Source organism: Gordonia sp. UBA7599 (assembly GCA_002477755.1).
In the GTDB taxonomy this organism is placed as follows: domain Bacteria; phylum Actinomycetota; class Actinomycetes; order Mycobacteriales; family Mycobacteriaceae; genus Gordonia.
In genome coordinates this window covers 23,231-65,557 of the sequence record DLKD01000134.1, presented here as the reverse complement: position 1 = coordinate 65,557, position 42,327 = coordinate 23,231, and the positions used below count along the sequence as shown (strand labels likewise).

Genomic DNA, 42,327 nt, shown 5'->3' with positions numbered 1-42,327 from the left:
ATGCCCTGCTCGCGCTCGGCGCGCAGGCCGTCGGTGAGCAGCGCGAGATCGGTGAACTCGGTGCCGCGCTGCACGCTGGTCCGCTCGATCGCCTCGAGCTGGTCGGTGAAGATGCTCTTCGAGTCGTAAAGAAGCCGACCGATCAGCGTCGACTTCCCGTCGTCGACCGAGCCGGCGGTCGCCAGGCGCAACAGTTCGCTGCGATGCGGGGTAGTCATCAGAAGTACCCCTCCTTCTTCCGGTCTTCCATGCCCGCCTCGGAAATACGATCGTCGGCGCGCGTGGCGCCGCGCTCGGTGATCCGCGTCGCGGAAATCTCCTCGATCACCTTCTCGACGGTGTCGGCGTCGGACTCCACGCAACCGGTACAGGTCGCGTCGCCGACGGTCCGGAAGCGCACCCGCTCAGTGTGGCTGGTCTCGCCGTCGTAGGTCTCCAAGAATCGGGTCTGCGCCAGCAGCATCCCGTCGCGCGGGACGACCTCGCGCTCATGGGCGTAGTAGATCGACGGCAGTTCGATGTCCTCGGCGGCGATGTACTGCCAGATGTCGAGCTCGGTCCAATTGGAGAGCGGGAAGACGCGGATGTGCTCGCCGGAGTGGTGACGGCCGTTGTAGAGGTGCCACAGCTCGGGGCGCTGCGCACGGGGATCCCAACCGCCCTCGCGGTTACGGAAGCTGAAGACGCGCTCCTTGGCGCGGGCCTTCTCCTCGTCGCGCCGCGCGCCGCCGAACACCGCGTCGAAGCGGTTCTCGGTGATGCCGCGCAGCAGTGCCGCAGTTTGCAGCCGATTACGGCTGGTACCCGGGCCGGTCTGCTCCACGACGCGACCGGCATCGATGTCGTCCTGCACGTGGCTCACGACCAGGCGCGCGCCGGTCTGCTCGACGAGCCGGTCGCGGAACTCGATGACCTCGTCGAAGTTGTGCCCCGTGTCGACGTGCATCAGGGTGAAGGGCGGCGGCGCCGGCCAAAAGGCCTTGCGGGCCACGGCGTACATCACGACCGAGTCCTTGCCGCCCGAGAACAGCATGCCGGGGTTGCTGAAGGTCGCCGCGACCTCGCGGAATATGTGCACCGACTCGGCCTCGAGGGCCTGTAGGTGGGTCAGCTCGTAGCGGGTCTCGCTCACCGTGACGCCTTCTCTTGACATGTCGAGTATTCGACACTATGTGTTGACAATATGACAGCGACCGTAGGCGACAGCTCGACGCGGCGTCAACTGTCGCCGCCAACGCGACGGGTCGTCACGGTTCTGGACGCCCTTATCGACGCCTCGATCCGCCACCCCGAGCGTCGCAACACGCTCGCTGACATTGTGCGCGACACCGGGCTGCCGCGGGCGACGACGCACGCGATCGTCGTCGAACTCGCCGACTTGGGCTGGGTGCACCGCGGCGAGGACGGCACCATCGCCGTCGGTCCGGGGCTGGTCGCCACCGCATCCCGGGTCCTGGGTGCCGATCGGCTCACCGCCTCGGCGCGTCCGGTCTTGGCCGACCTGGCGAACGCGCTGCAGATGCCCGTCTTCCTCGCCCGCCGGATCGACGAGGAGACAGTGACAGCCGTCGAGTACGCATGGCCGCGTGCGGCAACGCGGGTACCCACGCTCCCGGTGGGCCGGCGCATCGATCTGCGCCCGCCGATCTGCCGCGAATTCATCGCCTGGGAGGCGCCCGCGGTGCGCGAGCGGTGGATCGAGGCGGCTGAGCCGTCGAACCAAGCACGGTTGCGGCAGGTGCTGGCGGTCGTTGCCGAGCGCGGGTACTCCGTCGAGCGCGTCGCCGATGAGCACCGCACGGTCATTGACGCCCTGACCACCATGGCGAGCGTGCCCCCGGCGCTGCGTCACCGGGTAGGCGCACTGGTCGGCGAGTTGTCGGCCGTCGACTACCTGCCGGAGGAGTTGATCGGTGAGATCGGCGCGGTCACCGTCGGTGCGCCGGTGTTCGAGGGAACCCAGGTGGTCGGGTCGGTGGTCGCCTGCCCGAACACGACGATGAGCGCCGACACCTTGGAGCGCCTGGGACGGGACGTCGTTGCTGCGGCACAGCGGCTGAGATCAGCCCCGTAGGACTACGATCCGGACATGGCGCAAACGCCCCGCAAGCTCGGCAGCACGGACCCGACCGCCTCACCGGGAGGCGCGTCCCGGGTGGCCTGGAAGCTGGACCTGCCGGACCGACATCTCGACGCCAATCTCCTCCGCCTCCCACCGGGCGGCTCCATCGCCACGCACACCGGCGGCGAGGTCGATGTGCTGGTCCACGTGGTCGACGGATCCGGGGTGGTCGGCATTGAGGACGGCGGGATCGAGGTCACCGCAGGCGACTTGGTCTGGCTGCCGCGGTTCTCGACGCGGTCGTTCACCGCGGGCGAGGACGGTTTGGGCTATCTAACGGTGCACACGCACCGCGAGCCGTCCCTGACTATCAAGCCCTTCGGCGGCTAACGACCCGGCGGCGTCTTCGTCTTGGCGTCGACGAACAGCGCGAAAGCCCCGTAGAGAGCCAGCAGGACGATCCCGATCCAGATCAGGCCCTTGATCAGCGGGTACAGGAACATCAACGCGATGAGCCCCAGGGCGATGATGGCGAGCGCTTTCCACATACCTCCACTTTGCCCGTATCGGCCGCCGCTGTCACCCACGGCTACCAACCAAGCACTTGCTAGGTTAGTCTGGACGGCATGAGTGACGCCGTGATCCCACCGCCGCTGAGCCCCGACGAACTTGGTCCCGATACCAGCCCGGTCGCCTACGAAACCGCACTCGACGGGGCACTCGCCTACGTCACGCTCAACCGCCCCGATTTCCGCAACGCGCAGAACTCGGTGATGACGTATTCGCTGGACTCGGCGTTCCGCAAGGCCGTCGACGATCCCGCGGTGAAAGTGATCGTCCTGCGCGCGGCCGGCAAGCACTTCTCCGCCGGCCACGACATCGGCACCCCCGAGCGCGACTTCCACGTCTACTACGACAACGCCGCGACACTGCACTGGGACCACACCACACCCGGAGGTAGCGCGGAAACACCGATGACCGCCGACCAGCGCCTGGCCCGCGAGACCGAGGTCTACATGGGTATGTGTCGCCGCTGGCGCGACATCCCCAAGCCGGTCATCGCCCAGGTCCACGGCGCCTGCATCGCAGGCGGACTCATGCTGGCCTGGAGCTGCGACTTCATCGTGGCCGCCGACGACGCCTTCTTCTCCGACCCGGTCGCCCGCATGGGCATCCCTGGCGTCGAGTACTTCGCCCACGCCTTCGTCCTGGGCCCGCGCCGGGCCAAGGAAATCCTGTTCACCGGCGAGCGCTTCACCGCCGCCCAGGCGCTCGACTGGGGCATGGTCAACCACGTCGTCGCGCGCGACGACCTCGAGGCCAAGGTCACCTCGATCGCCGAGCAGATCGTCGCCATGCCGATGCAGGGGTTGTTCCTCTCCAAGAAAGCGGTCAACATCTGCGAGGACCAGATGGGGATGCGCAACGCGATGGACTCGGTCTTCGGCTGGCACCACTACGCGCATGCCGCCAACGCCGAGGGCGGGGGCGACTCGTTGGGCGGGATGGATGCGAAGTCGATGAAGTCCTCGGCCGCCGGGAGCGCAGCGAGCGGGGCCAATCAATCTGCCGAGAAATCTGCGAAGGCGTAGCGCCATGGATCTCCTTTTCGACGACGATGCCCAGGCCTTCCGTACCGAGGTGCGATCCTGGCTCGACGAGAACGTTCCGGCACAGCCGCTCCCCTCGATGGACACCGCCGAGGGCTTTGAGGCCCACCGCGCGTGGGAGGCGAAGATGGCCGACGCCCGGATGTCGGTGGTCAGCTGGCCCGTCGAATACGGCGGCCGCGACGTACCGCTGCTGCACTGGGTGATCTTCGAGGAGGAGTACTACCGCTCCGGCGCGCCCGGACGCGTCAGCCAGAACGGGATCTTCCTGTTGGCGCCGACGCTGTTCGAGCACGCGAGCAAAGAGCAGCTGGACAAGATCATGCCGCGCATGGCCCGCGCCGACGACATCTGGGGCCAGGCGTGGAGTGAGCCCGAAGCGGGCTCCGACCTGGCGTCGCTGCGCTCCACCGCGACGCGCACCGAGGGCGGCTGGCTGCTCAACGGGCAGAAGACGTGGAGTTCACGCTCGTCGTTCGCCGACTGGGGCTTCGGCCTGTTCCGCTCGGACAAAGAGGCCCAAAAGCACAGGGGCATCACCTATTTCATGTTCGATCTTCGGTCACCCGGAGTCACCGTCCGGCCGATCGCCCAGCTCGACGGTGAGCCCGGCTTCGCCGAGTTGTTCCTGGAGGACGTGTTCGTCCCCGACGACCCGGCAGATCCGGCGAACTCCGGCGTCATCGGCGAGGTCAACAACGGCTGGAAGGTCGCGATGAGCACGGCGGCCAACGAGCGCGGACTCTCGCTGCGCTCCCCCGGCCGCTTCCTGGCCACCACCGACCGGCTCGTCGACCTCTGGCGCACCCGGGCTTCGGACACCCCACCGACGGCCTCGACCGACCAGGGGGTCGTCGACGCCTGGATCGGCGCGCGCGCCTACGAGCTGTCCACCTACGCGACGGTCAGCCGGCTCGCCGCGGGCGGCCAACTCGGCATGGAGTCATCGATTAACAAGGTGTTCTGGTCGCAGTGGGACATCGCTGCCCACGAGACCGCCCTGGCACTGCAGGGGGCCGACGCCGAACTGGCCGACGGCTGGACCGACGGCTACCTCTTCTCACTGTCGGGCCCGATCTACGCGGGTACCAACGAGATCCAACGCAACGTCATCGCCGAGCGACTCCTCGGCCTGCCCCGAGGGGACCGCTGACATGGAGTTCCTCCTCGACGACGAACACGTCGGCCTTGCCGAGACCATCGACGGCCTCGCCAGCCGACTCGACGCCGTCGCCGCCAACCGGGCCTGGGCCGACGGCGACACCGCGCCTGGGTTGAAGCTCTGGTCGTCGCTCGCCGAGCTCGGTATCACCGGACTCCTCGTCGACGACGAGCACGGCGGCGCGGGGGCCGGCGCCATCGAGATGACCGTCGCCGCCGAGGCGTTGGGCCGTCACGCGGTTCCCGGACCGGTAGCCGAAACGCTGGCCGCCGTACCGATCGCCCTGCGCTCCGCCGGACGCGGCGCCGAGCTCGCCTCGTTGGCGGAAGGCTCTCTCGCCACGATCGCCGTCGGAGCCTGGCAGCCACGCGCCGCCGACCCGGTCGCTGCGACCGTCTACACCCTCGTCGACGGGGAGCTTGGCATCGGAACGGCCGAGCAGCCGCTGGTCACCGTCGACCCGTCGCGCACCGTCGCTGACGTCACGACCGGCACGGCACTGGGTTCCGCCGATGCCGACGAAGTGCTCAACTACGGCGCGCTCGCGACGGCGGCACAACTGTTGGGCCTGGGCACGACGATGCTCGACCTGGCCGCCGAGTACGCCAAGACCCGCCAGCAGTTCGGGCGCGCGATCGGTTCCTTCCAGGCGGTCAAACACCACCTCGCCGACGTGGCCATCGCCCTGGAGATGGCCCGGCCGCTCGTGCACGGTGCCGCCCTTGCACTCGATGGTCAGGTTCCCGACGGCGTGAACACCGACCGCGAGGTGTCCGCGGCCAAGGTTGCCGCTGGCGATGCCGCCTACCTGGCCGCGCGCCGATCCCTGCAGGTGCTGGGGGCGATCGGCTACACAGTTGAACACGACCTCTCGCTGTACTTGACCAAAACACAGGCGCTGCAGAGCGCATGGGGCACGGCGGCCGCGCACCGGCAGCGGATCCTGGAGACCCTGCGATGACCACCGAGACCATTTCCGCGGAGGACCTGGTCGCGCTGCGCGATTCGGTAGCCGACCTGTTGGGGCGCCGCGGCGGCAGCGAAGCCGTGCGCGCGGCGATCGCGTCTGACCGGCGCACTGACGAGCGGCTGTGGGAGGGACTCACCGAGATCGGCGCGCCGGCACTGGCCATCCCGGAGGAACTCGGCGGCGTCGGCGCGGGCTGGACCGGGTTGGCCGCCGTCGTCGAGGAAGTCGGCGCAGCACTGGCACCGGTCCCCCTGTTCTCGTCGGCCGTGCTGGCGACCGGAGCACTCCTCGTCGCGCTCGAGCACAACGGTTCCGACGACGGGTCGTCGGTGCTCGTCGAAGCGCTCGCCAGCGGCGAACGGATCGCGACGCTGTGTGCGGCGAGCGAACATTCCTGGGACACACCGAGGGTCACCGCCGACGGCGGAATCCTCAACGGCACCGCGCACTACGTGACCGATGCCGAGGCCGCCACCGATCTGGTCGTTCTGGCTGGCGGTGGACCGGTCGTGACGCTGCACCACGTACCCGCGGATGCACCCGGCGTCGAGATCCGCCCGGTCGCCACCATGGACCCGACCCGACCGCTCTCCGAGGTGTCGTTCACCGACGTGTCGGCGACGGCGATCGGTGCCCCCGACGACCTCGTCGCCCGCGTGCGCGACCTGGTGTGGGCACTGCTGGCCGTCGAGCAGGTCGGTGCCGCCGGCGCCGCGCTCCGGATGACAGTCGAATACACCAAGGAGCGCAAGCAGTTCGGGCGGGTGATCGGCTCGTTCCAGGCACTCAAGCACCGTATGGCCGACATGTACGCCGACGTCGAGACGTCGCGCTCCATCGCCTACGCGGCGGTCGAGGCGATCGGGACGTCCGAGGGTGCTGAGCTGGCGGCCGCCGCGCACGTCTACTGCTCGGAGGCGTTCGGACGCGTGACCGGTGAGGCGATCCAGCTGCACGGCGGCATCGGCATCACCTGGGAGCACGACATCCAGCTGTACTTCAAACGCGCCGCCTCATCGGCGCAGTTCTTCGGCCAGCCGGTCGATATCCTGGCGGCTACGCGCCTCCCCTAGCGTCACGGTGGTCGAATGCCCGCGGCGCAGGTGCGGGTGTATCGAGACCCGAGCCCGTCAGGTACCGCTGAAGGTTGGGCCCGACGTCGGCGACGAGTTCGTCGATCGACATCGACGCGACGGGCTCTATCTGCAGGAGTTTCCGCACCACCAGCAGCCCCGCCATCTGCGAGGCGACCAGTGCCGTGCGCTTCGCACCGTCGCCGATCTCCTCGTCGACCCGCACCCGGACGTCCTTGAGTACGACGTCGGTTAGAAAGGTCCGCAGCAACGACTCGTCACCCCCGGCGACGGCGCTGCGGAAGGCGGCGACCGCCCCCATCCCGATCGGGGAATCCCACAGCCCGACGATCGTCCGGATGAGTACCTCCCCAAGTCTGTCGAGAGGTGCGTCACCGAGGGTGCGCACCACCATCGCAGGGTCTCCCGGCAGGGCCACGACCTCGACGAAGAGATCGTGTTTCGTACCGAAATAGTGGTGCACCAGGGCCGAGTCGACGCCTGCCGCGGCGGCGATCGAGCGGATCGACGCCTTGTCGAAGCCGACCTCGGCAAACCGGCTTCGCGCCGCGGCGAGGATCACCGACCTCGTGTCCGAAGACCCGGGCCGACGGCCCGTCCGCCCACCGCTCATGCTGTCCGCCGGCGCAGCGTCGCGGCTCCGAGGCACAGCGCGACGAGCGCGAAGGCCGCGATGATCGCGATGTCACGCCACATCTGCCCGGTCGCCGACGGGTGCTGCGACACCTCGTTCAGCGCATCGACGGCGTAACTCAGCGGGAGCACGTTGCTGATGGCCTCCAGCCACCCCGGCAGTTGGTGGCGCGGGACCAACAATCCGCACAGGAACAGCTGCGGTGCGACGACCAGCGGCATGAACTGCACGGCCTGGAATTCGGTGCGGGCGAAGGCACTGGCCAACAGTCCCAGTGCGACGCCGAGTACGGCCACCACGACGGCGACGAGAATCACCAGCCACACACCGCCGGCGGGATCGAGACCGAGGAACCAGAAGCTCACCGCACAGGCGACCGCGGCCTGGACCGTCGCTGCCACCGAGAAGGCCGTGCCGTAGCCCCCGAGGAGGTCGAGCTTGCGCATCGGCGTCGTCATCAGCCGCTCCAACGTTCCCGACGACCGCTCGCGCTGCATCGCGATCGCCGTGATGAGGAACATGACGACAAACGGGAGGATCCCGAGCATGCTGATGCCGACTCGGCTGAACAGCGTCGGTTGGCCGGGCATCGTCGGATAGTCCTGGTAGACGAAGTAGACCAGCACCATCAGCAGTGACGGCACGGCGACGATCATCGCCAGCGTCCGGTGGTCGGCGCGGAGTTGCTTGAGGATGCGGACCGTCGTCGCCAGGTATGGGGTCGTCATTGTGCTGCTCCAGCCGCTTGGATGAGAGTCAGGAACGCTTGATCGAGGTTGGACTCCCCGGTGCGTGCGCGTAGTTCGGCGGGCGTCAGCTCGGCGAGAAGTCGCCCCTCCCGCATCAGGAGCAGTTGATCGCAGTGCTCGGCCTCGTCCATGACATGACTCGAGACGAGCAGCGTCACACCCCGCGCGGCCAGGTCGTGGAACCGGGCCCACAGCTCCGCGCGCAGGACCGGATCGAGACCGACGGTCGGCTCGTCGAGGATGAGTAGTTCCGGATCGGCTACGAGGGCGCACGCCAGCGAGACCCGGGTCTTCTGACCTCCGGACAGCTCATCGCCGCGGTGCTTCGTACGGTCGGAGAGACCGACAAGGTCAATGGCCGCCGCCACGTCATCGCGCGACCGACCGTAGACCGCCGCGAAGTAGGCGACGTTGTCGCGCACGGACAGATCGTCGTAGATGCTCGGCGCCTGGGTCACGTACCCCACACGTCGGCGCAGCGACGGTGATCCGGCCGGTTCACCCAAGACGGTGAGCTCGCCGGACTCGACGATCTGGGTACCGACGATCGAACGCATCAGCGTCGTCTTCCCACATCCCGACGGTCCCAGGAGGCCGGTGATCGAGCCACGCTCGACAGTCAGGCCGACGTCGCGCAGAACTTCGGTCGCGCCGCGTTTGACCCGGAGGTTGCGAACCTCGACCGCGAGTAATTCATCACTCGGTGAACTCATCATGCGATGAAATGTAGCGCGCATTGAGCCCTGCGTCAATGGATTCGGGCTCGCTCGACGCGGATTCAGGCTCGCTCGGCGACGGATCGGGCTCGCTCGGCGCTGAAATGGGCTCAGTCGGCGAAGGCTTCGCGGACCTGCTCGACGGTCAGACCGTAATCGGCGAGGTCGTAGCGGTGCTGTGGCTTGCGGTCACCGGAGGCACTCTCCTCGTCGAGAGCGGTCATGGCCGCGCGCGCCTGCTCCGACGGCTCGGTGCCCAGCGCCGCGTACACCTTCTCGACGGTGCCGAAAGGATCGCTGCGCAGATCGGCGAAGTCGACGTCGACGAACTGCGCCGGATCGTATTTCGCCCGCGCGGCGGTGAAATCGCGCAGCCCGCGCGACCACAGCGCAAGTTGGTCCCGCCCGATCTGCTCGCCGACGAAGGTCGTCGACCAACCCGGCGTCGCGTGTTCGGCGAGGCTGCACATCGACGCGATGATCGTTTCCGGCGCACGGTGGGTCTGCACCACCAAGGCATCTGGATAGGCCGCCATCAGGGCGTCCAGCGCGAACAGGTGGCTCGGGTTCTTCAAGACCCAGCGCTTCTCCGGCGAGGTGCTGCCGATCAGCTGCAAGTTGCGGCGATGGCGCTGATAGGCCGGCGTCCAGTCCTGCGCGGCCAGCCACGACGAATAGGTCGGCACGTGCGCCAGCGATTCGTAGGAGATCGACATGATGTCCTGGCGCAGCAGCTGCCAGCACTCCTCCACCTCGGCGGCGGTCATATAGTGCAGGCCCATGAACTCGGGGTTCTCGACGTGGTGCAGCGCGAGTCCGGCGTCGATCTGCTGGTACACCGGGTTGGCGGCCCACTCCCCGCGCGGCGGGCGCGGCTGCGGGAACTCGGCCAGCCACATCTCCAACCCTTGGTGAGCCGGATCAGCCGACAGCAGCCGGTGCAGTGCGGTGGTTCCGGTGCGCGGAAGACCCGTGACGAAGATCGGGCGGGTGATCTCCACGTCGGCGTATCCGGGGTTGGCCTTCCACGACGCTTCAGACAGCAGGCGGGCGACAAGTGCGCCCTTGAGGAAAAACCGGAACATCTTGGACCCGAGAGGGGTGAGGCCCGCTTCGTCGCGGTAGGAGTCGAGCAGGATGGCCAACGCCTCGCGGTAACCGGTGTCGTCGCCGAAATCGGTGAGTCCGGTTGCACGCGTTGCTGATTCGTGGAGGTCGTCGACGGTGCCGACGCTGGTCTTGCGGTCCGCGTCAGTCATGATATTCGCCGCAGTTCACGTCCAGCGTGTGCCCGGTGATCGCACTCGCCAGGTCCGACGCGAGGAACAGGGCGGCGCGGGCAATCTCGTCGGGGGTGGGAAGGCGCTTGAGGTCGCTCTTGGAGGCCGTCTGCTCGTAGACCTGCTCAGTGGTGATGCCGTACTTCTTGGCGATCTCTCCGAAGTACCACTTGAGCTGGTCGTCCCAGATATAGCCCGGGGCGACGCTGTTGATACGGATTCCCTTGTCGCCCAGCTCTGTTGCCAGCGTTTGCGACATCGCCAGCAGTGCCGACTTGGCCAGTTTGTAGCTGCCGTAGCGCGGCTCGGAGTGGCGGATCACCATCGAGTTGATGTTGACGATCGAGCCCTTCGACGCCTCCAGCGGCTCGGTGAACGCCTTGATGACGCGCAGTGTGCCCAGCACGGTCAGTTCCAGACCGGCGGTGATCTGCTCGAAGTCGGTGCGCGCCAACGGTTTCATCGACGGCATCGCGAAGGCGTTGTTGATCACGACGTCGGCGCCGCCGTACTCCGCGACGACCGTCCGCACGAGCGAGTCGACCGCCTCGTCGTCGGTGATGTCGGTCGGGACGGCCAACGCGATGCCACCACCGTCGATGATCTCGTCGCGGATCTCGTTCAGTCGCGACTCGGTGCGTGCGGCGAGGACGACCTTTGCCCCTTGCGCCGCAGCCTGCAGGCAGAGCGCCTTACCCAGTCCAGGGCCGACACCGGAGACGACGACGGTCCTGCCGTCCAGTAGCCCGTTCACGCCAACATCCTCCTTGCGAACGCGCGTTGACGGGCCGCTATGCGCGCGGCCCAGCCCTGCTCATCGATCCGGTTCTCGTCGTAGAACGGCAGTCTCGCCGCCACCTCGTCGAGGTCGACGACCTCGGCGGTCGGACCGAGTTCGACGCCGATCGGGTCGTCGGTGCGCTGCCAGCGGAACTGCAGAATGCCGCGCCGGCGGCCGGTCGTCTCGACCCAGTTGGCGACCCCGGGATTGCGCGCGGAGATCACCATGCGGATCTTGCCGTCGGGATCGGTTTGTGCCTGCGCCGAGGTAAGGGAAGTCTGGTGGTTCACGTAGTCCAGCGAGATGTACCAGAGGCTGCCGAGCTGGAACCCCTGGTAGGGCGCGTCGCTGTCCGGGACGGTCACGATCATCGCCTTGTCCTCCGGCAGGTCGAAGTGACCGACCGACGAGAATTGGGTGGCAAGTCCGCCGGGCGTAGGCCGCGGCGCCGTGAACGTGTTGACGGGTTCGTCGAGGTAGAACCACTTGGGGAAGTTGAACCAGGTGTGGATGCGCGAAGTCAGCATCTTCGCCGCGGTGGCATACCGGCGCTTGACCCGCTCCAGGCTCGGCTCGTCCGGCGCGGTCCCGGCGGTGTCGGTGCGCTCAATGGTCACGAGCCCCCGCTGTGCATCCCAGTCGGAGTACACCTCGCGCACCGCCAGGGTCGTCGCGCCGTCGGGAAGGACGAAGTAGTCATCCGGGGCGTCGTCGCGGGCAGGCCCGAAAGTCAGCTCGAACGTGCCGTCCGCGGCAATGGTCAGGCGACGGTCGTCGAATGCGGAATCCCCGTCGGGCACCGAGTCCGCCGAGTATTCCCCGCACAACACCTGGAAACTCAAATCCGTTGTGCTGCCGCGCCTTCCGCGTACCACGTAGGTGGCGTCGGGTTCGACCACGGCGTGGTAGTAGATCGTGTCCGGATTGTCCAGGCCCATCTTCGAGTACGGCCCGGTCGACGTCACGAAGTAGGGGTGGGCCTTGTTGTGGGCCCGCACAAGCTGCAGGATCGCCGAGATCGAGCCGGCGAGATAGTCGTAGCCCTCGGCGAGATCGGCATCGGTCTCAGCGAAGTCGGCACTGGCGATGAGCCGCTCGGCATCGGCGATCGCAGCACTGAAGGGTGCAGTCGCCAGCTCCGACTCGACGCCGGATGGAGCAGTCGCAAGCTCCTGCTCACGGCTCATAGCCACGTGTCTCCGCCAGTCCAGGTGAGGAAGTCGTCGAGCTCGGCCTGCGCCGGGGTGACCCGCGGGTGCTCGGTGGACAGATACCCACCGCGGTAGAACAGCAGCGGCTTGTCCTGCAGTACCTCGCCCAGCGTCGTCGCGCGGCCGATCACGATGTGGTGGTCGCCGCCGTCGACGACACGGTCAATCTCGCACTCCACCCATGTCAGCGCGTGCCGGATCACCGGCAAGCCCAACGGCGACTTGTCCCACGAGATCGCCTTGAACTTGTCTTCGCCGGGTGCACCGAACGTCGCGCTGACGTCTTGCTGGCGGTTGGCCAAGACGTTGACGACGAACTTTCCGGCCGCCTCGATGACCGGCCAGCTGCGCGAGGTCTTCATCGGGCAGAACAGCACCAACGGCGGGTCGAGCGACAGTGCCGCGAACGACTGGCACGCGAAGCCAACCGGCTTGTCGTCGGCGTCGATCGTCGAGATCACCGTGACGCCGGTGCAGAACTGCCCCATCGCCGTGCGGAACTGGCGCGAATCGAAATCGCTGGACCCGTAGGGCTGGTTGGCCATGGCCGCGCTCAGCCCTTGAAGCCGATGGAGAAGTCGTGGCCCCACAGGCTGACGGCCGTCGACTCTCGCGCGATCCACTCGGCGTCGTCGACGGTGCGGCCCTCACAACCGAACTCCACGTCGAACCCGCCGGGGGTCTTCATGTAGAACGACAGCATCAGATCGTTGACGTGACGCCCGATCGTTGCCGACTGCTTGATCTTCTTCCGCAACGCCCGGTCGTGGGCCAGCCCGACGTCGTCGACGTCGTCGACCTCGACCATGAGGTGCACGATCCCGGTGCCGTTGGAGAACGGCGAGAAGGCAATCGAGTGGTGGCGCGGGTTGACGCCGAGGAAGCGCAACCACGCCGGGTCGTCGCCTTCGCCGCGGCCGACGACCTGTGGCGGCAGCTGCATGGAGTCGCGCAGCTTGAAGCCCAGGACGTCACGGTAAAACGTGAGCGCCTTCGCGTCGTCCTGACTGGTGAGGACGACGTGGCCCAACCCCTGCTCGCCGGTCACGAAAGTCTGCCCGTAGGGCGGCACGACGCGGCGGTGCTGCAGCGCGATGCCGTGGAATGCCTCCAGCACGTTGCCGTCGGGATCGTTGAAGATGATGAGGCCGTCGACGGCGCGCTCGACCTTCTCCTCCTTGGTGCCCTCGCGGAAGTCCACGCCGGCCGCGGTGAGCCGGTCGCGGACCTCCTGCAGGCCCTCCGCGGTGGCGCACTCCCAGCCCGAACACGCAAGGTGGTCGCGGTCGGAGGGGACGATCACCAGCCTTGCCGGGAAATCGTCCATCCGCAGGTAGAGAGCGCCGGGAGTAGTCCCCTTGCCCTCGACCATGCCGAGGACCTTGAGACCGAACTCGCGCCAGGCGTCCATGTCGGTGGCGTCGATCCGCATGTACCCAAGGGAACGGATCGGGGACTGATCGCTGGTCATTGAATTCTTTCCTCCGCGGGGCTGTATCGAGACCTAGACCATGGTGTCGCCGATGGGGATGCCGAACTCCCCGTTCCCGAAGGCCACGTAGGCACGCTCGGGGTCATTGGCGGCGTGGACACGACCGCCATGGGCGTCGCGCCAGAAGCGCTGGATCGGCGAATCGACGTTCAGGGCGCCGGCACCGGAGTTCTCGAAGAGCATGTCGATCGCCTCGATGGCACGGCCGGTCGCGCGGACCTGGTCGCGGCGGGCGGCCAGGCGCAGCTCCATCGGGACCTCCTCGCCGGCGAGGATCAGGTCGTACTCGGCCTGCAGGTTGCCCGAGAGCTGGCGCCACGCGGCGTCGATCTCGCTGGCGGCCTGGGCGATACGCACCTTGGCGAAGGGGTCGTCCTTGCTCTTCTCGCCGGCGTAGGCGGCGCGCACGCGCTTGCCCTGGTGCTCGACGTGGGCGTCGTAGGCGCCGTAGGCCATGCCGACGATGGGCGTCGCGATGGTGCTCGGGTGGATGGTGCCCCACGGCATCTTGTAGACCGGCGCGGTGTTGCGCTCCAGGCCGGGGCTCTCGCCCATGCCCATCGTCCGCATCGACAGCACGCGGTGGCGCGGCACAAAGACGTCCTTGACCTCGAGCGTGTTGGAGCCGGTGCCCTTGAGGCCGACGACGTTCCACACGTCCTTGATGGTGTAGTCCTCGCGCGGCAGGAGGTAGCTGACGAAGTCGACGGGGCGGCCGTCCTTGATCACCGGGCCACCGACGAAGGTCCAGTCCGCGAGGTCACAGCCTGACGAGAAGGCCCAGTTGCCGTTCACCTTGTAGCCGCCGTCGACGACCTCGCCGATGCCCATCGGCGCGTACGACGAGGAGATCCGCACGTCGGTGTCCTTGCCCCAGACTTCCTCCTGGGCCTGCTGGTCGAAGAGCGCCAGGTGCCAGTTGTGCACGCCGATGATGCCGGCGACCCAACCGGCGGAACCGCATGCCGAGGCGATCCGGCGGACCGCCTCGTAGAAGCTCACCGGATCGCACTGGTAGCCGTTCCACTGCTCCGGCTGCAGCAGCTTGAAGAAGCCCGCTTCCTGCAACTGCTGAGCACTCTCGTCAGACACGCGGCGCGCATCCTCGGTAGCCTGTGCGCGCTGCGCGAAGTCGGGCAACAACGCGTCGATGTTGTCGAGGACCTTCTGCGCCTCGGCGCTGCGGTGGGTCGTGCTGGCTGCCATGTGCCTCTCCTGCCTGTGGGCGGCGGGCTTTATCCATCGCCTCGCCGCGAAGCGTACGGGCTAAGACTAGAACACGTTCTCATTTCTGTCGAGAACGGGGCCATACGTCCTGTTTGCTGCTGTAATCGTTGCCATCGAAGGTTGCGATTCGGCACACTATTGGAACGTGTTCTAGTATTGACATAGGACGTCGCAGCCCCGATGGAGGAGTAGCCATGACCACCACCCAAAATTCGGACGTGCGCGAGATCGACACCGGTGAGATCCCGTCGCGCTTCGCGCGGGGCTGGCACTGCCTGGGCCTCGTCGAAGAGTTCGGCGACGGCAAGCCGCATTCGATCGAGGCCTTCGGCACCAAGCTCGTCGCCTGGACCGACACCACGGGTGAACTGCGCGTGCTCGACGCATACTGCCGCCACATGGGCGGGGACCTGAGCCAGGGCGTGCTGCGCGGCGACAACGTCGCCTGCCCGTTCCACGGTTGGCAGTGGAACGGCAAGGGCCGCTGCGCGACGGTGCCCTACGCCAAGCGCAATCCCAAGCTCGCCAAAACCCGTACCTGGCCGACGATGATCCGCAACGGACAGGTCTTCGTCTACAACGACCCCGAGGGCAACCCGCCGGCGGAGGACTGCTACATCCCCGAGCTCGAGGAAGTCGGCTCGGACAAGTGGACCGACTGGACGTGGACCCGCATGGTGATCGAGGGCTCCAACTGCCGCGAAATCATCGACAACGTCGTCGACATGGCGCACTTCTTCTACGTGCACTACGCCCTGCCGGACTACTTCAAGAACGTCTTCGAGGGCCAGACCGCGGCGCAGTACATGAACAGCCACGGCCGCCCCGACGTCGCGATCATGTCGTCCTACGGAGACAGCCGACTCGAGTCGATCGCCGCGTACTACGGCCCGTCGTACATGCTCAACCCGATGGTCCAGTACTACGGCGGCTACGCGGTCGAAACGATCCTGACCAACTGCCACTACCCGATCGACGAGAACAACTTCGTCCTCATGTACGGCGTCATGGCGAAGATCCCCGAGGGACTCACCGCCGAGCAGGGTCAGAAGATGGCCTCGAAGATCAGCGCCGGCATCGAGGTCGGCTTCCTGCAGGACGTCGAGATCTGGAAGCACAAGACTCGCATCGACAACCCGCTGCTCGTCGAGGAGGACGGTCCCGTCTACCAGCTGCGACGGTGGTACGAGCAGTTCTACGTCGACGCTGACGACGTCACCGAGGAGATGGTCCAGCGCTTCGAGTACGAGATCGACACGACCAAAGCCGTGGAGAACTGGAACATCGAGGTGCAGGAGAACCTCAAGCGCCAGCAGGAGGAAGCCGCCGCCGAGGAGGCCGCCAAGACCGCCGCGGAGGCCGGGGTCTGATGACCCGGGTGGCGCCGGGCTGGGCGAAAGCGCCCGACTACCACGACGACCCAGCGCGCCGGGCCGCGATTGAGGCTGCCACCGCCCGCGACCGCCAGCACTACTTGCGCAACGGTCTCACCGAGATCGAGTGCCGCGCGTGCCACGCCTGCGTCTTCGTCAAGAAGACCAGCCCGCACCAGACGAGCGTGCAATGGACCGCCGCCGCCCGCGAGCGGTGCCCGGCTTTCGATGAGGTGCGCGCCGACGGCGGAAACCCCGCGATGCTGCCGGGCTGTCCGCGCCTGACCGCGTCGATCGACCACGGCGTCGCCGAGGGCATCATTCCCCGCGAGGGCCCCGAGGTCGATCCCGACGGGTACTGGTGATTCGTTTGGCTATTCGCTGAATAGCACACGACTTGGACAGTTTCTGTCTATATTGTCCAACGTGTCCAGCGAACGAGAGCCTCCCGACTGCCGCCGTGCGCCCGAGCCGGTCCGCGCCGCGGTGGCGGCGACACTCCTGCGCCTCGGGCGCCAACGGTTCAGCCTGTCGGCCGCCGCACAGGACGGATCAGTCAGCCGCAGCACGCTCTACAACTGGTTCGGCGACAAGCAGTCTGCCGTCGACGCCGCCTTCGACTACCTGGCCGAACAATTCGTCGCGATGTTCGCCGTCGCGGTGCAGACCGAGGACACCCTGGCCGGCCAACTCGGACAGGCCGCGGTCGCCATCAGCGAACACCGACGCTGGGCCGACCCCCTGTCGTTGCACACCACCGACCTCATCGACCTGATCCTCGACGAGCGCGGTGACGACCTCATGCGCCAGTCCGTCGCATTCTGGGCGCCACTCATCCGCAGCGCAGCGCAGCGCGGCGAGGTCACGGGCGGCATCGACGCCGATGCGGCGGCCGAATGGATCCTGCGCGCACTCTTCAGCATCGAGTTGCTGCCGCCCATACACGTCGACCTGACGAACCCCGATGCGGTTCGCACGTACTTCAGCACCTACATCCTCGGAGGTATCGCACATGACTAAGCCCGAGCACTGCATCGTCATCGGCGCCGGCGTCGCCGGTCTAGGAGCGGCGGTTCGGCTCGCCGACGCCGGGGTCCGGGTGACGCTTCTGGAGCGCCGCGCGCAGTTCGGCGGGCGCACGCATGCCATTCCCGTGCCGCATCTCGACGACACCGCCGACAACGGCATGCACGTGATCTCCGGCGCGTTCACCGAGCTCTTCGACTACCTCGACATGACCGGTAGCCGCGATCTGCTGATCCAGCCGGACCGGTACTCGCGCCGTGTCGAGCCGGACGGCGTCATCGACCCCCGCGGCCCCGCGGCCATGTTCTTCTGGGCGCCCGGGATCGGTGTCCGCCGACGCTTCGCCATGTGGAGCGCCTACCTGCGGATGGCGCGCGACGCCATCTGGCGCAAGGACTCGCTCAACAACATCACCGCCGAGCAGTGGATGGACTATGCCGGACTCCCCCGCATCCTGCGCGAGACGTGGATCGACTTCCTGATCATCGGCGCCCTCAACGAGAAGCCCGAACTGGCCTCGGCACGGGCGTTCCGCGACCTGCTGGCGATCATGGTCACCCGTGGGCGCGAAGCTGCGCAGAACGGCTCGCTGCTCTACTCGTCGGTCGACTTCAACTCACTGTTCGTCACCGGCGCAGAGAAGGTCCTCGCCAACAACGGCTGCGAGATCCGCGACAAGTCGACCGTGCGCAAGATCGTGATCGACGACGGGAAGGTCACCGGGGTCCGGCTCACCAATGGTGAGTTCATCGAGGCCGACGCCGTGGTCTGCGCGGTACCGCCGTGGAGCATCGAGGGCCTACTCGACGACCTGCCCGAGCACGAACGGCTCCACGAGATCGCCGAGCAACTCGTGCCCGCCCCGATCGTCTGCACGTACCTGTGGCTCGACAAGTCACTCGAGATGCCCTATGCGATCGACGCGCTAGTCGGCGGCATCGGCGTCGTCGAGCAGGTCTTCGACCGTCAGCGCATCGTCGGCTACGACGGCAGCGACCGCGGCCTGTACTCCTATTCGACGATGGTCAGCGCGGCTTACGACTTGAACTCCCTGCACACCAACCAAGAGGTCCTCGACGTCACGATGGACACCATCCGCAAGTACTACCCCTCTGCGCGCGACGCCGAGTTGGTGCACGGACTGGTCGTCCGGATGAAGAACGCGACGTTCAGCCAGCGCCCCGGCACCTTCGGCATCCGCCCGGACCAGAAGACCTCCGTCGATGGTCTGGTCCTGGCCGGCGACTGGACCCAGACCGACTTCCCGTCGACAATCGGCGGAGCCGCCCAGAGCGCACAGAGGGCCGTCGAGGCCCTCCTCGCCTGACCTCACCGATCCCTCACCGTTTCGTCAATCCAACGTCGATCGATGCTGGGTTGCCGAAACCGCGGCGCCTTTACGACCGATGTACGGGATGGTCACGCCCCGTCACTCTTCTTGCGCGCCTCGGCATGCTCGGCGCGCACCACTCGTTTGAGCAGCTTGCCACTCGCGTTGCGCGGCAACTGATCGACGAAAACGATCTCTTTGGGAACCTTGAACGAGGCCAGTCGCGATTTGGCGTGGACGACCAGCTCCTCCTCGGTGACGTCGCTGTTGGCCACGACGAACGCGACAACGGCTTCAATCCATTTCGGGTCGGGCACCCCGATCACGGCTACCTCGGCGACGCCTGTATGGGTGTAGAGGGCGTCCTCCACCTCGCGGGACGCAACGAGGACCCCGCCGGTGTTGACCACGTCCTTGATGCGGTCGACGACGGTGATGAACCCCTCGTCGTCGATCGACACCAAGTCCCCGGAGTGGAACCAGCCGCCGCGGAAGGCCTCCTCGGTCATTTCCGGTTTGTTCCAGTACCCGTCGCACAGCTGCGGTGACCGGTAGACCACCTCGCCCTGCCCGCCCGCCTCAACGGGTTCACCATTGCCGTCGATGACCCGGATCTCCACGTTGAGCACCGCCCGCCCGCAGGACGCGGGTCGCGCAGCGTGCTCCTCGGGGCGCAGCACTGTCGCCAGCGGACCGATCTCGCTCTGCCCGAAGGCGTTGTAGAAGCCCAATTGCGGCAACGCCTTCTGGAGCCGCTCCAAGACGGGCACGGGCATGATCGACGCACCATAGATCGCCTTGCGCAAACTCGACAGGTCGCGCCGCGCAAAGTCCTCGTGCTGTGACAACGGCACCCACACGGTCGGCGCCAAGAAGATGGAGCCGGCCCGGGTCTCCTCGATCTGTTCGAGGATGGCGGTGACGTCGGCGGACGGCATCAGTTGGTTGGCCGCGCCGACCGCCAGGTACGGCATCATCCACACGTGCATCCCGGCCGAGTGATAAAGCGGCATCACGTGCAGCGGTGCGTCGTTGCCGGTGAGGTCCAGCGCGACGATGGTCGAGAAGTACTCGTGCACCAGCGCCCGGTGCGACATCATCGCCCCCTTGGGGGCCGAGGTCGTGCCCGACGTATAGAGCAACTGGACCAGCCCGGACTCGTCCACGTCGGGTTCGGGCACCTCCGGCACCGGACCACCGCAGGACCGCACCCGCGACAGCAGTGATTCGTCGCTGTCGCGCAACGCCATGACCGGCACGTCACTGACCTGCACGACGCGGGGCGCGAGGCCCGGGTCAGCGAGGACCAGACTCGCCCCCGAGTCGGTGAGCAGATAGTCCAGTTCATCGCCGGTCAGCGCATTGTTGATCGGGACGTGCACCAAACCGGCCCGTGAGCAGGCCAGGAAGGCGATCACGTACGCGTCCGAGTTGGACCCGTAGACGGCCACCCGTTCCTGACTACCGACGCCTTTCGCGAGAAGTTCGGCGGCCGCCCGGGTGACGGCGTCGTCGAGTTCGCGGTAGGTCCACGACCGGTCGCCGAAGGCCAGCGCCGGGCGGTGCGGTGACCGCGCGGCGCTGCGCCTCAGGACGTCGTCAACGCGACTGGAGTGGATGGCGGACATGTCAGGCGTGGGCCTTTTCGTCCTCGTACTTCGCGGTCATGATCTCGACTGCCTTCATCTGCGCCGCGGCATGGTCCTCGCGGACCGCGGTCGCCCGCTCGGCGGCGTCGATGGTGGGCTGGGACTGACCCTGGAAGTGCGGGGCGACCTCGCGCATGAAGATCTCGTACGAGCGCTTGGTGGCCTCGAAGTTCGCCCAGTCATGACCCATCAGCAGCATGGACCCGAACCCACCGGACTGGTCGACGAGGCGCTGCACCTGTGCCCGCGCCTGTTCGGCCGTGCCGATCACGCCGATGCCGGCGCCGTTGATGAAGTCGATCATCTCGCGCAGGTTGTCGCCCGCTACCGCCATCTGAGGGAACGCGGCAACGTGCTCGAAGTAGTTGAACCAGTGCTCGATGCCGTACTCGACGTCCTTGTAGGCCTGCTCCTGGGTCTCGGCGATGTGGAACGGGCCGACGAGACGCCAGCCTTCCCGGCTGACCTGCTGACCGTTTGCCTCGGCGCGCTCTTCGACGATGTTCCAGTGGTGGGCCAGCGCGTTGAACCCGTCGGCGGTCAGCGTCGCGCCAATGCTGAGCATGCCCAACCCGTACTTGCCGGCCAGGCGCGCCCCGGTCGGGGAAGCCACGGCCGCGACAGTGATGTCGAACAGCGGGTCGGAATAGGGCGCCAGCTGCAGCTTCGCGTCGATGAGGTTGTGGGTGATGGTCTGCGTCGTGACCGTCTCACCGGCGAGCAGGCGCAGGATGACGTCGAGATTCGGCTCGAGGATTTCACGCGTCTGGGTCGGCGTCAGGCCGATCATCGCGGAGTCGGTGGGCAGCGAGCCCGGCCCGACGCCGAGCATGACGCGTCCGCGCGTCATGTGGTCGAGCTGCACCATGCGATCGGCGACCCAGAGTGGGTTGTGGTACGCGATCGAGGTGACGCCGGTGCCCAGCTTGATCTGGCGGGTGCGCGCGGCGGCCGCGGCGATGAAGATCTCCGGCGATCCGATCAGCTCGGAACCGGCCGAGTGATGCTCGCCGAACCAGGCCTCGTCGTATCCGAGTCGGTCCAGGTGCTCGACGAGCTGGAGGTCTTGCTCGAAGGCGAGCGTCGGGTTGATGCCGGGCTTGTGCACCGGTGCGATGAACGTCCCGAACTTGAGTCGTGCCATGGGGTCTCTCCTTTGATCTGGTGTAACCAGCGTCACACCTGCGGCCTGCACTGGGTATTCCACGAAAGTGCTATTCGCGAGTACCCCTTCGTGCGCTGCCGGACCGCGGCGGCAGTCAATAGCGTGTGGCCCACACCATCTCGTGGTGACGAATGAATCGAGCAAGGAGCATCGAAGATCATGTCCCGTTTCGCCAACAAGGTGGCACTGGTCACCGGCGCCGCGTCCGGAATCGGCGCGGCAGTCACGCAACAACTCATCGACGACGGCGCCACTGTGGTGCTGTTCGACCTCAACGCCGCGGCCGTCGAGTCTGCGGCAACAGCACTGGGTGACAAGGCCCTCGCCCATGCCGGCGACGTCACCAACGAGGACGACGTGAAGGCCGCCGTCGACGCCGCCGTGGCGAAGTTCGGCAAGCTCGACAGCGCCTTCAACATCGCCGGCCTGGCGAAGATCGGCACGATCACTGACGGCTCGGTCGCGGACTGGAATGCGACGGTGTCCGTGGTCCTGGGCGGCACCTATCTCGTGACGCGGTACTCCGCGCTGGCCATGCGCGCCGGCGGCAACGGCGGGGCGATCGTCAACGTCTCCTCGCTCAACGCCCACGTCCCCCTGTACGGCGGCAGTTCGTATGCCGCGGCGAAGGCCGGCGTCGAGGCCTTCACAAAGAACTCGGCACGTTCACCTGAGCAGAAGTAGCGCGGCCACATGCGCCCATAGTCACTGCATGTAGAGCGCGAGTTCGGTTCGCGAGCGGCATCCGGTGACACTCAGCACGTGGCTGACGTGCTTCTTCACCGTGTCCTCGGCGATCACCAGCGTTGCCGCGATCTCGGCGTTGCTCATCCCCTGCGCAACGAGCGCGGCGACGTCGCGCTGCCGGGGTGTGAGCCGATCGAGGCGCCCCACGGCCGACGGTAAGTCGTGCGGGAGGTTGCGACCGAACACCGTCAACTGTTTCGCGATGACCCCCAACACCTGCAGGTCGCGCTCGGAGAACGGGGCGTCGACAGCGAACATGCCAACGAGGCTGTGGCCGTCGCTGTGGCGCAGGTACAGAGTCCCCACGTCGGCGACGCCGCGTCGACCGAGGAAGTCACGCAGGTACATGCGTGACGCCTCCGGCAACACTGTGAGGTCGTGGGCCGACAGCACCCCCGACTGCTCCAGCTTGACCCGGGCCTCGTCGAGTTGGAACACGTCGTAGTCGACCCAGTCCGAGCGGTACTCGTCGAAGAGTGCCACGGTCCGGCCGTAGAGCATGGGGTCGGGATCCTCGAAGAGCGCCCCATAGGAGGGACCGGTGAAGAAGGTCGAGTTCCGCAGCCCGAATTCCCGGTGCAGCGCCTCGATCACGCGATTCTTGAACTCACCGATGGCACGTGATTCCTGGACGTGTTCGAGGAAGCGGAACACGCGCCGATAGTCGTCGACCTCAAGCGCTGTCGCCATCGCTGCTGCTCCCTTGCGGCACGCCCCCTAAAGGCCATGGTAGCGCCGCCTGCATAGTCGCCCGAGCGTCATTCCCTCACCGCTTCCTCAATTCGCCATCAATTGGGGCGGGGTTGACGAAACGGTGCGGGTACAGCGGCTACACGCCGGCGTTGGCGTCCTGCTTCTTCTTCAGTTCCAGCGCGATGTCGATGAGCTGGTCCTCCTGGCCACCAACGAGCTTGCGGTTGCCCGCCTCGATCAAGATTTCCGCTGCGGAGACGCCGTACTTCTCGGCGTGGCCCTCGGCGTGCTTGAGGAAGGAGCTGTAGCAGCCGGCGTAGCCCATCATCATGGCTGGGCGGTCCACCAGGCACTCGCTGGGCATGGCCGGGCGCACGACGTCCTGCGCGGCGTCGGCAATCTTCATGAAATCGACGCCGGTCTTGATCCCGAGCTTGTCGCAGACCCCGACGAAGGCCTCGGTCGGGGTGTTGCCCGCACCGGCGCCGAAGCGGCGGATCGAACCGTCGATCTGCTGGGCGCCCGCCCGGATCGCCAACACCGAATTCGCGACGGCGACGTCGAGGTTCTCGTGACCATGGAAGCCCACCTGCGCGTCGTTGCCGAGTTCGGCGACGAGTGCGGCCACCCGGTCGCCAACCTGCTCGAGCACCATCGCGCCGGCGGAGTCAACGACGTAGACGCACTGGCAGCCAGCGTCGGCCATGATGCGCGCCTGTTTGGCGAGCACCTCCGGCGACTGCGTGTGGCTCATCATCAGGAACCCGACGGTCTCCAGGCCGAGCTCGCGCGCCAGACCGAAGTGTTGGATCGACACATCCGCCTCGGTGCAATGCGTCGCGATTCGGCAGATCTGCCCACCGTTGTCGCGGGCGGCGATGATGTCATCCTTGGTCCCGAGCCCGGGCAGCATCAGGAACGCGATCTTCGCACGCTTGGCGGTTTCCGCGGCGGCGGTGATCAGCTGCTGTTCGGGGGTCTTCGAGAAGCCGTAGTTGAACGACGATCCGCCCAGGCCATCGCCGTGGGTCACCTCGATGACCGGAACACCGGCGTCGTCGAGCGCGGCAACGATGTCGCGCACCTCCTGCTCGGTGAACTGGTGGCGCTTGTGGTGGCTGCCGTCGCGCAGCGACGAGTCGGTGATCCGGATGTCGAGGGTGTCGGAGTAGGGCCGTGCATTGGCCATCAAGTCACTCATCACTCACTCACTTCCCGACCGCAGCAGTGGCGGCCAGTTTCGATTTGGCGATCTCCTCGCCCACCTTGGTGGCCGCGGCGGTCATGATGTCGAGGTTCCCGGCGTACGGCGGCAGGAAGTCTCCGGCGCCCTCGACTTCGACGAAGATCGAGACGCGGGCGAACCCGCCGTTGAGGACGCTCGGCGGATCGAACTGCGGGTCCTGCAGCAACCGGTAGCCGGGCACGTACTCCTGGATGTCCTTCTCGCGCTGGTGGATCGCCGCCGCAATCGCATCGGTATCGGCGTCGGCGGGGATCGCGCAGAAGATGGTGTCGCGCATGATCATCGGCGGATCGGCGGGGTTGAGGATGATGATCGCCTTGCCGCGGTCGGCGCCGCCGATCGTTTCGATGCCGCGCGACGTCGTCTTGGTGAACTCGTCAATGTTGGCGCGCGTGCCCGGACCGGCCGACTCGCTCGACACCGACGCGACGATCTCGGCATAGGGCACCGGAACGACCGAGGACACCGCGTGCACCATCGGGATCGTGGCCTGTCCACCGCACGTGATCATGTTGGTGTTGGGGGCGTCGAGGTGCTCGCGCAGATTCGCCGGCGGCACGACGGCCGGCCCGACGGCGGCGGGCGTGAGGTCGATCGCGGTGATCCCGGCGGCCTCGTACTTCGGTGCGTATTCGCGGTGCACGTAGGCGCTCGTCGCCTCGAAGATCAGGTCCGGCTTCTCCGCGGAGGCGAGCAGCTCGTCGGCGCCGCCGCTCATCGTGATCAGGCCGTGCTCGCGGGCACGCTTCATGCCCTCGGAATCGGCGTCGATCCCGACCATCCACCGCGGCTCGATGACGTCGGACCGCTCGAGCTTGTACATCAGGTCGGTCCCGATGTTGCCCGAGCCGATGATTGCGGCGCTCAGTTTCGCACTCACGTGAGGCTCCTTCTGCGTTGAATCCCGTTAGGGGGAGAATCAGTTCTAGGTGAAATCCAGGGTGACGCTGCCGAGTCCGGCGAACTCGGCCACGAAGTGGTCGCCCGAGGCGATGTCGATGGCACGGGTGGCGGTGCCGGGCAGGATCACGTCGCCCTTGCGCAGCCGCACACCGAACGACGACACCTTGTTGGCCAGCCACGACACCGCGTTGAGGGGATGCCCCAGGACTGCCGACGAGTTGCCCTCCGCGATGACCTCGCCGTTGCGGGTCAACGTCGCGTCGATGTTCCCGGTGTCGATGTCGGCGATCCTCACGCGCTCCTGGCCGAGGATCCACCCGCACGACGACGCGTTGTCGGCGATCGTGTCCGGCAGGGTGATCTTCCAGTCCTTGATGCGCGAGTCGATCAGCTCGATCGACGGGACGACCCACTCGATGGCCGCGATGACGTCGTCGTTGGTGCAACCCTCGCCCGGCAGGTCCTCGCCCAGGATGAACCCGACCTCCACCTCGACGCGCGGGATGCACAGGGCGGAGAAGTCGATCGGCGTGCCCTCGAAATACTGCATGTCGTCGAGGAGGTGCCCATAGTCGGGCTCGTTGACGCCCATCATCTTCTGCATCGCCTCTGACGCCAGGCCCACCTTGTGGCCGGCCACCTTCGCCCCTGCGTCGAGGCGCTTGCGGATGTTGATGAGCTGGATCTCGTAGGCGTCGACCACGTCGAGGTCGGGATGGCTGGCGGTGGGCGGGGCGATCCCTACCGCGGTGGCCTCGGCACGGGCCAGGTCATCGGCGATCTGGGCGCGCAGTGCGTCACTGACGGCCATTGCGTCTCCTCACGATGATGAAGCGAACTGGTTGCTATTTTGACACTTGCTCGGGCCGCCGTATAGCCGTCTAGCTGCTGTAGACCCCTGCCAGGCCAATACTATAACGTGTTCTAATTGTTGGGTAGATTGAGTGGCACGACGCCGACGAGCAGCGGCGCGGAGAGGACCGACATGACCACGCCCCCCGAAACCTTTGACGTCATCGTCGTCGGCGCAGGCGCCGCCGGCATGAGCGCCGCGCTCACTGCCGCCACGCAGGGACTCTCGACGGTGCTGATCGAGAAGTCCCCGTACTGGGGCGGCTCGACGTCGCGCTCGGGCGGCGGCGTGTGGATCCCCAACAACTCGGTGCTCCGCCGCGACGGCGTCGAGGACACCGTCGACGAGGCCCGCAAGTACGTCCACTCCATCATCGGCGAGCATGCACCGGCGGCGAAGATTGACGCCTACATCGACCGCGGCCCCGAGGCACTGGACTACCTGATTGCCCACTCCGCCCTCGAGCTCGAATGGGTCAAGGACTACTCCGACTACTACCCGGAGGCACCCGGCGGACGCCTCGGTGGGAGGTCGGTGGAGCCCAAGCCCTTCGACGCCCGCCGCCTCGGCGCCGACCTGGACAACCTGCACCCGCAGTACACGAAGGCACCGCTGAACATGGTGGTGCTGCAGAGCGACTACCGGTGGATGAACATCGGCACCCGCCACCGCAAGGGCATCGCCAAGCTGGTCAAGGTCGCCTCGCGGTTCAGCTGGTCGAAGTTCCGCAACAAGAAGCTCATCGCGATGGGCGCCGCCCTGTCCTCCGAACTGCTCCTGGGCCTGCGTGAGGCGGGGGTCCCGATCCGCTTCAATACCGCACTTACCGACCTGATCACCGACGAGAACGGCGCTGTCGTCGGCGTCGTCACCGAGTCCGACGGTGAGCGCGCAGAGCTGGGCGCCCGCTACGGCGTCATCCTGGGCACCGGCGGCTTCGAGCACAACGACGCGATGCGCAAGCAGTACCAGCGCGCCCCGATCGGGACCGAATGGACCACCGGAGCACCGTCGAACACCGGCGACGGCATCACTGCCGGCATCAAGGCCGGCGCCGACGTCGCGCTGATGGACGATGCCTGGTGGGGCCCGACGATCCCGCTGCCCAAGGGCCCGTGGTTCGCGCTGTCGGAGCGTTCGGTACCGGGCACTTTCATCGTCAACGAGCGCGGCGAGCGGTTCATGAACGAGTCGCTGCCCTACGTCGAGGCCGCCCACCACATGTACGGCGGTGACTTCGGGCAGGGCGACGGTCCGGGCGAGAACGTCCCCGCATGGATGATCATGGACACCCGCTGCCGCGGCCGCTACCTGTTCGCCGGGCTGACCGCGAAGCAGCCGATCCCCAAGAGTTGGCTCGCCTCCGGGGTCATCGTGAAGGCCGACACCATCGCCGAGCTAGCCGAGAAGATCGGCGTGCCCGCCGAGAACCTCGTCGCCACCACCGAGAAGTTCAACGGCTTCGCGCGCGACGGCGTCGACAAGGACTTCGGGCGCGGCGCCAGCGGCTACGACCACTACTACGGCGACATCACCAACAAGCCCAACCCTAGCCTGGGCCCGGTCGACAAGGGCCCGTTCTACGCGGTGAAGATGGTCCCCGGCGACCTCGGCACCAAGGGCGGGATCGTCACCGACGAGGACGGTCGTGCACTGCGCCCCGACGGCTCGGTGATCAACGGCCTCTACGCCGCCGGCAATACGAGTGCGCCGGTGATGGGCCACACCTACGCCGGCCCGGGCGCGACGATCGGTCCGGCCATGGTGTTCGGCTACCTCGCCGCACTCGACGCCAAGGCCAAGGCCGATGCGGCCGCATCGTCCACCGCCGCCAGCGGCGCGTAGAAGGAGAGCACACAATGCCCATCGATCCGTCCGTGGCACTCGGCGCACAGTTGCCCGAGGTCACCTTCTCGTGGACCGCCTCCGACGTCGCGCTCTACCACCTGGCCGTCGGTGCGGCCGCCGATCCGATGGATGCCGCCGGACTGGCCTACGTCGACGACACCGCGCCCAAGGTGCTGCCGACGTTCGCCACGGTCGCCACCAACTTCCACGCCACCGAGCCGCCGAAGGTCTCCTTCCCCGGCGTCGACATCGACCTGGCCAAGGTCGTGCACGGCAGCCAGCAGGTCACCGCACACCGACCCCTGCCCGCGTCGGGTACGGCGACCACGCGCACCACGATCGCCGAGTTGCAGGACAAAGGGTCCGCGGCCGTCATCGTGCAGGAGGCGGTGACCGTCGACGAGAACGGCGAGACCCTGTGGACGACGCGGTCGTCGATCTTCGCCAAGGGCGAGGGCGGCTTCGGCGGTGAGCGCGGCGCGTCGGCAAAGGTCGAGCTGCCCGACCGCGCCCCCGACCACCAGATCCTGGTGCCCACCAGACCCAACCAGGCACTGCTCTACCGCCTGTGCGGCGACCGCAACCCGCTGCACTCGGATCCGGGATTCGCCAAGGGCGCCGGTTTCGACCGCCCGATCCTGCACGGCCTGTGTTCCTACGGCAGCGTCGCCCGCGCCATCGTCGACGACGTGCTCGACGGTGATGTGACCGCGCTGGCCGACTTCTCGGCCTCCTTCGCCGGCGTCGTCATCCCTGGCGAGACGCTGCGCGTCGACGTGTGGGACACCGGCGACCGCCTGGTCGGCACCGCGACCGTCGTCGAGCGCGACGCCCCCGCACTCGCCAACGTCGTCGTCGTCAAGTCATAAGGGCATGACCTCCTCGTCGGCCGCTACCGACGCCCCGGCCTGGTTCACCGATGCGGTGGCCACCACGCCGCATCTGGCGACGGTGACCGTCGACGGCGCCGCGGTCGCCTACCGGACATGGGATGCACCCGACGATCCGGTCAGCGGCCAACCGGCACCCGGGGTGATGCTCGTCCACGGAGGGGCAGCGCACGCCGGCTGGTGGGACCACCTCGGCCCGCAGCTGGCGCAGGATCCCGCGCAACCGCGTCGGGTGGTGGCCTACGACCTGTCCGGCCACGGCGACAGTGAGTGGCGCGATGGCTACACCTATGCGCAGTGGGCCGTCGAGCTGGTCGCCGTCGCCCGGGACGCTGGCATCGTCGATGACCGCTTAATCGTCATCGGGCACAGCATGGGCGGCATCGTCTCCATGTTCGCCTCGGTGCTCTACCCCGACGTCGTCAACCAGATCATCGTCGTCGACTCCCAACTCTTCGACGCCGCCGACATCGCCAAGATGATGGCCCACGGGGTCAGCGCGGACAATGCGATCCCGAAGACGAACCGTCACTACGGTTCTCTCGAGGAGGCGTTGACGCGATACCGACTGCTTCCAGAGCAGGAAACGCTGCCCTACGTGCGCGACTACGTCGCCCGCGGATCGGCCGTCCTCGTCGAGGACGGCTGGCGGTGGAAATTCGACCGAGCCTTCCCGACGATGCTCACCGACCCCGTCCCCACCCCGCCGCCCACCTGCGCGGTGACGGTGATCCGCGGCGAACACGGCATCATGAATCCGGACAAAGCGGAAGCCCTGGTGGACGGGCGCGCGGGACCGGGAGCACGGGTGGTGACGCTGACCGGTGCGGGCCATCACGTTATGCTCGACCGTCCACTTGAACTACTCGCCGAGCTTCGTACCGCGCTCGACGAACACTCCAGGAGAGAACATGGCCGCCCTTGACACCGCACGCACGACCAACCGCAGCAAGACCGTCGACGACCTGGTCGGGGTGATCAACTCGGAGGTGGCCGGCCAGTCGGGATTGTCGGGTGCAGCAGTGAAGGCCGCCTACGCCGCAGTGCAGAAGGTCAAGCCGAATGTCGTCGCGAATGCGACCGATGCGATGCTCGACGATTTCCTCGGCGCGCTCGCGCCGCTGTGGGCGTCCAAGCCCGCCGATCAGGGGTTCGGAGCGTACCTCGCCGCCAACGGCGACCAGGCCGCCGAGGCTCTGCTCGCCGTGACCGACGCACAGGCCGCCGACGCGAAGCCCGCTCTGGCCAAGGCGTACAACTCGCTGCGCGGCAAGGCCAAGGACTACGTCGTCGCCGCGCTGCCCCGCGTCGGTGACGCGATCGAGCAGAACGCCTAGCCGGTCGCGGTCAGACTGCGGAGATGGTGATGACGAGCAACCCCACGACGACGGCGATCAACGCCGACAGCATGGAGAGCACGCGCCACATCCGCACTCGGACCGCCTCGGAGTCAGTGACCTGTCTGGTAGCCATGATCTCCCACTTTCGGTCGCCCTGGCCCTGGAGTTTTCGGAGCCTGGACCAGGAACTTGTTGCTCCAGTGACTAATGTGACACAGATCATCACCAGAATCCCGCTCTGGTCCGCCGTGTCGCAGATTGCCCGAATTGTTACCGAAACAATCGGTGGGCCCCCGCCGGTTGTCCGAGTCGTCTGAAGGGCGCACCATGACTGAGCACGAGGCCACCGCCGATCTTGACGAAGCCGGGGACGGCATCGGAATCGAGATCGGCGACCACACCCACCGAGTGCGCGACGCCGTCCGCAGCGGCAGCCCGTCGGCCGTCGTTGCCGCCGTCAAGGCGCTTGATTGGCAGACGATCTGGCTCGTCGCCATCGTCTGTATCGCGGTCAGCATGGTCGTCGCGGCGATGGCCGCGCTCAACACCGCGCTGTCGTCCATCGCCGAGGACATCGACGCTACCGCCGGGCAGCAGACGTGGATTCTCGACGGGTACACGCTCGCACTGGCCGCCCTGCTGTTGCCTGCCGGCGCCCTGGGCGACCGGATCGGGCGGCGCGGCGTGATGATCGCCGGTCTGATGCTGTTCTCGTTCGCCTCGCTGCTGGCCATCTTCGTCGACGGTCCGGTGCAGCTCATCGGCACGCGCATCCTCGCCGGGGCGGCCGCCGCGCTGGTGATGCCGACGACGCTGTCACTCATCACCTCCAACGTGCCCGAGAATAAGCGGGCACTGTCCATCAGCATCTGGTCGGCGGTGGCCGGTGTGGGCGCCATCGCCGGCTTCTTCGTCTCCGGCGTGCTGCTGCAGTTCTTCAGCTGGAAGTCCATCTTCATCGCGTTCGCGGCGGCCGCCTTCGCCACCGCGCTCATCTGCCTGACCATCGGCACGTCGAAGGACGCCGATCCAGGCCGGTTCGACTGGCCGGGCACCGTCGCCTCCGTCCTGGGCGTCTTCCTCGTGGTTTTCGGCCTGCTGGAGGTCCCGACGCACGGCTGGACCAACCCGGTGGTCGTGGTCGCCCTGATCGGCGGACTCGTGCTGATCGCCGCGTTCGTGTTCATCGAACTGCGTGTGCGCAATCCGCTGCTCAACGTGCGGTTGTTCACCAACCGCGCTTTCGGTGGCGGGTCGCTGTCGGTACTCCTGCAGTTCTTCGCATCGTTCGCGATCTTCTTCCTGATCCTCCAGCAGCTGCAGCTGGTGTTCGGCTACTCGGCACTGAAGTCGGCAGTGGCCCTGTTCCCGCTGCTCATCGGCACGGGCGTCTTCTCACTGGTCGGCAACTACGTGGCAGTGCGCTACCACTCGCTGAGGTTCGTCGTCGGTTTCGGCGTCCTCCTGGCAGGTCTGGGCATCCTCCTGATGGGCTTGATCGACTACGACAGCTACTGGGTGCTGGCGGCATTCCTATTCATCTCGGCCACCGGTATCGGTCTGGCAGCGGCACCGTCGACGACCGCGATCATGTCCAACACCCCGCTCGACGATCAGGGCGTCGGCTCGGCCGTCAACGACACCGCCCGCGAATTGGGCGCGGCCATCGGTATCGCCCTGACCGGTTCGATAGTGGCGGCCGGCTACGGCAACCTGATCGGCCCCACCGCCGACGCGGCACGGTCTGCGCTGGGCAATCCGGCTACCGGCGGCAACCCCGAGGCCGGCGCACAGGCGGCGGAGGGGATCACCAATTCACTGGCGGGTGCGACGAAGGTCGCCGAGAGCATTACCGCGCAGGCCTCGGCACCGGGTGTTCCGGCCGAGCAAGCGGGCCATCTGCAGCAGCTGGCCCACCAGATCAGCGAAGGCGCCAATGCCGCCTTCATCTCGCCAATGCAGACGTCATGCCTGATCTTGGGCGTCATTCTCATAGTCGGCGCCGGGTTCCTGACGTGGTTCACACCGCGGCGCATCGTGGCCGAGGTCGCCGACGCGTCGTAACCGGTCATCACGCGGCGATTGCGCTCGCTTCCCGAGCAGAATCGCTAGCAGATCGTCACCGGCAGGCAGGCCGTGCCGGTTCTCCGGCGGGCGGACCGTCGAAGGTCACGGAGATGAAGCGAGGGCGATAGATGCTCACGTCGCGGTAGACGTCGCCGCCGACGGCGGTGTCGACGCTGTTGACGTTGTAGGAGATGACGACGACGCGCGGGGTCGAGAACTCCGGATGCGCATGGGCGTTGTAGGTGTAGACATCCGGGTCGCGATAACTACCACGAATACCCGTCTCCGGCGTGGTGTAGAGCAGCCGGGCCGGGCCGAACGGTCCCGTCGGCGACGACGAGAAGCGCCCAACGATCCGGTCGGACAGGCCCGGACCGCTCTCCGTGGTGACGAGTAGATAGAGCCCCGGCCGCAACTGGTGCACCGATAACTCGCCCGACACGTCGGTAGCCACCGGCCTCGACGTGCCGACACCGGAATCGTCGGCGCGGCGCCACTTCTCACCGTCGAAGAATTCCAGCGGTGCGCGCAGGTCGTGCCCGACGACCCGGGCTACGTGCAGCGCCTTGCGCCGCCCTACCCCCTCGACCCCATAGAGGTAGGTGAAGTCGTGTTCGGACGCCACCCACTGCCCCCACTGGATGCCGCGGGTGTCACGCAGCGGCGTGATCATCGTCGGGCGAGTGAGGTCGTCGGGGGCGAAGCGCGCCACCGACGATCCGGCGAACGCCCAGTCGAAGGGACCGGTCCCGGTGGGATGCCACTTCCCCAGCGGCACTTGCAGGGCATCGCCGAGGTAGGTCGCCGCGCCCAGCCAGTACCAGGCGGGCGTGCCCGGCGAGAGCAGCGACTCCGGAGCGCCCGGCACACCGCCAACCACCGTGCTCATGGCACCGTCGGCAGCCCGCACCACGAAGGAGTTGTGCACGAACGGCGCATGCCCGGGGCGGCCGGTGCCGTCGACCGGGGAGAGGAAGGAATCGGAGAACGCGAACAGCTCGCGGTCGTCGGGCAGCGCGGTCGTCCACGTCGAATCCCCGCCGCTCCAACCGTGGCCGGAGTCGCCGTAGGCGTCGAGCGCGGCATTCAAACACGTCAGTGGTTCGACGCCGAGAACCGCCGGGGCGGCCGGGAACACAGACGGAGCCTGCGGGCGCGGCCACAACAGTCCCAGCACCAGCGCCGCCACACACAGTGGTACGCCGACGAACAGCCACCACCGCATTCTCATGGTGGCCAACCTACGGGGCGGACTCAGGCGGGCGCGGGCTGATCCGCCGCGGCCTTGGCCCACTTATAGTCGGCCTTACCGGCCGGCGTGCGCTTCACCTCGTCGACGAAGACGATCGTGCGGGGCACCTTGTAACCGGCAAGGTCGGCGCGGCAGTGCTCCTGCACGTCCTCGAGCGTCGGCTCGTCGAAGCCCTCGGCGACCTTGGCGACCGCAGCCACGCGCTGTCCGTACTTCGCGTCGGGGACCGGCACGACGAGGGCATCGGCGATCGCCGGATGCGCGTGCAGCACCGCCTCGACCTCCTCGGCGTACACCTTCTCACCACCGGTGTTGATGCATTGGCTGCCGCGGCCGAGGAAGACGATCGACCCGTCCTCCTCGACGTAGCCCATGTCGCCGAGCACCGAGATACGGGTGCCGTCGGCCATCACCGGGAACGTGCGCTCGGTCTTCTCCGCATCCTTGTAGTAGCCCAGCGGGATGTTGCCGATGCGCGCGATGTACCCGACTTCCTTCGGGGTCGTGATGCGCTCGTTGCGTTCGTCGACGACGATCATCCGGTCGGTCGGCGGCACTTTGAGGTTGCCGTTCTCGTCAAGGCTGATCTCACCGTCGTTGCCCGACTCCGACGCACCGAAGTTGTCACGCAGCAGCAGGCCCTCTTTGGCGGCGAGCATCCGGTCGCGCACGTGCTGGCTCCAGATCGCACCACCCGAGGCGATCGAGAACAGCGACGACATGTCGACCTCGCCGGAGAGCTTCTCCATCTGCTCGACCAGCGGCAGGCCCATGGCGTCGCCGACGATGAGGATGATCTGTGTCTGGTCGCGCTCGATGTTGCGGACGATCTGCTCGGCGTCGAAGTCGCGCTCGAGGATCAACCGACCGCCCAGAGAGAGGAACGTGAACAACGAGTACGACGCGGCGCCGTGCATCAGCGGGGCGGCAAGCAAGAACGCGATCGACGGCATGTCCTTGACCGCGGCGGCGATCTCGGCGAGGTCCTTGCGCGGCTCGCCGTACGGGTTGCCGCCGGAGATCGGCTTGCGGAAGAAGTCGTCGTGGCGCCACATGACGCCCTTGGGGTAGCCGGTCGTGCCACCGGTGTAGAGCAGGTAGAGCTCGTCGCCGGTGCGCGGCTCGAAGTCGCGCGCCGTCGGGAACTCGGCGCGCTCAGCGAAAGAGGCGACGGCGACGTGGCGGCCGTCGAGCAGCGCAGCGGCGTCGCGCAGCTCGTCGATGACCTCGCCGACGACGAACACCGCGCGCACCAGCGGCAGCTTGGGCAGCAGGCGGGCGACGCTGGCCTGGTGCTCACGCAACTCGACGACGATTGCCGCGGAGTCGGAGTTGTCGAAGATGTACTCCAGCTCGGCGTCGGTGTAGCGGTAGTTCACGTTGACCGGGACCGCGCGCAGCTTGATGGTGGCAAGCAGGCTCTCCACGTGCTCGGGGCAGTTCTTGAGGAACAGCGCGACCTTGTCGTCGGCGCCGATTCCCTTCGACGCGAAGAGGTGCGCGACCTGGTTGGACTGCGCGTCCATGCCCGCATAGGTGGTCTGATTGCCCTGGTAGGACAGGAAGACCCGGTCGGGGACCGCGTCGGCGACCGTCTCGAAAACGTCGGCGAGGTTGAACTGCATGGTGACTCCTTGGGGCGCGTGCGTCGGGGCCGGGTGGTTTGTGTGCTGGTCAGGGGGCGGTGAGGACGAGGCCGCTGGTGGGGACGCCGGTACCAGCCGTGACGACGATCTTGGCAAGGTCGGGCACCTGGTTGACCGAGGTGCCGCGCAACTGGCGGACGCCCTCGGCGATGCCGTTCATCCCGTGAATGTAGGCCTCGCCGAGCTGGCCGCCGTGGGTGTTGAGCGGGAGCCGTCCGCCAACTTCAAGAGCGCCGGGCTCGCTGACGAAGTCCTTGGCCTCGCCGCGCCCGCAGAACCCGAGTTCCTCGAGTTGCATCAGCGTGTAGGGCGTGAAGTGGTCGTAGAGGATGGCCGCGTCCATGTCCGTCGGCGACAATCCCGACTGCTCCCACAACTGGCGGCCGACGAGGCCCATCTCGGGCAGGCCCGCCAGCTCGTCGCGGTAGTAGCTGGTCATGATGTATTGGTCGTTACCGCTGCCCGATGCCGCGCCCGCGATGACGGCCGGCGGGTGCGGAAGATCCTTGGCGCGCTCAGCGGACACGATGACGAGCGCGACACCACCGTCGGTCTCCTGGCAGCAGTCCAGCAGGTGCAGCGGCTCGGCAATGTAACGCGACGCCTGATGCTCCTCCAACGTGATCGGCTTGCCGTAGAAGAAGGCCTTCGGGTTGTTCGCCGCGTGCAAGCGGTCGACGACGGCGATCCGGCCGAAGTCCTCGCTGGTGGCGCCGCACTCGTACATGTAGCGCTGCGCGACCATGGCGACGAACGCCGCCGGGGTGGAGAGCCCGTGCGGGTAGGAGAAGGCGTTGTCGGTGCCCGACGAAGTGGCCTGCGTCGCGACCGCGGCACTCACCTGGCCGAACCGGTTGCCGGAGCGCTCGTTGAACGCGCGGTAGGCGACGACGACGTCGCACACACCTGTCGCGACAGCCATCGCCGCCTGCTGCACCGTTGAACAGGCTGCGCCGCCGCCGTAGTGGATGCGGGAGAAATAGGTCAGCTCCCCCATGCCGGTGGCACGGGCGACGGCCACCTCCATGTTGGTGTCCATCGTGAAGGTGACCAGGCCGTCGACGTCGGCCGGCGTCAGCCCCGCGTCGGCGAGAGCTGCGTTGACCGCCTCGGCCGCCAGGCGCAACTCGCTGCGCCCGGAGTCCTTGGAGAAGTCCGTCGCGCCGATTCCGACGATGGCGGCCGCGCCCGAGAGGCTCATCGGTCGTTCCCTTCGCTAGCGGCGCCGGTCACCGTCACCGTCGAGATGACGTGGCGGCCCAGGCTGTTGGTGCCGGTCACCGCGACGGTGGTCCGGTCCCCGTCGACGTTGGTGACCTCGCCGGTGAAGGTGAGGGTGTCGTAGGCGTACCAGGGGACGCCGAGTTTCAGCGCGATCGACCCGACCCGCGCTGCTGGGCCCGCCCAGTCTGTGACGAACCGCTCCACCAGGCCGGTGTCGGTGAGGATGTTGACGAAGATGTCCTTGGACCCGCGCTGCTGTGCCAGGTCGCGGTCGTGGTGCACGTCCTGGAAGTCGCGGGTCGCCAGAGCGGTCGAGACGACGAAGGTCGGCGTCGCTTCGATCGTGAGGGGCGGGAGGGCTCGCTCGGCGGATTCTTGGGCTCGCTCGGCGGGATTCTGGGCTCGCTCGGCGGGATCTTGGGCTCGCTCGGCGGGGACCCAGGCGTAGTTCGACCAACCGTCGGGGCTCTGCTCGTCAGCGGGGAAATCGAGGAACTCCACACGCACGGGCATGCCGATCTCCACGTCGGCGGGATCGACGTCGCGCAGTTCGCCGAGCATCCGTACCCCCTCGGCCAACTCGACCAGCGCCACGACGAACGGCAGTGTGCGACCGGGCACGCGCGGGGCGTGGTGCACGACGTAGCTGAAGACCGTCCCCTCCCCCGACGCGACGACGTAGTCGGTGGTGGCGTAGACGCCGTCGTCGCCACGAGTGGTCCACGTCGCCGGAATCGGCGGGTGCTGCAACGTCCCGTCCGGTACGCGTTGGATGCGCAGCTCGTGGGCGGCAACGCCCTCCCAGAAAAACTCGGTGTCCCTCGACGATTGCGGGCGGATCAGCTTGGCGGGATCCAGCGTCCCCGGCTTCGGCGGCTTCACCGCCGCCGTCCCCGGTTTGAACTTGAGGATCCGGAAATCCATCTCGGCGACGGCCTCGTCACCGACCCGCCACGTGTTGTGGGTGGTGAAGAACCAGCCTTCACCCAGTGCGGTCTGCTTGGGGCCGACCACCTCGATCAACTCCGCCGACAGCGTGACCTCCTCCCCGGGCCGCAGATAGCGGTGGTAGACCGAATCGCAGTTGGTGGCGACCACGGAGGTGTAACCGGCCTCGTCGAAGAGGTTGGTGGCCAGGCCCAGCGGATCGTCCTCGGTGCGCTGTCCGTGCAGTCCGCGCATCGTCCACACCTGGGCCATGGCCGGTGGTGCCACGATTCCGTCGTGCCCGGCGGCGCGCGCCGCCGCATCGTCGACGTAGACCGGGTTGTCGTCGCCCATTGCTTCGACCCAGTTGTGGATCATGGGCAAATTGACCGGATCACGGCCTTTCTTGGGTGCGCTGGCGCCCGCATCTTTGATGCGGGTGGCCGCGGCGAGAATCTCCGCAGTATCCACTGTCTCCCCTATCGGCCGGTCATTGGCGCGGCGCCCGCGGTAGTCCGAGCCCGGCGGTCGCGATCATGTCGCGCATGACCTCGTTGACGCCGCCGCCGAACGTGATGACGACGTTGCGCTTGGCCTGCACGTCGAGCCAGTCGACGAGCGCGGCGGTCTCCGGATCGGTGAAGTCGCCGTAGCGGCCGAGGATGTCATCGGCCAGGCGCATGATCGTCTGGATGCGCTCAGTGGAGAACACCTTGGTCGCGGCGGCATCGGCCATCGAGATCGCCTCGCCGGTGGAGGCCACCTGCCAGTTCAGCAGTTCGTTGATGCGCGCGTAGGCGCTGATCTGAGCAAGCGCGCGGGCGACGTCGGGAACCGCTGCGATCGGCGAGCCGTCGGGACCGGGGCGCGACGCCCACTCGCGCACGCGGGTGGCGACGCCCTCGATGCGCCCGGCCGGGCCGAGCATGACGCGCTCGTGGTTGAGCTGGGTGGTGATCAGCTTCCAGCCGTCGCCCTCTTCGCCGACGCGCATCGACACCGGCACCTTGACGTCGGTGTAGTAGGTGGCGTTGACGTGGTGGGCGCCGTCGGCGGTGATGATCGGCGTCCAGGTGTAGCCGGGGTCGGTGGTGTCGACGATGAGGATCGAGATCCCTTTGTGCTTGGGCGCGGTGGGATCAGTGCGCACCGCGAGCCAGACGTAGTCGGCGTCGTGGCCGCCGGTGGTGAAGATCTTCTGCCCGTTGACGACGTAGTGGTCGCCGTCGAGCACCGCCGTCGTCGTGAGGGACGCGAGGTCGGTGCCGGCGTCGGGCTCGGTGTAGCCGATGGCGAAGTGGACGTCGCCGGCCAGGATCGCGGGCAGGAACTTGGCCTTCTGTTCGTCGTTGCCGTGCACCTGCAGCGTCGGGCCGACCGTCTGCAGCGTGACCGACGGCAACGGGACGTCGGCGCGGACGGCCTCGTTGGTGAAGATCTGCTGCTCGATGTCGCCGAAGCCCTTGCCGCCGAACTGCGTCGGCCAGCCGACGCCGAGCCAGCCGTCCGAGCCCATCTGCTTGACGACCTTGCGCAGCGTCGCGCCGTGGCGCTCGACGAGCAGGGTTTCTTCGTCGTTGGGATCGATAAGTGTCTCGAAGTAGGTGCGGACCTCGTCGCGCAGAGCGCGCTGCTCCGGTGTGAGGTCGATGAACATGCCGTCTTCGGGCTGCAGGTCGGCCGCGGGGGCGTCCGCGGCGCGGCGCTGGGCGTCGGCGAGCTCGTCGAGGGTGCCCGAGCCGCCGACGAGGCGCGCGAGGTCCTTGGCGATGGAGAAGTAGCGGTGCAGCGGGTAGGTGACGTCGACGCCGATCCCGCCGTGCAGGTGCGTCATGGTGCGCATCGTCGCGGGCACCTCGGCGGCGGTCCAGTAGGTGCCGATGGCGATGTCGGAAGCGGCGTCGAGACCGTTGGCCAGGCGCCATGCCGACGCCGTCGTGGTCAGGTTCAGCGACCGCCCGATGACGTAGATGTCGGCGAGTTGCTGGCCGACGGCCTGGAACAGGGCGATCGGCTTGCCGAACTGGTGGCGCGTGCTGACGTGGGTCGCAGTCATCGCGGTCGCGCCGTCGATCAGCCCGTCGGCGTAGGCGTTCAGCACGAAGCGGTAGTAGTCGAGAAGGACCTGCGGGGTGATCGGCGCGACGTCGTCATCGGCGACGGTGACATCGTCGAAGCGCACAGTGAATTCGCCCCACCCGCTGGAGGCAGGAGTGCGCTGGACCGTGATGCCGGCGGCGTCAGCGGGCACCCATACGACCACACCTGTGCCATCGGCGCGACGTGCGGTGACCAGGAAGGCCGCGGCGCCGTGGGCGCACAGGACACCGGTCTTGGTTCCGGTCAGCGCACCGCCGTCGAGGCGGGTGGTGGGCTCGTCGAGCAACCCCGCGCCGGTCTCACGGATGGCGACCGCGAGCCAGTCGCCGGAGCCGAACGGTGCGAGGCGGACGGCCGAGCCGTTGTGGCCGGCCAGGGCTAGTGCGGCCGCCAGGGTGCCGAGCGCGGGGGTGACCGCCGAGGCCTTGCCCATGCGGCGCAGCAACGGAAGGAGTGCGGTGGCATCGAGGTCGTCGCCGCCGGCCGCCTCGGGCAGCGGCAGCGCGAGCAAACCGGCATCCACCATGGCCTGCCACACCGCACGATCGAAGCCGTCCACGTCGGCGAACTTGGCCGCCGGATCCGAAACGGTCCTGGTGAAGACGTCTTCGGCCACATCCGCAACCGCGACCGCCGCCGCGTCAAGACTGAAATCCACCGTCGCCTCTCCCGGGAATGAGAACTGGTTCCCCACCAATGTAGTGGGTTTACACCCGCAATACTAGAACAGGTTCTACTTCTGTTGCGGCGGGGGCGTACCACCGCCCAATCGACGCGGCGTCGCCACAGTGGTTTAATCAGTTAACCAATTAACACCACAAGCTCCAGAGAGAAGGATCTACCGTGGACGCACTCGACACCGGCCTACTCATCCTGCGCGTCGTCACCGGAATCACACTGGCCGCCCACGGCTACCAGAAGATGTTCCGCGGCGGCCGCATCGCTGGCACCGCACGGTGGTTCGACTCGATCGGTATGAAGCCCGGCCGCGTCCATGCCTACGCGGCATCACTCACCGAGATGGGCACCGGTCTCCTGTTCGCCGCCGGACTCCTCACCCCACTGGCCGCGTCCGGGATGATCGCCGTGATGATCGTGGCCGCGTGGACCAGCCACCGCCGCAACGGCTTCTTCATCGTCGGCGACGGCTGGGAGTACAACATGATCCTCGCGGTCATCGCGTTCAGCGTCGCGGTCACCGGACCTGGCCGCTACTCGGTCGACCACGCCATCGATTGCGGCATCCTGGGTGCGGTCGGCTCGGGCTGGACCGCGCTGATCGCCGGCGGCGTCGGCATCATCGCGGCCATCGGCCAGCTGGTCCTCTTCTTCCGCCCACCGGTGGCCGCCGAGTAGCACCGGCACAACCGCTACACAAATCAACACCACCTACCGTTGCAACGGTAGGTGGTGTTGGATTCGGTAGCTGTTGCGTGCGAACCGTGCGTCAGCGCGGAGGCATCTTGAACAGCGTCGCGTCGTCCACAATCTGATAGTCCGAGAGCTTCCCGTCCTCGTCCGCGGTAGCGACAATGCCCGCCGCGCTGCAGATGTTGGGCGAGAGCGGGAACGCCTTGCCGTCGCACTGGAACTTGATCCCGTTGGTCAGCGGGTATTCCTGCGGCGGAGCCGAGCGCAGTCCGTCGGTGACGCCCTGCGGGGTCAGCGTGGCGTTCGAGGCGTTCAGTGCCCGCGCGAGGGCCAACACCGGCGACCAGCCGTAGGCGGAGTTCGACTCGATCGGCGTGCCCTTGTTGTACTTGTCCAGGGCTGCGGCCAAGAGTTTGACGTCTTCGGTCGACTTGTCGAGGTTCGACGTGGTGCCGACCTTCACCCCCTTGTACCCGCCGGGGATCGCCTTGGCTGCGCTAGCGAGGATGCACCGGTCGATGGCGACGATCTGGGCCTCCGGCGAGCTCGCACGCACTGCCTTGATCACCGGCGCACAGAAGTCGGGGGTGCCCAGGATCGAGTACAGACCGGGGTTGGCCTTCGCGGCCGCGGCGATCTGAGGGCTCGGGTCGGGCGACCCCGGCGGAATCGTCACAACCTCGGCCTTCGCACCGGCGTTGCCGAACGTCAGCTTCCCCAACTGCGCGGTGCCGGCAACGGCGGCCGGTACGTCGATGGTGACGATTGCCGCGCTCTTGACGTTGTTCTGCTTGGCGACGTAGGCCGGGGCCCCGAAGATCGACGCCATGCCGTTCATCAAGCCGAAGACGCCGGGGGTCTGCATGGTCTTGGGCGACGAGGTGAAGTGCAGGACCAGCGGAATCTTCGCCTTGCTCAGAACATCGACGGTCTGGTCCACGGTGCCGAGCGCACCCTCGACCACCACCGGGACGCCGGCCTGCACCATCTGGTTCGCGCAGTCGGTCGCGTCGGCGGGGTTGCCGCGCGCCTCGCACACCTTGAGGGTGACCGGTCGGCCGTTGATGCCGCCGAGGTGGTCGTTGATGTAGGAGGCGGCGGTCTGGGCACCCTTGATCTCGTTGGTGTTGTCGTAGGCCGCAGCCTTGCCCTCGCTGATGAACCCGATGGTCAGCGGTTCCCCGGTCGCCTTGTTCTCCGCGCCCAGGACCGACGAGTCGACACCGCCGGAGTCGTCGCCGTCACTCGAACAGCCCGCAATCCCCAGTACCGCCACCACGGACACCGCACACAGCGCCGCAATCCGGCGCGGAAGGGTGTGTTCCTTCATTTCTTTCTCCTTTACTGGCTGCGCCCGGTGCCGGCCGCAGTGGTTTGTGTTCTCAGTACGTGCTGCCCAGGTACATGCGCTGCAGCCGGTCGGGATCAGCGCGGAACGCCTCCGCGGGTCCACGGTCGCGGATCTCGCCGTGCACCAGGACGACGACGTCGTCGGCAACCTCCAGCGCAAGGTGGACGTGCTGCTCGACGAGGACGACGACCGCGCCCTGTTCGTCGGCGATCCGGCGGACCACGGGCAGCAGCTCCTCCACGACCACCGGCGCCAGCCCCATGCTCATCTCATCGATGAGCAACACCTTCGGGTTTTGCACGAGTGCCCGGGCGACGGCGAGCATCTGCTGCTCGCCG

General features: G+C 67.3%; 41 protein-coding genes and 3 pseudogenes. 17 read left to right on the top strand and 27 right to left on the bottom strand.

The genetic code is table 11. The features are described from left to right. Both B4L26_RS15295 and cysD read right to left on the bottom strand, forming a co-directional pair. Positions 1-218, bottom strand: a 218-nt coding sequence (locus B4L26_RS15295; RefSeq protein WP_290720092.1) for a GTP-binding protein, incomplete at its 3' end; no start/stop codon positions are given. After that, positions 218-1,153, bottom strand: a complete 936-nt coding sequence (gene cysD, locus B4L26_RS15290; protein WP_290720091.1) for a sulfate adenylyltransferase subunit CysD — start codon at positions 1,151-1,153, stop codon at positions 218-220. The genes cysD and B4L26_RS15295, both read right to left, overlap by 1 nt. Before the next feature lie 30 nt (positions 1,154-1,183). On the opposite strand from cysD, the gene B4L26_RS15285 reads away from it, so the two are divergent. Next, a complete protein-coding gene (locus B4L26_RS15285) occupies positions 1,184-2,074 on the top strand; it encodes a helix-turn-helix domain-containing protein (protein ID WP_290720089.1) in 891 nt (296 codons plus the stop codon). 15 nt (positions 2,075-2,089) lie between these two features. Next, the gene (locus B4L26_RS15280; RefSeq protein WP_290720087.1) at positions 2,090-2,452 is read left to right on the top strand and encodes a cupin domain-containing protein; all 363 of its coding nucleotides are present in this window, start codon (positions 2,090-2,092) and stop codon (positions 2,450-2,452) included. Here B4L26_RS15280 and B4L26_RS15275 read toward each other — a convergent pair. Next, on the bottom strand, positions 2,449-2,610 hold the full coding sequence (locus B4L26_RS15275) for a hypothetical protein (RefSeq protein WP_290720086.1): 162 nt from the start codon (positions 2,608-2,610) through the stop codon (positions 2,449-2,451). The genes B4L26_RS15280 and B4L26_RS15275 overlap by 4 nt on opposite strands. Before the next feature lie 78 nt (positions 2,611-2,688). Here B4L26_RS15275 and B4L26_RS15270 point away from each other — a divergent pair, with 78 nt between their 5' ends. Genes B4L26_RS15270 through B4L26_RS15255 form a run of 4 tightly spaced genes read left to right on the top strand, consistent with a single transcriptional unit; the run spans position 2,689 to position 6,877 of the window. After that, a complete protein-coding gene (locus B4L26_RS15270) occupies positions 2,689-3,654 on the top strand; it encodes an enoyl-CoA hydratase (protein ID WP_290720085.1) in 966 nt (321 codons plus the stop codon). 4 nt (positions 3,655-3,658) lie between these two features. Beyond that, positions 3,659-4,825, top strand: a complete 1,167-nt coding sequence (locus B4L26_RS15265; RefSeq protein WP_290720084.1) for an acyl-CoA dehydrogenase family protein — start codon at positions 3,659-3,661, stop codon at positions 4,823-4,825. A gap of 1 nt (position 4,826) precedes the next feature. Continuing rightward, positions 4,827-5,795 (top strand): acyl-CoA dehydrogenase, encoded by a 969-nt coding sequence (locus tag B4L26_RS15260; protein WP_290720083.1) that lies wholly within the window; start codon positions 4,827-4,829, stop codon positions 5,793-5,795. Further along, complete coding sequence (locus tag B4L26_RS15255; RefSeq protein ID WP_290720082.1) at positions 5,792-6,877, top strand: acyl-CoA dehydrogenase family protein; 1,086 nt, start codon at positions 5,792-5,794, stop codon at positions 6,875-6,877. Before B4L26_RS15260 ends, B4L26_RS15255 begins: the two co-directional genes overlap by 4 nt. Here B4L26_RS15255 and B4L26_RS15250 read toward each other — a convergent pair. From B4L26_RS15250 to hsaA, 9 genes are all read right to left on the bottom strand, one after another. Beyond that, entirely contained in the window at positions 6,861-7,511 is a 651-nt protein-coding gene (locus tag B4L26_RS15250) for a TetR family transcriptional regulator (protein ID WP_290720081.1), read from the bottom strand. The two genes, B4L26_RS15255 and B4L26_RS15250, sit on opposite strands and share 17 nt — an antisense overlap. After that, positions 7,508-8,260, bottom strand: coding sequence for an ABC transporter permease (locus B4L26_RS15245; protein ID WP_290720080.1), 753 nt, complete (start codon positions 8,258-8,260; stop codon positions 7,508-7,510). The genes B4L26_RS15250 and B4L26_RS15245 overlap by 4 nt, the downstream gene beginning before the upstream one ends. Further along, positions 8,257-8,994 (bottom strand): ABC transporter ATP-binding protein, encoded by a 738-nt coding sequence (locus B4L26_RS15240; protein ID WP_290720098.1) that lies wholly within the window; start codon positions 8,992-8,994, stop codon positions 8,257-8,259. The genes B4L26_RS15245 and B4L26_RS15240 overlap by 4 nt, the downstream gene beginning before the upstream one ends. A 113-nt stretch (positions 8,995-9,107) precedes the next feature. Beyond that, the gene (locus tag B4L26_RS15235; RefSeq protein ID WP_290720079.1) at positions 9,108-10,256 is read right to left on the bottom strand and encodes a sulfotransferase family protein; all 1,149 of its coding nucleotides are present in this window, start codon (positions 10,254-10,256) and stop codon (positions 9,108-9,110) included. Continuing rightward, on the bottom strand, positions 10,249-11,031 hold the full coding sequence (locus B4L26_RS15230) for an SDR family oxidoreductase (RefSeq protein ID WP_290720077.1): 783 nt from the start codon (positions 11,029-11,031) through the stop codon (positions 10,249-10,251). Before B4L26_RS15230 ends, B4L26_RS15235 begins: the two co-directional genes overlap by 8 nt. After that, the gene (locus B4L26_RS15225) at positions 11,028-12,245 is read right to left on the bottom strand and encodes a hypothetical protein (RefSeq protein ID WP_290720076.1); all 1,218 of its coding nucleotides are present in this window, start codon (positions 12,243-12,245) and stop codon (positions 11,028-11,030) included. The genes B4L26_RS15230 and B4L26_RS15225 overlap by 4 nt, the downstream gene beginning before the upstream one ends. Continuing rightward, positions 12,242-12,814, bottom strand: a complete 573-nt coding sequence (hsaB, locus tag B4L26_RS15220) for a 3-hydroxy-9,10-secoandrosta-1,3,5(10)-triene-9,17-dione monooxygenase reductase subunit (protein WP_290720075.1) — start codon at positions 12,812-12,814, stop codon at positions 12,242-12,244. The genes B4L26_RS15225 and hsaB overlap by 4 nt, the downstream gene beginning before the upstream one ends. Before the next feature lie 8 nt (positions 12,815-12,822). Continuing rightward, the gene (gene hsaC / locus B4L26_RS15215; RefSeq protein ID WP_290720074.1) at positions 12,823-13,740 is read right to left on the bottom strand and encodes an iron-dependent extradiol dioxygenase HsaC; all 918 of its coding nucleotides are present in this window, start codon (positions 13,738-13,740) and stop codon (positions 12,823-12,825) included. A 33-nt stretch (positions 13,741-13,773) separates the two neighbouring features. Beyond that, complete coding sequence (gene hsaA, locus B4L26_RS15210) at positions 13,774-14,967, bottom strand: 3-hydroxy-9,10-secoandrosta-1,3,5(10)-triene-9,17-dione monooxygenase oxygenase subunit (RefSeq protein ID WP_290720073.1); 1,194 nt, start codon at positions 14,965-14,967, stop codon at positions 13,774-13,776. Positions 14,968-15,182: 215 nt separating this feature from the next. On the opposite strand from hsaA, the gene B4L26_RS15205 reads away from it, so the two are divergent. The 4 genes from B4L26_RS15205 to B4L26_RS15190 all read left to right on the top strand — a co-directional run bounded on the left by B4L26_RS15205 (position 15,183) and on the right by B4L26_RS15190 (position 18,714). Beyond that, positions 15,183-16,358 carry a Rieske 2Fe-2S domain-containing protein gene (locus B4L26_RS15205; RefSeq protein ID WP_290720071.1) on the top strand — a complete coding sequence of 392 codons (1,176 nt, stop codon included), beginning with the start codon at positions 15,183-15,185 and terminating at the stop codon, positions 16,356-16,358. Beyond that, positions 16,358-16,726: a hypothetical protein gene (locus B4L26_RS15200; RefSeq protein WP_290720070.1), complete on the top strand. Its 369-nt coding sequence runs from the start codon at positions 16,358-16,360 to the stop codon at positions 16,724-16,726. The genes B4L26_RS15205 and B4L26_RS15200 overlap by 1 nt, the downstream gene beginning before the upstream one ends. Positions 16,727-16,787: 61 nt before the next feature. Beyond that, positions 16,788-17,381 carry a TetR/AcrR family transcriptional regulator gene (locus B4L26_RS15195; protein WP_290720068.1) on the top strand — a complete coding sequence of 198 codons (594 nt, stop codon included), beginning with the start codon at positions 16,788-16,790 and terminating at the stop codon, positions 17,379-17,381. Continuing rightward, on the top strand, positions 17,374-18,714 hold the full coding sequence (locus B4L26_RS15190) for a hydroxysqualene dehydroxylase (protein ID WP_290720066.1): 1,341 nt from the start codon (positions 17,374-17,376) through the stop codon (positions 18,712-18,714). Before B4L26_RS15195 ends, B4L26_RS15190 begins: the two co-directional genes overlap by 8 nt. A 92-nt stretch (positions 18,715-18,806) precedes the next feature. Here B4L26_RS15190 and B4L26_RS15185 read toward each other — a convergent pair whose 3' ends face one another. Together B4L26_RS15185 and B4L26_RS15180 are read right to left on the bottom strand one after the other, a co-directional pair. Continuing rightward, a complete protein-coding gene (locus B4L26_RS15185; RefSeq protein ID WP_290720064.1) occupies positions 18,807-20,345 on the bottom strand; it encodes a fatty acyl-CoA synthetase in 1,539 nt (512 codons plus the stop codon). A 1-nt stretch (position 20,346) separates the two neighbouring features. After that, entirely contained in the window at positions 20,347-21,510 is a 1,164-nt protein-coding gene (locus tag B4L26_RS15180) for an LLM class flavin-dependent oxidoreductase (RefSeq protein WP_290720062.1), read from the bottom strand. A gap of 180 nt (positions 21,511-21,690) precedes the next feature. Between B4L26_RS15180 and B4L26_RS15175 the strand changes: the two genes are divergently transcribed. Then, positions 21,691-22,215: an SDR family NAD(P)-dependent oxidoreductase gene (locus B4L26_RS15175; RefSeq protein ID WP_290720061.1), complete on the top strand. Its 525-nt coding sequence runs from the start codon at positions 21,691-21,693 to the stop codon at positions 22,213-22,215. Positions 22,216-22,236: 21 nt separating this feature from the next. On the opposite strand, the gene B4L26_RS15170 is transcribed toward B4L26_RS15175, so the two are convergent. The 4 genes from B4L26_RS15170 to B4L26_RS15155 all read right to left on the bottom strand — a co-directional run bounded on the left by B4L26_RS15170 (position 22,237) and on the right by B4L26_RS15155 (position 25,931). Continuing rightward, positions 22,237-22,968 (bottom strand): helix-turn-helix transcriptional regulator, encoded by a 732-nt coding sequence (locus tag B4L26_RS15170; protein ID WP_290720058.1) that lies wholly within the window; start codon positions 22,966-22,968, stop codon positions 22,237-22,239. A 139-nt stretch (positions 22,969-23,107) separates the two neighbouring features. Next, positions 23,108-24,172 carry a 4-hydroxy-2-oxovalerate aldolase gene (gene dmpG, locus B4L26_RS15165; RefSeq protein WP_290720057.1) on the bottom strand — a complete coding sequence of 355 codons (1,065 nt, stop codon included), beginning with the start codon at positions 24,170-24,172 and terminating at the stop codon, positions 23,108-23,110. Between the two features lie 7 nt (positions 24,173-24,179). Then, positions 24,180-25,097 carry an acetaldehyde dehydrogenase (acetylating) gene (locus B4L26_RS15160; RefSeq protein WP_290720056.1) on the bottom strand — a complete coding sequence of 306 codons (918 nt, stop codon included), beginning with the start codon at positions 25,095-25,097 and terminating at the stop codon, positions 24,180-24,182. A gap of 45 nt (positions 25,098-25,142) precedes the next feature. Continuing rightward, positions 25,143-25,931: a 2-keto-4-pentenoate hydratase gene (locus B4L26_RS15155; RefSeq protein WP_290720055.1), complete on the bottom strand. Its 789-nt coding sequence runs from the start codon at positions 25,929-25,931 to the stop codon at positions 25,143-25,145. A gap of 174 nt (positions 25,932-26,105) precedes the next feature. Here B4L26_RS15155 and kstD point away from each other — a divergent pair, with 174 nt between their 5' ends. From kstD to B4L26_RS15135, 4 genes are read left to right on the top strand one after another with little or no spacing between them, the layout of a single operon-like run. Then, complete coding sequence (gene kstD / locus B4L26_RS15150) at positions 26,106-27,818, top strand: 3-oxosteroid 1-dehydrogenase (protein WP_290720054.1); 1,713 nt, start codon at positions 26,106-26,108, stop codon at positions 27,816-27,818. Between the two features lie 14 nt (positions 27,819-27,832). Further along, positions 27,833-28,690: a MaoC/PaaZ C-terminal domain-containing protein gene (locus B4L26_RS15145; protein ID WP_290720052.1), complete on the top strand. Its 858-nt coding sequence runs from the start codon at positions 27,833-27,835 to the stop codon at positions 28,688-28,690. A gap of 4 nt (positions 28,691-28,694) precedes the next feature. Beyond that, entirely contained in the window at positions 28,695-29,636 is a 942-nt protein-coding gene (locus tag B4L26_RS15140; RefSeq protein WP_290720050.1) for an alpha/beta fold hydrolase, read from the top strand. Beyond that, positions 29,623-30,048 carry a DUF6918 family protein gene (locus B4L26_RS15135; RefSeq protein WP_290720049.1) on the top strand — a complete coding sequence of 142 codons (426 nt, stop codon included), beginning with the start codon at positions 29,623-29,625 and terminating at the stop codon, positions 30,046-30,048. Before B4L26_RS15140 ends, B4L26_RS15135 begins: the two co-directional genes overlap by 14 nt. Positions 30,049-30,058: 10 nt before the next feature. Here B4L26_RS15135 and B4L26_RS15130 read toward each other — a convergent pair whose 3' ends face one another. Beyond that, positions 30,059-30,184 (bottom strand): hypothetical protein, encoded by a 126-nt coding sequence (locus B4L26_RS15130; protein WP_290720047.1) that lies wholly within the window; start codon positions 30,182-30,184, stop codon positions 30,059-30,061. A gap of 194 nt (positions 30,185-30,378) precedes the next feature. On the opposite strand from B4L26_RS15130, the gene B4L26_RS15125 reads away from it, so the two are divergent. Further along, entirely contained in the window at positions 30,379-32,115 is a 1,737-nt protein-coding gene (locus B4L26_RS15125; protein ID WP_290720046.1) for an MFS transporter, read from the top strand. A gap of 55 nt (positions 32,116-32,170) precedes the next feature. On the opposite strand, the gene B4L26_RS15120 is transcribed toward B4L26_RS15125, so the two are convergent. The 6 genes and pseudogenes from B4L26_RS15120 to B4L26_RS15090 all read right to left on the bottom strand — a co-directional run. Next, a complete protein-coding gene (locus tag B4L26_RS15120) occupies positions 32,171-33,349 on the bottom strand; it encodes a hypothetical protein (RefSeq protein WP_290720045.1) in 1,179 nt (392 codons plus the stop codon). 23 nt (positions 33,350-33,372) lie between these two features. Next, on the bottom strand, positions 33,373-34,995 hold the full coding sequence (locus tag B4L26_RS15115) for an AMP-binding protein (RefSeq protein WP_290720043.1): 1,623 nt from the start codon (positions 34,993-34,995) through the stop codon (positions 33,373-33,375). Positions 34,996-35,044: 49 nt separating this feature from the next. Continuing rightward, the gene (locus B4L26_RS15110; RefSeq protein ID WP_290720042.1) at positions 35,045-36,217 is read right to left on the bottom strand and encodes a lipid-transfer protein; all 1,173 of its coding nucleotides are present in this window, start codon (positions 36,215-36,217) and stop codon (positions 35,045-35,047) included. Between the two features lie 440 nt (positions 36,218-36,657). Beyond that, positions 36,658-37,638, bottom strand: a pseudogene (locus B4L26_RS15100) (bifunctional MaoC family dehydratase N-terminal/OB-fold nucleic acid binding domain-containing protein); the annotation flags it as partial. Positions 37,639-37,657: 19 nt separating this feature from the next. After that, positions 37,658-38,824 carry an acyl-CoA dehydrogenase family protein gene (locus tag B4L26_RS15095; RefSeq protein WP_290720095.1) on the bottom strand — a complete coding sequence of 389 codons (1,167 nt, stop codon included), beginning with the start codon at positions 38,822-38,824 and terminating at the stop codon, positions 37,658-37,660. 117 nt (positions 38,825-38,941) lie between these two features. Continuing rightward, a pseudogene (locus B4L26_RS15090) lies at positions 38,942-39,883 on the bottom strand (acyl-CoA dehydrogenase family protein); the annotation flags it as partial. Between the two features lie 227 nt (positions 39,884-40,110). Here B4L26_RS15090 and B4L26_RS15085 point away from each other — a divergent pair. Continuing rightward, positions 40,111-40,623 (top strand): DoxX family protein, encoded by a 513-nt coding sequence (locus tag B4L26_RS15085; protein ID WP_290720040.1) that lies wholly within the window; start codon positions 40,111-40,113, stop codon positions 40,621-40,623. A gap of 91 nt (positions 40,624-40,714) precedes the next feature. Here B4L26_RS15085 and B4L26_RS15080 read toward each other — a convergent pair whose 3' ends face one another. Continuing rightward, positions 40,715-41,968, bottom strand: coding sequence for an ABC transporter substrate-binding protein (locus B4L26_RS15080; RefSeq protein ID WP_290720039.1), 1,254 nt, complete (start codon positions 41,966-41,968; stop codon positions 40,715-40,717). Between the two features lie 52 nt (positions 41,969-42,020). Then, a pseudogene (locus tag B4L26_RS15075) lies at positions 42,021-42,327 on the bottom strand (ABC transporter ATP-binding protein); the annotation flags it as partial.

Coding starts and splice junctions, on each gene's coding strand:
- B4L26_RS15180 (WP_290720062.1), bottom strand. CDS start 21,510: ATGGCACGACTCAAGTTCGGGACGTTCATCGCACCGGTGCACAAGCCC.
- hsaA (WP_290720073.1), bottom strand. CDS start 14,967: ATGGCAGCCAGCACGACCCACCGCAGCGCCGAGGCGCAGAAGGTCCTC.
- B4L26_RS15175 (WP_290720061.1), top strand. CDS start 21,691: ATGTCCCGTTTCGCCAACAAGGTGGCACTGGTCACCGGCGCCGCGTCC.
- B4L26_RS15110 (WP_290720042.1), bottom strand. CDS start 36,217: ATGAGCCTCTCGGGCGCGGCCGCCATCGTCGGAATCGGCGCGACGGAC.
- B4L26_RS15285 (WP_290720089.1), top strand. CDS start 1,184: ATGACAGCGACCGTAGGCGACAGCTCGACGCGGCGTCAACTGTCGCCG.
- B4L26_RS15200 (WP_290720070.1), top strand. CDS start 16,358: ATGACCCGGGTGGCGCCGGGCTGGGCGAAAGCGCCCGACTACCACGAC.
- B4L26_RS15115 (WP_290720043.1), bottom strand. CDS start 34,995: ATGCAGTTCAACCTCGCCGACGTTTTCGAGACGGTCGCCGACGCGGTC.
- B4L26_RS15270 (WP_290720085.1), top strand. CDS start 2,689: ATGAGTGACGCCGTGATCCCACCGCCGCTGAGCCCCGACGAACTTGGT.
- B4L26_RS15185 (WP_290720064.1), bottom strand. CDS start 20,345: ATGTCCGCCATCCACTCCAGTCGCGTTGACGACGTCCTGAGGCGCAGC.
- B4L26_RS15225 (WP_290720076.1), bottom strand. CDS start 12,245: ATGAGCCGTGAGCAGGAGCTTGCGACTGCTCCATCCGGCGTCGAGTCG.
- B4L26_RS15140 (WP_290720050.1), top strand. CDS start 28,695: ATGACCTCCTCGTCGGCCGCTACCGACGCCCCGGCCTGGTTCACCGAT.
- B4L26_RS15125 (WP_290720046.1), top strand. CDS start 30,379: ATGACTGAGCACGAGGCCACCGCCGATCTTGACGAAGCCGGGGACGGC.
- B4L26_RS15235 (WP_290720079.1), bottom strand. CDS start 10,256: ATGACTGACGCGGACCGCAAGACCAGCGTCGGCACCGTCGACGACCTC.
- B4L26_RS15205 (WP_290720071.1), top strand. CDS start 15,183: ATGACCACCACCCAAAATTCGGACGTGCGCGAGATCGACACCGGTGAG.
- dmpG (WP_290720057.1), bottom strand. CDS start 24,172: ATGAGTGACTTGATGGCCAATGCACGGCCCTACTCCGACACCCTCGAC.
- B4L26_RS15255 (WP_290720082.1), top strand. CDS start 5,792: ATGACCACCGAGACCATTTCCGCGGAGGACCTGGTCGCGCTGCGCGAT.
- B4L26_RS15170 (WP_290720058.1), bottom strand. CDS start 22,968: ATGGCGACAGCGCTTGAGGTCGACGACTATCGGCGCGTGTTCCGCTTC.
- B4L26_RS15130 (WP_290720047.1), bottom strand. CDS start 30,184: ATGGCTACCAGACAGGTCACTGACTCCGAGGCGGTCCGAGTGCGGATG.
- B4L26_RS15275 (WP_290720086.1), bottom strand. CDS start 2,610: ATGTGGAAAGCGCTCGCCATCATCGCCCTGGGGCTCATCGCGTTGATG.
- B4L26_RS15120 (WP_290720045.1), bottom strand. CDS start 33,349: ATGAGAATGCGGTGGTGGCTGTTCGTCGGCGTACCACTGTGTGTGGCG.
- hsaB (WP_290720075.1), bottom strand. CDS start 12,814: ATGGCCAACCAGCCCTACGGGTCCAGCGATTTCGATTCGCGCCAGTTC.
- B4L26_RS15080 (WP_290720039.1), bottom strand. CDS start 41,968: ATGAAGGAACACACCCTTCCGCGCCGGATTGCGGCGCTGTGTGCGGTG.
- kstD (WP_290720054.1), top strand. CDS start 26,106: ATGACCACGCCCCCCGAAACCTTTGACGTCATCGTCGTCGGCGCAGGC.
- B4L26_RS15145 (WP_290720052.1), top strand. CDS start 27,833: ATGCCCATCGATCCGTCCGTGGCACTCGGCGCACAGTTGCCCGAGGTC.
- hsaC (WP_290720074.1), bottom strand. CDS start 13,740: ATGACCAGCGATCAGTCCCCGATCCGTTCCCTTGGGTACATGCGGATC.
- B4L26_RS15280 (WP_290720087.1), top strand. CDS start 2,090: ATGGCGCAAACGCCCCGCAAGCTCGGCAGCACGGACCCGACCGCCTCA.
- B4L26_RS15095 (WP_290720095.1), bottom strand. CDS start 38,824: ATGTTCATCGACCTCACACCGGAGCAGCGCGCTCTGCGCGACGAGGTC.
- B4L26_RS15250 (WP_290720081.1), bottom strand. CDS start 7,511: ATGAGCGGTGGGCGGACGGGCCGTCGGCCCGGGTCTTCGGACACGAGG.
- B4L26_RS15135 (WP_290720049.1), top strand. CDS start 29,623: ATGGCCGCCCTTGACACCGCACGCACGACCAACCGCAGCAAGACCGTC.
- B4L26_RS15260 (WP_290720083.1), top strand. CDS start 4,827: ATGGAGTTCCTCCTCGACGACGAACACGTCGGCCTTGCCGAGACCATC.
- B4L26_RS15190 (WP_290720066.1), top strand. CDS start 17,374: ATGACTAAGCCCGAGCACTGCATCGTCATCGGCGCCGGCGTCGCCGGT.
- cysD (WP_290720091.1), bottom strand. CDS start 1,153: ATGTCAAGAGAAGGCGTCACGGTGAGCGAGACCCGCTACGAGCTGACC.
- B4L26_RS15245 (WP_290720080.1), bottom strand. CDS start 8,260: ATGACGACCCCATACCTGGCGACGACGGTCCGCATCCTCAAGCAACTC.
- B4L26_RS15265 (WP_290720084.1), top strand. CDS start 3,659: ATGGATCTCCTTTTCGACGACGATGCCCAGGCCTTCCGTACCGAGGTG.
- B4L26_RS15155 (WP_290720055.1), bottom strand. CDS start 25,931: ATGGCCGTCAGTGACGCACTGCGCGCCCAGATCGCCGATGACCTGGCC.
- B4L26_RS15240 (WP_290720098.1), bottom strand. CDS start 8,994: ATGAGTTCACCGAGTGATGAATTACTCGCGGTCGAGGTTCGCAACCTC.